This window comes from Paracoccus nototheniae (assembly GCF_004335005.1).
Classification (GTDB): domain Bacteria; phylum Pseudomonadota; class Alphaproteobacteria; order Rhodobacterales; family Rhodobacteraceae; genus Paracoccus; species Paracoccus nototheniae.
The window spans coordinates 1-47,309 of the sequence record NZ_RQRT01000030.1 but is presented as its reverse complement, the minus strand read 5'-3'; the positions used below and the strand labels follow the sequence as shown (position 1 = coordinate 47,309).

Annotated in this window: 49 protein-coding genes, 1 tRNA gene and 2 pseudogenes; 35 read left to right on the top strand and 17 right to left on the bottom strand. The window is 66.4% G+C overall.

Annotation, left to right across the window (positions count from 1 at the left end; translation table 11 throughout):
* Positions 1–119 precede the first annotated feature (119 nt).
* From EG885_RS23570 to EG885_RS12275, 3 genes and pseudogenes are all read left to right on the top strand, one after another.
* Positions 120–551, top strand: a pseudogene (locus EG885_RS23570) (tyrosine-type recombinase/integrase); the annotation flags it as partial.
* A gap of 70 nt (positions 552–621) precedes the next feature.
* Positions 622–1,014 (top strand): annotated as a pseudogene (locus EG885_RS12280) (DDE-type integrase/transposase/recombinase); the annotation flags it as partial.
* 269 nt (positions 1,015–1,283) lie between these two features.
* Positions 1,284–1,817, top strand: a complete 534-nt coding sequence (locus EG885_RS12275; protein ID WP_131574915.1) for a hypothetical protein — start codon at positions 1,284–1,286, stop codon at positions 1,815–1,817.
* A gap of 175 nt (positions 1,818–1,992) precedes the next feature.
* Here EG885_RS12275 and EG885_RS12270 read toward each other — a convergent pair.
* A tRNA-Lys gene (locus EG885_RS12270) sits at positions 1,993–2,068 on the bottom strand.
* A gap of 95 nt (positions 2,069–2,163) precedes the next feature.
* On the opposite strand from EG885_RS12270, the gene dapF reads away from it, so the two are divergent.
* From dapF to dxs, 6 genes are all read left to right on the top strand, one after another.
* Entirely contained in the window at positions 2,164–2,994 is an 831-nt protein-coding gene (gene dapF / locus EG885_RS12265) for a diaminopimelate epimerase (RefSeq protein WP_131574913.1), read from the top strand.
* The gene (gene mtaB, locus EG885_RS12260) at positions 2,991–4,244 is read left to right on the top strand and encodes a tRNA (N(6)-L-threonylcarbamoyladenosine(37)-C(2))-methylthiotransferase MtaB (protein ID WP_131574911.1); all 1,254 of its coding nucleotides are present in this window, start codon (positions 2,991–2,993) and stop codon (positions 4,242–4,244) included. The genes dapF and mtaB overlap by 4 nt, the downstream gene beginning before the upstream one ends.
* Positions 4,245–4,385: 141 nt before the next feature.
* Positions 4,386–5,303 (top strand): histone deacetylase family protein, encoded by a 918-nt coding sequence (locus EG885_RS12255; protein ID WP_131574909.1) that lies wholly within the window; start codon positions 4,386–4,388, stop codon positions 5,301–5,303.
* Positions 5,300–5,536, top strand: coding sequence for an exodeoxyribonuclease VII small subunit (locus tag EG885_RS12250; RefSeq protein WP_131574907.1), 237 nt, complete (start codon positions 5,300–5,302; stop codon positions 5,534–5,536). Before EG885_RS12255 ends, EG885_RS12250 begins: the two co-directional genes overlap by 4 nt.
* Positions 5,536–6,399 carry a polyprenyl synthetase family protein gene (locus EG885_RS12245; RefSeq protein WP_131574905.1) on the top strand — a complete coding sequence of 288 codons (864 nt, stop codon included), beginning with the start codon at positions 5,536–5,538 and terminating at the stop codon, positions 6,397–6,399. Before EG885_RS12250 ends, EG885_RS12245 begins: the two co-directional genes overlap by 1 nt.
* 27 nt (positions 6,400–6,426) lie before the next feature.
* Positions 6,427–8,352: a 1-deoxy-D-xylulose-5-phosphate synthase gene (dxs, locus tag EG885_RS12240; RefSeq protein WP_131574903.1), complete on the top strand. Its 1,926-nt coding sequence runs from the start codon at positions 6,427–6,429 to the stop codon at positions 8,350–8,352.
* Positions 8,353–8,371: 19 nt separating this feature from the next.
* Here the strand turns inward: dxs and fliP are convergent, their stop codons facing one another.
* From fliP to fliF, 4 genes are read right to left on the bottom strand one after another with little or no spacing between them, the layout of a single operon-like run.
* Complete coding sequence (fliP, locus tag EG885_RS12235) at positions 8,372–9,106, bottom strand: flagellar type III secretion system pore protein FliP (RefSeq protein WP_131574901.1); 735 nt, start codon at positions 9,104–9,106, stop codon at positions 8,372–8,374.
* Complete coding sequence (locus EG885_RS12230) at positions 9,070–9,327, bottom strand: FliM/FliN family flagellar motor switch protein (RefSeq protein WP_131574899.1); 258 nt, start codon at positions 9,325–9,327, stop codon at positions 9,070–9,072. Before EG885_RS12230 ends, fliP begins: the two co-directional genes overlap by 37 nt.
* Positions 9,327–9,890, bottom strand: a complete 564-nt coding sequence (locus EG885_RS12225) for a hypothetical protein (RefSeq protein WP_131574897.1) — start codon at positions 9,888–9,890, stop codon at positions 9,327–9,329. Before EG885_RS12225 ends, EG885_RS12230 begins: the two co-directional genes overlap by 1 nt.
* Entirely contained in the window at positions 9,887–11,500 is a 1,614-nt protein-coding gene (gene fliF / locus EG885_RS12220) for a flagellar basal-body MS-ring/collar protein FliF (RefSeq protein ID WP_131574895.1), read from the bottom strand. Before fliF ends, EG885_RS12225 begins: the two co-directional genes overlap by 4 nt.
* Before the next feature lie 117 nt (positions 11,501–11,617).
* Here fliF and EG885_RS12215 point away from each other — a divergent pair, with 117 nt between their 5' ends.
* The 13 genes from EG885_RS12215 to EG885_RS12155 all read left to right on the top strand — a co-directional run bounded on the left by EG885_RS12215 (position 11,618) and on the right by EG885_RS12155 (position 22,612).
* The gene (locus tag EG885_RS12215) at positions 11,618–12,094 is read left to right on the top strand and encodes a flagellar basal body-associated FliL family protein (RefSeq protein ID WP_131574893.1); all 477 of its coding nucleotides are present in this window, start codon (positions 11,618–11,620) and stop codon (positions 12,092–12,094) included.
* Between the two features lie 14 nt (positions 12,095–12,108).
* A complete protein-coding gene (locus EG885_RS12210) occupies positions 12,109–12,444 on the top strand; it encodes a hypothetical protein (RefSeq protein ID WP_131574891.1) in 336 nt (111 codons plus the stop codon).
* A complete protein-coding gene (locus EG885_RS12205; protein ID WP_131574889.1) occupies positions 12,437–12,979 on the top strand; it encodes a MotE family protein in 543 nt (180 codons plus the stop codon). Before EG885_RS12210 ends, EG885_RS12205 begins: the two co-directional genes overlap by 8 nt.
* 12 nt (positions 12,980–12,991) lie before the next feature.
* Positions 12,992–13,858 (top strand): flagellar motor stator protein MotA, encoded by an 867-nt coding sequence (motA, locus tag EG885_RS12200; protein ID WP_131574887.1) that lies wholly within the window; start codon positions 12,992–12,994, stop codon positions 13,856–13,858.
* Positions 13,855–14,139 (top strand): hypothetical protein, encoded by a 285-nt coding sequence (locus tag EG885_RS12195; RefSeq protein ID WP_131574885.1) that lies wholly within the window; start codon positions 13,855–13,857, stop codon positions 14,137–14,139. Before motA ends, EG885_RS12195 begins: the two co-directional genes overlap by 4 nt.
* Entirely contained in the window at positions 14,136–16,235 is a 2,100-nt protein-coding gene (locus EG885_RS12190; protein WP_131574883.1) for a flagellar biosynthesis protein FlhA, read from the top strand. The genes EG885_RS12195 and EG885_RS12190 overlap by 4 nt, the downstream gene beginning before the upstream one ends.
* Positions 16,232–16,990 (top strand): flagellar biosynthetic protein FliR, encoded by a 759-nt coding sequence (locus tag EG885_RS12185; RefSeq protein ID WP_131574881.1) that lies wholly within the window; start codon positions 16,232–16,234, stop codon positions 16,988–16,990. Before EG885_RS12190 ends, EG885_RS12185 begins: the two co-directional genes overlap by 4 nt.
* Positions 16,991–17,000: 10 nt before the next feature.
* On the top strand, positions 17,001–18,059 hold the full coding sequence (flhB, locus tag EG885_RS12180) for a flagellar type III secretion system protein FlhB (protein ID WP_131574879.1): 1,059 nt from the start codon (positions 17,001–17,003) through the stop codon (positions 18,057–18,059).
* The gene (locus EG885_RS12175; protein WP_131574877.1) at positions 18,053–18,424 is read left to right on the top strand and encodes a hypothetical protein; all 372 of its coding nucleotides are present in this window, start codon (positions 18,053–18,055) and stop codon (positions 18,422–18,424) included. The genes flhB and EG885_RS12175 overlap by 7 nt, the downstream gene beginning before the upstream one ends.
* A 69-nt stretch (positions 18,425–18,493) precedes the next feature.
* The gene (gene bioB, locus EG885_RS12170) at positions 18,494–19,522 is read left to right on the top strand and encodes a biotin synthase BioB (RefSeq protein WP_207392268.1); all 1,029 of its coding nucleotides are present in this window, start codon (positions 18,494–18,496) and stop codon (positions 19,520–19,522) included.
* 50 nt (positions 19,523–19,572) lie between these two features.
* Complete coding sequence (locus EG885_RS12165) at positions 19,573–20,721, top strand: 8-amino-7-oxononanoate synthase (RefSeq protein ID WP_242679632.1); 1,149 nt, start codon at positions 19,573–19,575, stop codon at positions 20,719–20,721.
* Entirely contained in the window at positions 20,706–21,368 is a 663-nt protein-coding gene (gene bioD / locus EG885_RS12160; protein ID WP_131574873.1) for a dethiobiotin synthase, read from the top strand. Before EG885_RS12165 ends, bioD begins: the two co-directional genes overlap by 16 nt.
* Positions 21,365–22,612 carry an adenosylmethionine--8-amino-7-oxononanoate transaminase gene (locus EG885_RS12155; RefSeq protein WP_131574871.1) on the top strand — a complete coding sequence of 416 codons (1,248 nt, stop codon included), beginning with the start codon at positions 21,365–21,367 and terminating at the stop codon, positions 22,610–22,612. The genes bioD and EG885_RS12155 overlap by 4 nt, the downstream gene beginning before the upstream one ends.
* Before the next feature lie 2 nt (positions 22,613–22,614).
* On the opposite strand, the gene EG885_RS12150 is transcribed toward EG885_RS12155, so the two are convergent.
* Together EG885_RS12150 and leuD are read right to left on the bottom strand one after the other, a co-directional pair.
* Complete coding sequence (locus EG885_RS12150) at positions 22,615–23,628, bottom strand: endonuclease/exonuclease/phosphatase family protein (protein ID WP_341352759.1); 1,014 nt, start codon at positions 23,626–23,628, stop codon at positions 22,615–22,617.
* A complete protein-coding gene (gene leuD / locus EG885_RS12145; RefSeq protein WP_131574869.1) occupies positions 23,619–24,224 on the bottom strand; it encodes a 3-isopropylmalate dehydratase small subunit in 606 nt (201 codons plus the stop codon). Before leuD ends, EG885_RS12150 begins: the two co-directional genes overlap by 10 nt.
* A gap of 46 nt (positions 24,225–24,270) precedes the next feature.
* Here leuD and EG885_RS12140 point away from each other — a divergent pair, with 46 nt between their 5' ends.
* Positions 24,271–24,879 carry a hypothetical protein gene (locus EG885_RS12140; RefSeq protein ID WP_131574867.1) on the top strand — a complete coding sequence of 203 codons (609 nt, stop codon included), beginning with the start codon at positions 24,271–24,273 and terminating at the stop codon, positions 24,877–24,879.
* Between the two features lie 59 nt (positions 24,880–24,938).
* On the opposite strand, the gene leuC is transcribed toward EG885_RS12140, so the two are convergent.
* A complete protein-coding gene (leuC, locus tag EG885_RS12135; protein ID WP_131574865.1) occupies positions 24,939–26,372 on the bottom strand; it encodes a 3-isopropylmalate dehydratase large subunit in 1,434 nt (477 codons plus the stop codon).
* 255 nt (positions 26,373–26,627) lie between these two features.
* Here leuC and rsfS point away from each other — a divergent pair, with 255 nt between their 5' ends.
* The 6 genes from rsfS to EG885_RS12105 all read left to right on the top strand — a co-directional run bounded on the left by rsfS (position 26,628) and on the right by EG885_RS12105 (position 32,457).
* Positions 26,628–27,137 carry a ribosome silencing factor gene (rsfS, locus tag EG885_RS12130; protein WP_131574863.1) on the top strand — a complete coding sequence of 170 codons (510 nt, stop codon included), beginning with the start codon at positions 26,628–26,630 and terminating at the stop codon, positions 27,135–27,137.
* Between the two features lie 15 nt (positions 27,138–27,152).
* Positions 27,153–27,620, top strand: a complete 468-nt coding sequence (gene rlmH, locus EG885_RS12125; protein ID WP_131574861.1) for a 23S rRNA (pseudouridine(1915)-N(3))-methyltransferase RlmH — start codon at positions 27,153–27,155, stop codon at positions 27,618–27,620.
* Between the two features lie 196 nt (positions 27,621–27,816).
* Positions 27,817–29,331 carry a 2,3-bisphosphoglycerate-independent phosphoglycerate mutase gene (gene gpmI / locus EG885_RS12120; RefSeq protein ID WP_131574859.1) on the top strand — a complete coding sequence of 505 codons (1,515 nt, stop codon included), beginning with the start codon at positions 27,817–27,819 and terminating at the stop codon, positions 29,329–29,331.
* Positions 29,328–30,512: a murein hydrolase activator EnvC family protein gene (locus tag EG885_RS12115; protein WP_131574857.1), complete on the top strand. Its 1,185-nt coding sequence runs from the start codon at positions 29,328–29,330 to the stop codon at positions 30,510–30,512. The genes gpmI and EG885_RS12115 overlap by 4 nt, the downstream gene beginning before the upstream one ends.
* Positions 30,513–30,527: 15 nt before the next feature.
* Positions 30,528–31,952, top strand: a complete 1,425-nt coding sequence (locus EG885_RS12110; protein WP_131574854.1) for a S41 family peptidase — start codon at positions 30,528–30,530, stop codon at positions 31,950–31,952.
* Positions 31,933–32,457 (top strand): RNA pyrophosphohydrolase, encoded by a 525-nt coding sequence (locus tag EG885_RS12105; protein WP_131574919.1) that lies wholly within the window; start codon positions 31,933–31,935, stop codon positions 32,455–32,457. Before EG885_RS12110 ends, EG885_RS12105 begins: the two co-directional genes overlap by 20 nt.
* Before the next feature lie 120 nt (positions 32,458–32,577).
* Here EG885_RS12105 and bluB read toward each other — a convergent pair whose 3' ends face one another.
* The 4 genes from bluB to EG885_RS12085 all read right to left on the bottom strand — a co-directional run bounded on the left by bluB (position 32,578) and on the right by EG885_RS12085 (position 35,853).
* A complete protein-coding gene (gene bluB / locus EG885_RS12100) occupies positions 32,578–33,264 on the bottom strand; it encodes a 5,6-dimethylbenzimidazole synthase (RefSeq protein ID WP_242679631.1) in 687 nt (228 codons plus the stop codon).
* On the bottom strand, positions 33,261–34,529 hold the full coding sequence (locus EG885_RS23300; protein ID WP_131574850.1) for a lytic murein transglycosylase: 1,269 nt from the start codon (positions 34,527–34,529) through the stop codon (positions 33,261–33,263). Before EG885_RS23300 ends, bluB begins: the two co-directional genes overlap by 4 nt.
* 238 nt (positions 34,530–34,767) lie before the next feature.
* On the bottom strand, positions 34,768–35,100 hold the full coding sequence (locus EG885_RS12090; protein ID WP_131574848.1) for a hypothetical protein: 333 nt from the start codon (positions 35,098–35,100) through the stop codon (positions 34,768–34,770).
* Between the two features lie 3 nt (positions 35,101–35,103).
* Entirely contained in the window at positions 35,104–35,853 is a 750-nt protein-coding gene (locus EG885_RS12085; protein WP_131574846.1) for a DUF421 domain-containing protein, read from the bottom strand.
* Between the two features lie 212 nt (positions 35,854–36,065).
* Between EG885_RS12085 and EG885_RS12080 the strand changes: the two genes are divergently transcribed.
* Together EG885_RS12080 and EG885_RS12075 are read left to right on the top strand one after the other, a co-directional pair.
* Positions 36,066–36,536 carry a YbaK/EbsC family protein gene (locus tag EG885_RS12080; protein WP_131574844.1) on the top strand — a complete coding sequence of 157 codons (471 nt, stop codon included), beginning with the start codon at positions 36,066–36,068 and terminating at the stop codon, positions 36,534–36,536.
* Between the two features lie 106 nt (positions 36,537–36,642).
* Positions 36,643–37,479: an aldo/keto reductase gene (locus tag EG885_RS12075; RefSeq protein ID WP_131574841.1), complete on the top strand. Its 837-nt coding sequence runs from the start codon at positions 36,643–36,645 to the stop codon at positions 37,477–37,479.
* Here EG885_RS12075 and EG885_RS12070 read toward each other — a convergent pair.
* Entirely contained in the window at positions 37,461–38,261 is an 801-nt protein-coding gene (locus EG885_RS12070) for an alpha/beta hydrolase (protein WP_131574839.1), read from the bottom strand. The two genes, EG885_RS12075 and EG885_RS12070, sit on opposite strands and share 19 nt — an antisense overlap.
* Before the next feature lie 66 nt (positions 38,262–38,327).
* Here EG885_RS12070 and kynU point away from each other — a divergent pair, with 66 nt between their 5' ends.
* The 4 genes from kynU to EG885_RS12050 all read left to right on the top strand — a co-directional run bounded on the left by kynU (position 38,328) and on the right by EG885_RS12050 (position 44,826).
* Positions 38,328–39,515, top strand: a complete 1,188-nt coding sequence (gene kynU / locus EG885_RS12065; RefSeq protein WP_131574836.1) for a kynureninase — start codon at positions 38,328–38,330, stop codon at positions 39,513–39,515.
* Positions 39,516–39,584: 69 nt separating this feature from the next.
* Positions 39,585–40,667 (top strand): efflux RND transporter periplasmic adaptor subunit, encoded by a 1,083-nt coding sequence (locus tag EG885_RS12060; RefSeq protein WP_131574834.1) that lies wholly within the window; start codon positions 39,585–39,587, stop codon positions 40,665–40,667.
* Entirely contained in the window at positions 40,664–41,770 is a 1,107-nt protein-coding gene (locus EG885_RS12055) for an efflux RND transporter periplasmic adaptor subunit (RefSeq protein ID WP_131574832.1), read from the top strand. Before EG885_RS12060 ends, EG885_RS12055 begins: the two co-directional genes overlap by 4 nt.
* Entirely contained in the window at positions 41,767–44,826 is a 3,060-nt protein-coding gene (locus tag EG885_RS12050) for an efflux RND transporter permease subunit (protein ID WP_131574829.1), read from the top strand. The genes EG885_RS12055 and EG885_RS12050 overlap by 4 nt, the downstream gene beginning before the upstream one ends.
* A 98-nt stretch (positions 44,827–44,924) precedes the next feature.
* On the opposite strand, the gene msrA is transcribed toward EG885_RS12050, so the two are convergent.
* The 4 genes from msrA to EG885_RS22730 all read right to left on the bottom strand — a co-directional run bounded on the left by msrA (position 44,925) and on the right by EG885_RS22730 (position 47,171).
* Complete coding sequence (gene msrA / locus EG885_RS12045) at positions 44,925–45,431, bottom strand: peptide-methionine (S)-S-oxide reductase MsrA (protein WP_131574827.1); 507 nt, start codon at positions 45,429–45,431, stop codon at positions 44,925–44,927.
* Entirely contained in the window at positions 45,428–45,874 is a 447-nt protein-coding gene (gene msrB, locus EG885_RS12040) for a peptide-methionine (R)-S-oxide reductase MsrB (protein WP_131574825.1), read from the bottom strand. The genes msrA and msrB overlap by 4 nt, the downstream gene beginning before the upstream one ends.
* A 64-nt stretch (positions 45,875–45,938) precedes the next feature.
* Complete coding sequence (locus EG885_RS12035; RefSeq protein ID WP_131574822.1) at positions 45,939–46,907, bottom strand: NAD(P)H-dependent flavin oxidoreductase; 969 nt, start codon at positions 46,905–46,907, stop codon at positions 45,939–45,941.
* A gap of 108 nt (positions 46,908–47,015) precedes the next feature.
* Positions 47,016–47,171 carry a hypothetical protein gene (locus EG885_RS22730; RefSeq protein ID WP_165571125.1) on the bottom strand — a complete coding sequence of 52 codons (156 nt, stop codon included), beginning with the start codon at positions 47,169–47,171 and terminating at the stop codon, positions 47,016–47,018.
* Between the last annotated feature and the right edge of the window lie 138 nt (positions 47,172–47,309).

Sequence of the window (47,309 nt, the reverse complement as noted above, 5' to 3'; positions counted from 1 at the left end):
GTCGTCGATGCCTGCTTGTGAAGAGAGATCAGCATCCTCGCCTCCCGTCCCGAAACTCGGCCAGGATCGATCTTGCCACGAAGAACGCGGTCCGGCGAGGGTCTATGTGATCATCCGGGATGGAACATCTAGGCCTGATGCAAATTGACCGACTTCTTGCCGCCGCAAAGGCCGGTCGGCATGGCACTCGCAATCATCTGCTGGTCCTGATGATGTTCCGGCACGGGCTTAGGGTCTCGGAAGCAATTACCTTGCGGCGGGATCATGTCGATCTGGCGCAATCCCGCCTTTGGGTGCAGCGGCTGAAGCGGGGGCTCAGCGTCGAGCATCCCGTTGAGGGCGACGAATTGCGGATAATCTGACGCTGGCTCGGGCAAGGTAATGACAGATTGCATGGGATGTTCGTTTCTGAGCGGCAGCAACCGCTTACCCGACAGGCCGCCAACAACATTCTCGCAGCTGCCGGAAACCGTGCCGGTCTTGGCCATGTCCATCCCCACATGCTTCGCCATTTCTGCGGGTTTGCCCTTGCCAATCGCGGCTACGACCTGCGGCTGATCCAAGATTATCTCGGGCACCGTGATCTCCGGCACTCCGCGCGGTATACAAGGACATGCCTCGCTCTATCTGGTGGCGATCATGGACTGGCGCACCCGGATGGTTCTGGCTTGGCGGATCTCGAACATCGAGCCGTGGTCTGCCACTGGTCCGAGGACCACGGCAAGGGGATGTTGCGTTTTGTGTCGAAGCGCTGAACGAAGCAATCCATCGGTTCGGACCGCCCGACATCATGAATGGCGATCAAGGATCTCAGTTCACATCCTTCGCTTGGACAGACCGCCCACGTCGGTCGGGCATCCGCATCTTTATGGACGGCAAGGGTCGTTACCTGGACAACATTTTCATCGAGCGCCTGTGGCGGACGCTGAAGCGCAGGACCGCGCAGCGAAATACGAGCGCGTTTACCTGCATGCTTTGAAGACCGGATCGCAGGCCCGCGCCGGTCTCTGGAAATAGATGGACTTCTACAACGACCGCCGGCCGCACAAGGCCCTTGGCGGCCGACCGCCGGTCCGATACCGACTTGCCTTGGGCATGCAGAACGTCAACTTGTCGCTGCTTCAGCACCATATCCTCGGGCTTCTCTTGCTTTCCAGCCATCTCTGGTCCGCCTGAAAACGGGATAATCATACCCCCGTGGGTGGACCACTTCAGAGGGGGCACGCAATCTCGCTAATGATCTCGACGGCCTTCTTGCGTCAACCTTTGCCAATGCTTGTCTGGTGGATAAAGTGCCGGTCAGAGCCTTTCCGCTTCGGACCATCACCCAAAAGGCGATTTTGCCGAATGCTAATCTTCTCCGTGCCTTGATCAATGGCCGACTGAAAAAAGTCTGGCGGCTAAGCAGCGTTGCTGGACTGCCAGCGCTGCATCTGGATTTGACCGAGGTTCTGGAACTAGAGGTTCTGGATACATTTGAGACCGCCCCTTTGATTGGCCTGCGACGTGACGATCTGCGAAAACAGTCGCACATCAACGTTTCGACCGTCGGTTTGCTGCTCGGGAAGGGTGCGATCGCCAGCACGGAGGTCCGCGATCCTCGCACGCGCCAATCCCTTTCACTGATTGCGCCGGAAGAGTTGGTGCGATTTCTAGAACGGGACTTGCCACTTGGATTGATGGCATATGAGATGGGAACGCAGGCAAAGCATGTTGCTGTCCGACTGAACAATGCCGACGTCTGGCCTATCGCACTGCCTGATCGCTGCAGCAAAATCTGTCTGCGCCGAGCGGCGGCCCCGATCATTTCGATCTGACCCCTCACTCGCGTACCAGACCTGCCCCGTCGGCCAGCGCGGCGGGGCTTTTCCATGTTCGATACAACCACCTCGAAAACGGCCAAATCGCCGTTCGAGATAATTTCGCGTATCTCTTGAGAGAGTTTCCGCGTCGTTTTCGACACTTACTAGTGTCGTCTGACAAAGGATACAGTGGTGAGCCCAACAGGATTCGAACCTGTGACCCACTGATTAAAAGTCAGTTGCTCTACCAACTGAGCTATGGGCCCATCACGAGAGGGTTCCTAGGGGGGGTGGCCGGTGGGGTCAAGCGGAAAAATCGAACCCGCTGGCGGAATCGATCAAGGGGGCCTATATCGCGGCCATGACGCATGCACCTTCGGCTGGCCTGCCCTTTCTCAAGATGCACGGGCTGGGCAATGATTTCGTGGTTCTGGATCTGCGCGGCGGGATGGCTCGTCCCGGCGCAGGCCTTGTCGCGCGCATCGCGGACCGGCATCGCGGGATTGGCTTTGACCAGCTGGCCGGGGTCGAAACCTGCGAGGATGCGGATGCGCGGCTGGTCTTCTGGAATGCGGATGGCTCGCTGAGCGCGGCCTGCGGGAATGCGACGCGCTGCATCGCGCGCTGGCTGATGGACCAGACGGGGCGGAGCTCGTTGCGGTTGCGCACGGATCACGGGCTGCTTCTGGCCGAGGATGCCGGGGGCGGTCTGACGCGGGTCAACATGGGTCCGCCGGTGCTGGACTGGCGGGCCGTTCCGCTGGCAGAGCCGGTCGACCTTGATCACCTGCCCATTGCGGGCGATCCGGTGGCGACCGGGATGGGCAATCCGCATATGACTTTTTTCGTGCCCGACGCGGGCGAGGTCGATCTGAACCGGTTCGGCCCCGTGCATGAACATCACCCGCTGTTTCCCGAACGCACCAATGTCGAGATCGTCCAGATCCTGTCGCCGGACGAGATCGTGCTGCGCATCTGGGAGCGCGGGACGGGGCCGACGCTGGCCTCGGGGTCATGTTCCTGCGCGGCGGTGGTGGCGGCGGCGCGGCGCGGGCTGACGGGTCGGCGCGTGACGGTCAATGTGCCGGGCGGGCGGCTGCTGATCGACTGGCGCGAGGATGGTGTCTGGATGGAGGGGCCGACGGCCATCGTCTTCGAGGGTGCGCTGACGCCCGCATGGCTGGCCTCATGAGCGCGCCGGTCTTTTCCACCCTTGGCTGCCGGCTGAACGCCTATGAGACCGAGGCCATGCGCGAGATGGCCGAGGCGGCCGGTCTGTCCGGGGCGGTCGTCGTCAACACCTGCGCCGTCACCGCCGAGGCGGTGCGCAAGGCGCGGCAGGAAATCCGCCGCCTGGCGCGCGAAAATCCTGGCGTGCCGGTGATCGTGACCGGCTGCGCGGCCCAGACCGAGCCTCAGACCTTCGCCGCCATGCCCGAGGTGACCCGCGTCATCGGCAATCATGAAAAGATGCAGCCCTCGACCTGGGCGGCGATGCAGGCCCCCGATCTGATCGGCGAGACCGAAAAGGTTCTGGTCGACGACATCATGTCGGTGCGCGAGACGGCGGGCCATCTGATCGACGGATTCGGGCGCCATCGCGCCTATGTTCAGGTCCAGAACGGCTGCGATCACCGCTGCACCTTTTGCATCATTCCCTTTGGCCGGGGCAATTCCCGCTCGGTTCCGGCAGGCGTGGTGGTCGAGCAGATCAAGCGGCTGGTCGGGCGCGGCTTTCACGAGGTCGTGCTGACCGGGGTCGATCTGACCAGCTGGGGCGGCGATCTGCCGGGCACGCCGCGTCTTGGCGATCTGGTCATGCGCATCCTGCGGCTGGTGCCGGATCTGGCGCGGCTGCGGATCAGCTCCATCGATTCGATCGAGGCGGATGACAATCTGATGCTGGCCATCGCGACCGAGCCGCGGCTGATGCCGCATCTGCATCTGTCGCTGCAGGCGGGCGATGACATGATCCTGAAACGCATGAAGCGCCGCCATCTGCGCGACGACGCCATCGCCTTTTGCGAGGAGGCGCGGCGGCTGCGTCCCGACATGGTCTTTGGCGCCGACATCATCGCAGGCTTTCCGACCGAGACCGAGGCGATGTTCGAAAATTCGGTCCGGCTGGTCCAGGATTGCGGGCTGACCTTCCTGCATGTGTTTCCCTATTCCGCGCGACAGGGAACGCCCGCCGCACGGATGCCCGCCGTCGCGGGCCCGGCGATCCGCGATCGTGCGGCGCGGCTGCGTGCTGCGGGCGAAGCGGCGCTGCATCGTCACCTTGACGCGCAGAGGGGGGTCACGCACCGCGTCCTGACCGAGGGGCCGCGATTGGGGCGGACCGAGCAGTTCACGGAAGTGGCCTTTGCGCAGGATCAGCCCGAGGGGGCGCTGATGGAGTTGCGAATCGCCGGGCATGACGGGCAGCGGCTGGTCATCTGAGTGGTCGTGGGAAAGGGGGGGCGCTGCCCCCCCGTCCTTCGGACTCCCCCCGGGATATTTCGGCCAAGATGAAATCATGGCCGGGCTTGTGGTGGCGTGCGGGGGCTTTTAGCCTTTGGACTTGGGCCGGGGAGGGCTGGAATGACGATCTTGTTCACGCATGAGAGTGGCGCGGGCCATGAGACGTCGCCGGGCCATCCCGAGCAGGCGGCCCGATACGGCGCTGTGATCGCCGCGCTGGAGGGGCTGGCGCTGGACCGGCGCGAGGCGCCTCTGGCGGGGGATGCCGAGGTGCTGCGCTGTCATCCGGACGGATATCTGGCGGGGTTGCGGGCGGCGGTGCCCGCTGTCGGGACGCGACAGGTGGATGCCGACACGCATCTGTCGCCGGGCAGTCTGGAGGCGGCGCTGCGCGCGGTCGGCGGGGCCTGCGCTGCCGTGGATGCTGTGCTGGCGGGCGAGGCAGGGACGGCCTTTGTCGCCATGCGCCCGCCGGGCCATCATGCCGAGACGGCGACGGCCATGGGGTTCTGTCTGTTCGGGACCGTGGCGATCGCGGCCCGGCGGGCGCTGGATGTTCACGGACTGGCGCGGGTCGCGGTTCTGGATTTCGATGTGCATCATGGCAATGGCACGCAGGATCTGCTGTGGGACGAGGCGCGCGTGTTCTTCGCCTCGAGCCATCAGATGCCGCTGTATCCGGGCAGCGGGGCGGCGTCGGAAACCGGGGCGCATGGGCAGGTGATGAACGTGCCGCTGCCGCCCGGCTCGGACGGGGTTCTGGCGCGACGGGGCTGGGGCGACATCCTGCGGCGCATGGTCGCGTTCGCGCCGCAGCTGGTGATCGTCTCGGCCGGGTTCGATGCGCATCGCGACGATCCGCTGGCGCAGCTGGACTGGGACGAGGACGATTTTGCGGCGATATCCCGGGCGATCTGTCAGGCGGCGGCGGGTTGCGGCGCCCCGGTGGTATCCTGTCTGGAAGGCGGCTATGATCTGGCGGCTTTGGGACGCTCGGTGCGGGCCCATGTCGAGGTGCTGATGGAGGCCGCAGAATGAGCGATATCCCGACCCTTTCCTTTGAGGAGGCCATGCGCGAGCTGGAAGCCACGGTCGGCAAGCTGGAAACCGGCGAGGCCACGCTGGAGGAGTCCATCGCGCTGTACGAACGCGGCGCCGCCTTGCGCAAGCATTGCGAGGCGCGGCTGCGCGAGGCCGAGGAGCGGGTCGAAAAGATCACCTTGGCGGCCAATGGCCAGCCCGCAGGCGCCGAGCCCGCCGAGGGTCTGTGATGCAGGACCGTCTGGAGCGGGTCCGGGCCGATGTTCAGGCCGAGCTGGATCGCGCGATCGAGGTTCTGCCCGGGGGCGAGCTGACGGACGCGATGCGCTATGCCCTGCAGGGCGGCAAGCGGTTGCGCGCCTTTCTTGTCATGGAATCGGCGCATCTGCACGGGGTGGGCGATGCGGCTGCCCTGCCGGTGGCGGCGGCGGTCGAGGCGCTGCATGCCTATAGTCTGGTCCATGACGATCTGCCGGCGATGGATGATGACGATCTGCGCCGGGGACAGCCCACGGTTCATGTCCGCTGGTCCGACGCGACCGCGATTCTGGCGGGCGATGCCTTGCAGACGCTGGCCTTCGGGTTGCTGACCGATGATCGGATCGGCGGGGCCGAGGCGCGGCTGCGGCTGATCGCCGCGCTGGCGCAGGCCTCGGGTGCACAGGGCATGGTCTGGGGGCAGGCGCTGGATATTGCCGCGGAAACCGCGGGCACGCCGCTGGATCTGGCGCAGATCACCCGGTTGCAAGGCGGCAAGACCGGCGCGCTGATCCGTTTTGCGGCGACCGCGGGGCCGTTGATTGCGGGCGACGACCCTGCTTTGCTTGACGATTATGCCGATGCGCTTGGGCTGGCCTTTCAGATTGCCGATGACATTCTGGACGTGACCGGCGACGAGGCCGTGACCGGAAAACGCGTGGGCAAGGATGCGGGCGCGGGCAAGGCGACCTTCGTGTCGCTGCTGGGTCTGCCCGGCGCCAAGGCCGAGGCTCGTCGTCTGGTCGAGGTCAGTGACGCGGCGCTGTGCGAATATGGCGCATCCGCCGGAAACTTGCGCGCCCTGTCGCGTTTCGTTATCGAGCGCGACACCTGATCGCCCGCCCCGGAGGAGGGCCAGCCCATGAATGACCGACCCAAGACGCCGCTTCTGGACCGCGTGACATTGCCGTCCGACCTGAAAGCGCTGAGCGATACCGAACTGCGCCATCTGGCCGACGAGCTGCGATCGGAAACGATCAGCGCCGTCAGCACGACCGGCGGACATCTGGGCGCGGGTCTGGGCGTGGTCGAGCTGACCGTGGCCCTTCACGCCGTTTTCGACACGCCGCGCGACAAGATCATCTGGGATGTCGGTCATCAGTGTTATCCGCACAAGATCCTGACCGGGCGGCGCGACCGCATCCGGACGCTGCGTATGGGCGGCGGTCTCGCGGGCTTTACCAAGCGCACCGAAAGTCCCTATGACCCGTTCGGAGCGGGCCATTCCTCGACCTCGATCTCGGCTGCGTTGGGATTTGCGATGGCCCGGGAACTGGGCGGCGATCCGGGCGATGCCATCGCGGTCATCGGTGACGGCGCGATGAGCGCGGGCATGGCCTATGAGGCGCTGAACAATGCGGGTCATGAAGGCAAACGCCTGTTCGTGATCCTGAACGATAACGAGATGTCGATCGCCCCGCCGGTGGGCGCCATGTCGTCCTATCTGACCCGGCTTTATGCGGGCGGCCCGTTTCAGGAACTGAAGGCCGCCGCCAAGGGCGCGGTCGGCCTGCTGCCCGAGGCGTTCCAGGAGGGTGCGCGCCGCGCCAAGGAAATGCTGAAGGGCATGGCCGTCGGCGGTACCCTGTTCGAGGAATTGGGCTTTTCCTATATCGGCCCCGTTGACGGGCATGACATGGAACAGCTGTTGCCGCTGTTGCGCACCGTGCGTGCCCGCGCGGACGGTCCGGTCCTGATCCATGTGGTCACCAAGAAGGGCAAAGGCTATGCCCCCGCCGAGGCCGCGCTGGACCGGGGGCATGCGACGGGCAAGTTCGACGTGATCACGGGCCTGCAGGCCAAGGCCAAATCGAACGCACCCAGCTATACGGCGGTTTTTGCAAAAGCGCTGATCGAAGAGGGCGCGCGTGACGACCGCATTCTGGGCGTGACGGCGGCGATGCCCGACGGAACCGGCCTCAAGCAGTTCGCGCAGCGTTTCCCGCGTCGGTGTTTCGACGTCGGCATCGCCGAACAGCATGCGGTGACCTTTGCCGCCGGTCTTGCTGCCGGTGGGATGAAGCCCTTTTGTGCGATCTATTCGACCTTCCTGCAGCGGGGCTATGACCAGATCGTTCATGATGTGGCCGTTCAGGGCCTGCCGGTGCGCTTTGCCATCGATCGTGCAGGGCTTGTCGGGCAGGATGGACCGACCCATTCGGGCGCCTATGACGTCGCGTTTCTGGCCAACCTGCCCGGTTTCGTGGTCATGGCCGCCGCCGATGAGGCCGAACTGGTCCATATGGTCGCCACCGCCGCCGCCCATGACAGCGGTCCCATCGCCTTTCGCTTTCCGCGCGGCGAGGGCACCGGGGTCGAGATGCCCGAGCGTGGCCAGGTGCTGCCCATCGGCAAGGGCCGGATGATCGCCGAGGGCAAGGCCGTCGCCATCCTGTCCTTTGGCACCCGCCTTTCCGAAGTGATGGTCGCCCGCGAGGCGCTGATGGCCCGGGGCATCACCCCCACCGTCGCCGATGCCCGCTTTGCCAAGCCGCTGGACCGCGACCTGATTTTGACGCTGGCCCGCGATCACGAGGCGCTGATCACCATCGAAGAGGGCGCCGTTGGCGGATTCGGCAGCCATGTCGCCCAGTTGCTGGCCGAGGAGGGGGTGTTCGACAGCGGGTTGCGCTTCCGCTCGATGGTGCTGCCGGATATGTTTGTCGATCACGATGCCCCACGGGCGATGTACGACACCTCGGCTCTGAACGCGCAGCATATCGAGGCCAAGGTTCTGTCGGTGTTGGGCATCGGTTCGCTGGACAGCCGCCGCGCTGATCCCGCCTGAGGGACGGTGGCGCCGCGCCTCAGGCATAGCTGCGCACCAGCGCGCCCGCGATCATGCCCCACCCGTCGACGACGACAAAGAATGCCAGCTTGAAGGGCAGAGAGACGACGACGGGGGGCAGCATCATCATGCCCATCGACATCAGGACCGCCGCCACGACCAGATCGATGATCAGGAAGGGCAGGGCGATCAGAAAGCCGATCTCGAAGGCGCGCTGAATTTCCGACAGCATGAAGGACGGGATCAGGACCGACAGGCGGTCGGTCGGACCGTTGCCCGGCGCGATCTCGGCCAGATTGGCAAGCGTGTCGGGATCGGTCCGCGTCGCCATGAAGCCCTGAAACGGGACGATGCCGCGCTGCAGGGCCTCGGAAATGCCGATCTGTCCCCGCTGCAGCGGCAGGCCCGCCACCTGCCAGGCCTCGCGCAGGACCGGGTCCATGATGAACCATGTCAAAAAGATCGACAGGCTGATGATCAGCATATTGGGCGGGGCCTGTTGCAGGCCGATGGCCTGACGCAGGATTGACAGGACCGTCACGATGAACGGAAAGGCCGTTACCATGATGGCAATGCCCGGTGCCAGCGACAGCGCGGTCAGCGCCACCACCATCAGGACCGCATTCTGCCCCAGCCCCGGACCAAGCGCATCGTCCAGACCCTGCGCCAGCGCGGCCGAGGGCAGGATCACCCCGGCCAAAAGAACCGCAAACCGGATCACTGCGCCCCCGTGGCCGCCAGAACGCGGACGCATAAGCGGTCCTCGGCCCCGCCATCGCCGGTCAGCTCGCCGCGTGCGATGACCTTGTCACCGATGCAGATTTCGACCCCGTCCTCGATCGCCTGATCCAGAACCAGCACATCGTCGGGACGCAGCGCCGACAGTTGCGAGACGGTTTGACGGGTCCGGCCAAGGCGGATCGTGACCTCGACCTGGATCATGTCGGTATCGATCAGATGCTTCAATTCGTCCATCAGCTGTCCTCTTGGTTGATCTCGGCCATCAGGGCGCGGATGTCCCGGGCGATATCGTCGGGAACAAAGTCGATCCGCCCGCCCTGCAGGGTCAGCGTGACGCAATCCTGCGAAATCTCATCGATCAGGATGCCCGCAAGGCCGGATTTGATCAGGCAATAATCGACCATGGGCCGCAGGCGGTCGCTACAGGCAATCCGTGCGCTCAGCGGGGCGCTGCGCTGCGCCAGAATTTCCAGTTCGGTCAGCAGCGCCTCCTCCAGACGGTGCGACGACCGGGAGGGGGCCATCAGGTCCAGGATCTGGTGCAGGATCGGCGCCAGCGCGGCGACCGCCTCTTGTCGCAGCTGATGTCGGCGCGCCTCGTCATCGGACAGGCTTTCGGCCAGACGGTCCAACCCCTCGCCCAACGCGCGCAGCCCGGCATCTTCGGCCTCGGCGCGGGCCAGCGACTGACCTTGGGCAAAGGCCTGGTCCAGATCATCGCGGCTATAGGTCACCTCGACCACGCGTCCCGGTGGGGGGGCGGAAAAGGATTCCAGCTTGAACATGGCCAAAGTCACGTCGCACTCTCCTTGTTTTCGATCCAGCCAGACAGGATTTTGACGCTTTCCTGATGCCGCTCTTTCATCATCGCTTTAAGGCGCGCGACGGGATCGGCAGGGGGCAGGGCCAGATTTTCGATGCCCGGAAAATCGATCGGGGCGATCCGGGGGCGGTCGGGCGATGCCTCGAAGCCGTCGTCGATCTCTCCGGTCAGCCCGCCCATGGCCATCGGGGCCATCATCGGCATGGGCGCCATCATCGGCATCGGCGGCAGGCTGTTGTCCAGCGCGGGGGGCGCTGGTTGCGCGCGATTGCGCATCATCGGGCGCAGCACGAGCAGGATCACCGCCATGGCGAACAGCCCGATCAGCGCGATGCGGACCAGTTCGTTCAGCGCCAGCCGGTCCATCAGGCCCGGTGCGACCGTTGTGCCATCCTGGCCCAGTGACGCGAAGGGCAGGGATTTCACGGTGATCAGATCACCGCGCGCTTCGTCAAAACCCACAGCCGAGGCGACCAACTCGCGCAGCACGTCCAACTCGGCCTCGGGACGGGGGGCAAGCGCGGTCTGGCCGTCCGCATCGGTCAGCGGCACGCCGTTGACCAGAACGGCCACGGTCATCCTGCGGGTCGATCCCGGCTGGCGCTGCACTTCGCGGGTGACGCGGCTGACCTCGTAATTCGACTGGCTGCGGTTTTCGGCCCGCGCGCTCTGGCTGCTGTCGCCGGGCTCTTCCTCGGCGTCGGGCAGGTTCGAGGCCGCGGTCACCGCCCCCGTGCCGGTTGAATTGCTTTCATCGGTGGTTTCCTCGATCACGGTCGATATCAGCGCGCGCTGTTCCGGGTCAAAGCGCTGTTCGGTGACCAGTTCGGTGTCAGTTACCAAATCCAGATTCAGTTCGACAAACGCATTGCCGACGCCGACATGCGGTTCCAGAATGCGTTCGACATTGCGCTTCATCTCGGCAGCGCGGTCGGCGCCGCTCTGATCCTCGGTCGAGGCGATGATGCCACGTTGCGAATCGATGACGGTGACGCGTTCCGGCTGCATTCCGGGCACACCCGACGAGATCAGATATTTCAGCGAGGCCGCCTGATCGCGGCTGATCGGCTGACCGTTCGTCGTCAGCGTGACGGATGCGCTGCCATTCTGATCGCGCCGATAGCCGCGCGCCGTTTCCAACGCCAGATGCACGCGGGCCGTCTGAACATTGGGCAGTGCCAGGATCGTGCGCGCCAGCTCGCCCTCCTTGGCGCGCCAATAGGCGGCGTCGAACATCTGCGAGGTCGTGCCAAAGCCCGACATGCCGTCCAGCAGCTCGTATCCCGTGCTGCCTGCTGCGGGCAGGCCCTGTGCGGCCAGATCCATGCGCAGCCGGTCGCGCTGGTCGGATGCCACCCAGATGGCATCGCCGCGCACCTCATAGGGGACGCCCGCGCGTTCGATGCTGGCCACGACCTCTCCGGCCTGCGCGGGCTCCAGCCCGCCATAGATCAGCGCCATGCCCGGTCTGCTGGCAATCCAGCCAAAGGCCGCGATCACCAGAAATGACCCCAGAAAAGCCGCACCCAGAATCATCCGCTGTTGAAAGCTTCGCTCGTTCCAATAGTCCTGCAGTTTTTGCAAAACCGTTCCTTTCGAATCAGCGCATCATCATCGTCTGACCCTGAAATGACACGGACGGTGTTAATATTCGGTTAGTCGCAAGCTGGTATCTCGGTCTGGTCAGGACGGAGAATCACGATGACCGATGCGATGGCCCTGCCGGGCAAAAAGGCACGCGGAAAGAAAGGGCTGCTGATGGTGGCCTTGGCGACCCTTGTGCTGGGCGGGGGCGGATTTGCCTCGACCTATGTGGGGGTCTGGTCGCCGGGCGCCATGCTGTCCGGGCCGGTCCAGCCCCCGGCGCCGTCGGAACATCTGGCGGTGGCCTTCATTCAGGTTCCCACAATCGAGATCATCATTCCGGGCGGACGGTCACGCACCATGGTCATGGCTGCCACGATCGAAACGGACGAACAGCACCGGGCGCAGGTCACGCATCTGCTGCCCCGGGTGTCGGACGCGTTCACGACCTTCCTCTCGGGTGTCGATCCGGCCGCCTATGACAAGCGCGGCGTGCTGGAGGTGATCCGCGCCGAACTGGTCACCCGCTCGCGCTTCGTCCTGGGCGAAGAGCCGGTCAAGGATCTTCTGATCACGGAGTTCCGGTTCAAATGACAGTGGATCATATCATGCAGGGCCTGCTGCTGCTGGCTTGTCTGGGGCTTGGCCTGTTTTGCCTGACGCTGGCGCGTCGGTTGCGCAGGCTGAACGACCTTGAAACCGGGCTGGGCGGCGCCATCGCCGTCATGGCCGCCGAGGTCGACCGGCTGGAGCGCGCGATCCGCGCCGCCCGCGACGAGGCGATGGAGGCCAGCACCCGTCTGGCGGATGAAATCGAGACGGCCCGGCGCGAACGGGCGATCTGGGATCTGCGCGCGCGGATCGGTGCCGCCGCCGCCGAGGCGCCGCAAACCCTGTCGGCGGCCCGGCGCCTGCGCAAACGTGCCGAGGCTGCACATGGTTAAGCCGGTTTTACCCGTTCTGGGCCTCTTTTTCGCGCTGCCTGCCGGGGCGTTGCTGTGGCAGGGGCAGGATCTGACCCGCAGCTTTGCAGCCATCGCCGCGCCCCCGGAACTGCTGGAGGGGTGTGGCGACGTCCCCGAGGCCGTGGCCCTTGCCGAAGAGCTGCGCGACAGGGCGCTGCGCATCGAACGCTATATGGCCGCGCTGGATACCCGCAAGGCCGAGATCGCTCTGGCCGAGACCACCCTGCGCGAGCGTCTGACCGAATTGCGCGCCCAGAAAGGCAGCATCACCGCCCGGCAGGACGGCGCGACCGAGGCGGTCCGCAACGATATCGACCGCCTTGTCGCCCTGTACGATCAGATGAAACCGGCCGAGGCCGCCGCCATTCTGATCAATCTTCCCACCGATTTCGCTGCCGAGATCCTGATGCGGGTTCAGCCCGAAGCGGGCGCCCGCATCATCGCCGCCGTCGAGCCCCGTCAGGCCGCGCTGCTGACCGCCCAGATGGGCGCGCGCAGCGTCCGCAACCCATAAAGGAGAATCGCGATGTTTGGATTTGTCGGTATCATCCTGACGCTGGTCATGGTGTTCGGCGGCTATCTTCTGGCTGGCGGCAAGATGGGCGTCATCCTGCACTCTCTGCCCTTCGAGATGATGATGATCATGGGGGCCGCGGTGGGCGCCTATATTCTGGGAAACAACAGCCACGTGCTGAAAGCGACCTTGGGCGGTCTGGTCCGCGCCTTCAAGGGGCCGAAATGGACCGCGCAGGACCATCAGGATGTGCTGTGCCTGATGTACCAGCTGCTGAAGATCGCCAGCGAAAATCCGGTCGCGCTGGAACAGCATATCGAAAACCCCGGAGAATCGCCGATCTTTGTGGCCTATCCCCGGCTGGCGGCGGATCATCATGTGGTCTCGCTGATCGCCGATACGCTGCGGTCGGCCAGTCTGAACTATGACGATCCCTATCAGGTCGAGGATATGCTGTCGCGCCGCATCGCCACCCTGCGGGAAGAGGAAATGCACGTCCCCCACGCCCTGCAGACCATGGCCGACGCCTTGCCCGCTTTGGGGATCGTCGCTGCGGTTCTGGGGGTGATCAAGACCATGAGCTCGATCGACCAGCCTCCGGCGGTGCTGGGCAAGATGATCGGCGGTGCGCTGGTCGGCACGTTTTTGGGGGTTTTCCTGTCCTATGGCTTTGTGGCCCCGCTGGCCAACCGGCTTGGCGAGGTGGTCAAGCAGGATCTGGGCTTTTACGAGGTCGTCAAATCGGTGCTGGTCGCCGGTCTGCATCAGCATGCCACGACACTATGCGTCGAGGTCGGCCGTCAAAGCGTGCCGGAACATGTGCGGCCCAGCTTCGACACCCTTGAAGGCGCCCTGCGCGAGCTGAAGAAGGCCGCGTGACCGTGACTCGATGGACCGTCATGCCTTTTGCCGTCGTCGCCCTGTTCGCCACGCCGCCTTTGGCCGATCAGCCCGGGCCGTTCGAGGCGATGGCATCGGAATGGCTGCTGTCGGGGCAGGGCCTGCCCCGCGATTATCGCCTGCGCCTGATGCAGATGGACAGCGCCGACCGGCTGCAGGCGATCATCTATCTGCGCCGCATCGGCCTGCTGACCGAACATCCCTGGCCGCTCAATGATCTGTTGCGACCTGCTGCGCCATTATCGGAGCCCGCCGAATGACCCCTGTCACCGGCCTGTCGGGCAAGCCCGGAAGATTCTTCGACGCCCCGCTGGTGGTTACGTCCGGGCTGGTGCTGGTCGTCATCTCGCTGGTGATCCCCCTGCCTGCGGCGGTGCTCGATTTTGGCATCGCCATCTCGATCGCAGCGGCGGTGCTGGTGCTGGTCATGGCCTCTCTGGTCGAGAAGCCGACGGATTTTCAGGCCTTTCCCGTGCTTCTTCTGGTCAGTCTGGTGATCCGGCTGTCGCTGAACGTGTCCTCGACCCGGCTGATCCTGACCGAGGGCCAGAACGGCACCGAGGCGGCAGGAAAGGTCATCAACGGGTTTGCGGCTTTTGTGGCGGGCGGCTCGATTCTGGTGGGGATCACGGTCTTTGCGGTGATTTCGGTGGTCAATTTCATGGTCATCACCAAGGGCTCGGGCCGGATGGCCGAGGTGGCGGCGCGGTTCGCGCTGGATTCGTTGCCCGGCAAGCAGCTGGCCATCGACGGCGATCTGAACTCGGGCGCCATCGATCATCACGAGGCCAAGCGCCGCCGCATCCAGGAACAGCGCGAGATCAGCTTTTTCGGATCGCTCGACGGCGCGTCCAAGTTCGTCAAGGGCGACGCGGTGGCGGGCATCGTCATCACCCTGATCAACCTGTGCATCGGATTGATCGTCGGGATCTCGGTCCACGGAATGCCGCTGGCCGAAGCCGCTGCGACCTATTCCCACCTGACGATCGGTGACGGGCTGGTCAGCCAGATCCCGGCGCTGATCACGTCGATGGCGGCGGCACTGCTGTTGTCCAGGGGCGGGGCGACCGAAACGACTGCCGGGCTGATGTCGTTGGAACTGACCCGCAGCTGGCAACCTGCCGGCATGGTTGCGGCGGCGATGGTGGTGATCTCGTTCGTGCCGGGGATGCCGCAACTGCTGTTTCTATCCATCGCGGCGGCGATGGGGGCGCTGGCGTGGCAGATCGCGCGCAGACGGCGCGCCGAACAAGAGACCCTGCCGGATCTTTCGCAAGAGGACATCGGTGCGAAACCCGCCGCGCGGATCGGCGATGTTCTGGATACCGATGAAATCAGCGTCGAGATCGGGTCGGACCTGATTGTCATTGCCCTTGATCAGGCGCGGGGCCTTGGCAGCCGGATCAGCAACCTGCGCATCCATATCGCGCGCAGCTTTGGTCTGATCCTGCCTGATGTGCGGATCACCGATACCGACGATCTGTCGCCCGGCGACTATCAGATCCGCATTCATGGCGTGATCCGCGGTCGCGGCACTCTGCGACCTGCAGATATTCTGGCGCTTGGCCACGATTCGGTTCTGGCCGGTTTGCGCGGCATTTCCGTCCGCGAGCCGGTCTATTCCAGCCCCGCCCGCTGGATCCCGCCCGCCGATCAGGAGGATGCCGCAACCATGGGCGCCACGGTGGTGACCCCCATGGAGGTTCTGTCGACCCACCTGATGGAGGTGGTCAAGGCCAACCTGCCGGGCCTCTTGACCCTTGGCGCGATGCAGCGCCAGCTGGAAGAGCTGAAGACGCTGTCGGATACCGGCCGCGCCGACCGCTACCGCAAGTATTTCGACAGCATGATCCCTGACAAGGTGACGCCCGAAACCCTGCTGGCCATCCTGCGCGCTCTGCTGGAGGAGCGGATCTCTATCCGCAACCTGCCGCTGATCGTCGATGCGATCTGCGAATTCCGCAGCGTGGAATCGCCCGAGGCGATCTATGAACTGGTCCGCAAGCGCCTGCGCGGCCAGATCACCCAGCAATATGCCGACGACGCCGGACGTCTGGCCGCCCTGCAGCTGCATCCGGCATGGGAGGCCGAGTTCGTGCGCGCCGATGCCGAAACCGGTCGCCCCGGTGGCGGGGCGATGACCCCTGCTCTGTCCCGCAAGCTAATCGAATCGGTGCGCAAGGCGGTCTCACTGTCCGAGCCGGTGGCGCGGACAGTGCTTCTGGCCCCCGATCACCGCCGTCGGATGATCCGCGCGGTGCTGGGCGCGAATGGAATGGCGATGCCGGTTCTGGGCCTTGAAGAGGTCGACCCCTCGGCCGAGTTGCGGCTGCTGGGCACGGTCGAGGCGGCATGATGTGGGACCAGCTGCAGATGATCCTTCCCGGACTGGAATGGTCGGTGGTGCTGGTCTATGCGCGCATTCAGGCCTGCGTGATGATCCTGCCGGGCTTGGGGGAACGGGTGATCCCCGGACGGGTCAAGGTCGGTCTTGCGCTGGCGATCACGCCGCTTCTGGCAAGTCTGGCGCCCGCGACGGCGTTGCCTGCCGGCCCCCTCGGCCTGATGGCCCAGATCGTGGTCGAGATGCTGCTGGGCTTTGCCGCAGGGATCATGCTGCGACTGCTGACCATTTCGATCGATATCGCCACGACGGCGATTGCCGCCACAGCCTCTCTGTCACAGATCATGGGGGTCCAGAACGAGATGTCGCCCCATCCGATCGGCAATATGCTGAACCTTGCGGGGATCGCCATCCTGATGGCCCTTGGCTTGCCGGTCATGCTGGTCGAGCTGATGGCCGACAGCCTGCAGCTTTGGCCGCCTGCCGCGCTGCCCACGATCGAGGGGCTGGCGATGGCCGTGGTCCGGATCGTCACCGACAGTTTTTTTCTGGCGATGATGCTGGCGGCGCCCTTCACCCTGGGCGGGTTTCTGTATCAGGCGCTGTCCGGCGTCATCAACCGGGTGATGCCTTCGCTGCCGGTCGTGTTCATCGGCGCGCCGGCCTCGATCCTGCTTGCCTTGGCAGGGCTGGCCATTCTGGCGCCGCTGCTGGTCGGCCTCTGGGCGGATGCGGTGCTCGGCTTCATGCTGCCGCCCGTGCGATAGGACCGCAGACATGAGCGAGGACAGTGACAAGCCCTTCGAGGCGACCGACCAGAAGCTGCAGCGCGCCCGCGACAAGGGCGATATCCCCCGCTCGACCGAGCTGAACGCGGCGATGATGTATCTGGGCGCCGTTCTGGCCTTTACCATCGCGGCCGGTTTTGCGGTTCGGCATTGGCTGGCGATCGCGGCCCGCGCTTTGGGATCCGAGGGCTGGTCGTCCGCCGGCAATGTCGCGGTGGCGCGGGCGATCAGCGGCTATGCGGCGGGGGCCACGGTCGCGCTGGCCTCGCTGCTGGTGGCGGCCATTCTGCTGGGGCTGCTGGCGACGCGCAGTCTGATTTTTTCGCCCGAGAAGCTGGCACCGGACATCAAGCGGATCGACCCCGTCAAGAATGCGGCGCAGAAATTCGGGGCGAACGGGTTGATGACCTTTGCCTTGTCTCTGGGCAAGGCGGGGCTGGTCTGTGCGGGCGGCTGGTTTCTGTTCGCGGCGCTGACCGACCGGATCGCCGCCTCGGCCATGGCGCAGGGTCAATGGGTGGGGGGGCTGGGCACCATTCTGGGGCAGGTGCTGATGCTGGGGCTGGCGGTCTCGGTCATTTTCACGCTGCCCGACATGCTGTGGAAATGGTTCGATCACCGCCGTCGCAACCGCATGAGCCACAAGGACATGCAGGACGAATACAAGAATTCCGAAGGCGATCCGCAGATGAAGGCCGTGCGCCGCCAGCGCGCCGTGGACATCGCGATGAAACAGATGCTGACCGATGTGGCGGGCGCGGATGTGGTGATCGTGAACCCGACCCATTATGCGGTCGCGCTGCAATGGAAACGGGGCAGCGGGCGCGCGCCGGTCTGCGTCGCCAAGGGCACGGACGAGGTTGCCGCCCGGATCCGCGCCAAGGCGGCTGAGGCCGGGGTGCCGATCTGGTCTGATCCACCCTCGGCCCGGGCGATCCATGCAGAGGTCAGGATCGGACAGGAAATCCGCCGCGACCATTTCGCCGCTGCCGCCGCCGCGATCCGGTTCGCCGAAACTATGCGTCAGAAGGCGAGGGCAGGATGGTAGACCGGATCAGGCAACTGGAATTGCTGGAGCGGATCGCCCGGCTGAAAGCGGAACGGCAGCTGAAAAGCTTTGCCGTGTTCAACAGCTATATGGTTCAGGCGCGGCTGCGGGTGGAAGGGCTGCAGGCGGCGTTGGCACAAAGCTATGACAGCACCGCGCCGCTGAGCGTGCCCGAGGCGCGGATCGCCAATGCGCAGGCTGGCCGTGCGGCCCGTGAATTGCGCCATGCCGATCACGAGCTGCAACGCCTGATGCCCCGATTCCAGATCGCCCGGCGTCAGGCGGCGCAAGAGTTCGGGCGGGCCGAGGCGCTGCTGAGCCTTGGGCGATCCGAGGCGCAGCGGCTGCGAAAGGACAGGCTTTGAACCGGTCCCGCGCCGGTTGGACAGCTGCCCGCACCGCTGCTAGAGATGGGGAAAGCCACGGGGGATGCCATGTTGCACAGCGATCCGACCACCGAAGACCGGCGCGAGATCTGGACGGCAGAGACGGCCCGGCAGGTGTTCGACCTGCCGCTGATGGACCTGCTGTTTCGCGCGCAGACCGTGCACCGGCGTCATTTCGATCCTAACCGGGTCCAGCTGAGCCGCCTTTTGTCGATCAAGACCGGCGGTTGCCCCGAGGATTGTTCCTATTGCAGCCAGTCGTCGCGCCACGCTTCTGGGTTGTCGGCCTCGAAACTGCTGGAGGTGGAGCGGGTGCTGGCCGAGGCGCGGCGGGCGCGGGATGCCGGGGCGACGCGCTATTGCATGGGGGCGGCGTGGCGCAGCCCGAAAGACCGCGACATGCCGCAGATTCTGGCCATGGTGGAAGGCGTCAAGGCGCTTGGGATGGAGACCTGCATGACGCTTGGCATGCTGGACAGACATCAGTCGCGGCAGCTGGCGGAGGCGGGGCTGGATTACTACAACCATAATATCGACACCTCCGAGGCGTATTATGGCAATGTGATCACGACCCGCAGCTTTGCCGATCGGCTGGACACGCTGGAACAGGTGCGTCAGGCGGGCATCAAGGTCTGTTCGGGCGGCATTCTGGGTCTGGGCGAGGGGACGCAGGACCGCGTCGACATGTTGGTCACGCTGGCCAATCTGTCCGAGCCGCCCGAAAGCGTGCCGGTGAACATGCTGATCCCGGTCGAAGGCACGCCGCTGCAGGATGCGGCACCGGTCGATCCGATCGATTTCGTGCGCATGATCGCCACCGCCCGGATCATGATGCCGCACAGTCATGTGCGCCTGTCGGCGGGGCGGACCGCCATGTCGGACGAGATGCAGGCGATGTGCTTTTTCGCCGGGGCCAATTCGATCTTTGTCGGCGACACGCTGCTGACCAAGGACAATCCCGGCGAAGAGGCCGATCTGCGGCTGTTCGCCAAGCTGGGGATCCAGCCGATGCAGGTGCATGAGCATCACCCCGAGGCGGTGACGCCGCGCGATCCGGCGATCCCGGTCCTGCGCTGAGGCAGACCGGGGGTTCACCCCCGGACCCCCAGGATATTTCAGGACCGAAGATGGAACAGGGTGGCATGGACCGGCTGGCATTCTATCGCCGCGATCTTGAGGCGCTGTCGCACGCCTCGCGGCTGCGCCGTCTGAATGCGCGGCGGGGGGTGGATTTTTCATCGAACGATTATCTGGGCTTGGCGCAATCGGTGCGGATCCGGGATGCGGTGGCGGCGGCGCTGGATCGGGGTGTGCCGGTGGGGGCCGCAGGCTCTCGGCTGTTGCGCGGCGAGACCGAAGCTCAGGCCGAATTCGAGGATGCGGCTGCGGCGTTTTTCGGGGCCGAGGCGGCGTTGGGGTTCGGCGGCGGCTATGTCGCGAATTTCGCTGTGATCACAACCTTGCCGCAGCGAGGCGATCTGTTGCTGATGGACGCCCTGTCCCATGCCAGCACGCAGGAAGGTGCTCGGGCCGGACGGGCCGAAATGGCGACATTCCGACATGGCGATGTGGGGTATGCCGAGGATGTGATCACAAAATGGCGGGGGGCTGGCCATCGCGGCGCTGTCTGGATCGCGGTCGAAAGCCTTTACAGCATGGATGGCGATCGCGCGCCGCTGGATGATCTGATGCGGCTGGCCGATACGCATGGGTTTCTGCTGGTGGACGAGGCCCATGCGACCGGTGTCTTTGGTCCCGCAGGCCGGGGGTTGGCGCATCATCTGGAGGGGCGCGGGAATGTCGTGACCCTGCACACCCTGGGTAAGGCGATGGGCGGGTCGGGCGCGCTGATCTGCGGGGCGCGGGTGCTGGTCGATTTCCTGATCAACCGCTGCAGGCCGTTCATCTTTGCGACCGCCCCCTCGCCCTTGATGGCGGTGGCGGGGCAGGAGGCTTTGGCGATCCTGCGGGACGAGCCCTGGCGGCAGGCGGCCTTGCAGGACCGCGTGGCGCTGTTTGCGTCACAGATGGCGCGGCATCTGCCGCAGGTGCCGCTGAGCGGCAGCCAGATCGTGCCGCTGATCGTCGGACCTGATGCGGCGACCATGGATCTGGCCGCCAAGGTGCAGGCGCGGGGGTTTGACATCCGCGGCATCCGCCCACCCACCGTGCCCGAGGGAACCGCGCGGTTGCGGGTGTCGCTGACATTGAATGCCCCGGAGGCCGAGGTGATCCGTCTGGCCGGGGTGCTGGAGGAATTATGGCCCGATTTGTGATCACAGGCACCGGAACGGATATCGGCAAGACGGTCTTTGCCGCCGGATTGTGCGGGCTGACCGGGTCGGATTACTGGAAACCGGTGCAATCCGGGCTGGCCGGGAACGTGCCGAACAGGGCGATCCATTCGGCGGGTCCGGACGCGGCGCAAGCGGGCAGTGACCGGGCCGAGGTCGAACGTCTGTCGGGTGCGGCGACCCATCCCGAGGCGGTTCTGTTGCGCGAACCTCTGTCGCCGCATCGGGCGGCCGAGCTGGACGGGGTGGCGATCGATCCTGTCGCGCTGACCCCGCCGCCCGCCGCGCGGCTGGTGATCGAGGGGGCGGGGGGCGTCATGGTGCCCCTGACCCGGCAGGTGTTGTTCGCTGACCTGTTCGCGCGCTGGCAGATCCCGGTCGTGCTGGTCTGTGCGACGGGGCTGGGCACGATCAGCCACAGCCTGACGGCGATCGAATCGCTGCGCGCGCGCGGGGTGCCGCTGCACGGGCTGGCCTTTGTCGGCGATGCGAATGACGATAATATCGCGACCATCGCCCAGATCGGGCAGGTCCGCGTTCTGGGGCGGTTGCCGCGACTGGACCGGCTGGACCGGCCCTTGCTGGTCGCCGCCATGGCTGCCGCTTTCCGCCCCGAGGATTTTACATGAGACCCGCCCAAAGCCGCGTCTGGCATCCGTTCTTCCAACATGCGACCGAACCTGCCCCGCCCTGCGCGGTCAGCAGCGAGGGGGCCTATATCCACACCGACCGGGGCCCGCTTCTGGATGCGATCAGCAGCTGGTGGGTGGTCACCCATGGTCACAACCAGCCCGAGATCGTCGAAGCGATCCGCCGGACGGCGGGCCATCTGGATCAGGTGATCTTTGCCGGGCTGACCCATGCCCCCGCCGAGGAGCTGGCCGAGGCTTTGATCGCGCTGGCGCCTGCCGGTCTGGAGCACGTATTTTTCAGTGACAGCGGCTCCACCGCTGTCGAGGTGGCGCTGAAGATGGCGCTTGGATATTGGCGCCACGAGGGCGACGGGCGCCACCGCATCGCGGTGATCGAGGACAGCTATCACGGCGACACCATCGGCACGATGAGCATGGGCGAACGGGGGGTCTTCAACGCCGCCTATGATCCGCTGATGTTCGCGGTGGACCGGCTGCCCTTTCCCACCGGCGACGGCGCGGCGACGCTGGCGGCGTTCGAGGCACTGGCCGCGACCGGGCGGATGGCGGCGCTGATCCTTGAACCGCTTGTTCTGGGCGCGGGGGGAATGCGGATGTATCCGGCGTCCGTGCTGGCCGGGCTGCGGGCGATCTGCGACCGCCATGACGTGCTGATGATCGCCGATGAGGTGATGACCGGATGGGGGCGCACGGGTCGGTTATGGGCCTGCGATCATGCCGGGATCGCACCGGATATCCTGTGCACCTCGAAGGGGTTGACCGGGGGGGTGATGCCCTTGGCCGCGACACTGGCGACGGCGCGGATCTTTGACGCGCATCGGTCCACGGACCGGCGGCGGACATTTTACCATTCCTCCAGCTACACGGCCAATCCGATCGCCTGCGCGGCGGCGCTGGCGCAGGTGCGGTTGTGGCAGGCAAGCCCGATGCAGGCGCGGCTGGACGCCCTGGGGGCGATGCAGGCCGATCGGCTGGCGGCGCTGGCCGGGGATGGGCGCTTTACCAATCCGCGCCGCTGCGGGACCATCGCGGCGATCGACCTGATCGTCCCCGAGGGCGGCTATCTGTCCGAGGTCGGGCCGCGCCTGCGGGCGCATATGCTGGACCAAGGGGTTCTGCTGCGGCCCTTGGGCAACACGGTCTATGTGCTGCCGCCCTATGGCGTGACCGGCGCGGATCTGGATCTGGCCTGGGGGGCCGTCGCCTCGTTCGAGGTCTAGCCTCACCTCAGACTGAGGTCGATCCAGACCAGCTTGCGATGCGAGGCAAGTGCCACGGCATCCGCCAGCGGATCGCCGGGGGCGGGCCAGATGACGCCGGCGTCGGCGACCGTCAGTCCGCGCGCGGGCAGGATGTAATCCAGCCGCAGATTGCCGGGGGGGCGGTCGTATTCGGCGGTATCCAGCGCCGGGTCGCCGGTATGCCCGGCATTGGGGCCGGTCTGGGGCGGCTGCCATGCGCCGCGCGGCGCCGGATCCTGCGTGACCGTCAGCAAGGCGCTCAGCGCGGCGGGATCGCCATCGCCGTCCTGCGGATCGAGGTTCAGGTTGCCGATCACCGCAAAGGGCGCATCGGGCAGGTGGGCCAGCCAGAACGCAGCCTCGTCATGGTTGCGTGCGGGGTTGCGGGCCTCGAAGGCCGGGGGGGTGGCGGCGAAGGCCAGCAGGTGCAGCGGACCGGCGGGCGTGGTCAGCCGGATGTCCCAATGCGCGGTCGAGGACAGGCGTTGCGCGTCGCCATGCGGGCTGTCGGGCATCCGGTTGCCGGGCAGATCGCGCCACAGGATCGCGCTGTGATCGGTGACCCCGGCGATGGGCAGGCGCGACAGCAGGGCCATTCCGCTTTGCCCCGTAAAGGCGCCATAACCCTGCGCGTCTCGGGGCTGGCCGGGACGCCCGTCGCCGTCCAGATCAAGGCCAGTCTGCACCCCCCGGTTCGGCTGGCTGGCATGGCGATGGGGCAGCGGGTGGCCCATCTCGGCCAGCAGACCGGCAAAGGCCGACAGAGCGCGGCCGTCCAGATCCCAGTCAAAGCTGGTCAGCAGGATCGCGTCGGGGCGGGCGGCGGCGATCACCCGGGCTGCGGCCAGAACCTGCGGATCGGCGCGGTCGATGTCGCGCAGCAAAAGCCCCGGACCGTCGCGCGACAATCCGGGGTCCCAGGTGGCAAGGCGCAACGGGTCGGCCTGAACCGGCCCGGACAGTATGATCAGCAGGGCAAGCGCCCTCAGATCCAAGGGCGGGCCTGCGCCATCCCGGCCTCATAGCTGTCGATGGCGGGGGCTTTTTCCATCGTCAGGCCGATATCGTCCAACCCGTTCATCAGGCAATGCTTGCGGAACGGATCGACGTCGAAATGGTATTGGGTGCCGTCCGACGCGGTCACGGACTGAGTTTCCAGATCGATGGTGACGCGGGCATTGGCGCCGCGTTCGGCATCCTCCATCAGCGCATCGATGGCGTCCTGCGGCAGGACCACGGGCAGGATGCCGTTCTTGAAGCAGTTGTTGAAGAAGATATCGGCAAAGCTGGTCGAGATGACGCAGCGGATGCCGAAATCCAGCAGCGCCCAGGGCGCATGTTCGCGCGACGATCCGCAGCCGAAATTATCGCCCGCGATCAGGATCTGCGCATCGCGATAGGCGGGCTTGTTCAGAACGAAACCAGGAATCTCGGCCCCCTCGCGGTCATAGCGCATCTCGTCGAACAGGTTGACGCCCAGTCCCGAACGCTTGATCGTCTTCAGGAATTGTTTGGGGATGATCATGTCGGTGTCGATATTGACCAGCGGCATGGGTGCCGCAATGCCGGTCAGGGTGGTGAACTTGTCCATGGTGCCTCGTGTCTGGCTGGCTGGCGGGCTAAACTGACCCGTGTGAATGTTGGGGGGTGATGGCGTGACGGTGTTCGAACTTCGGTCCTGCGTGGCCGAGCAGTGGGTGCCGCAGATCGGCGATCCCGAGGTGACCGGTTGGGTGACGGTGGTGTCCTATCTGCTGGCCGCGCTGTTGTCGGCGCTGGTCTGGCGCCGTCTTGCGGATGATCCTGTGCGGATCTTCTGGGGCGTTCTGGTCGTGCTGCTGGCCCTGCTGGCGGTCAACAAACAGCTGGATCTGCAGACCGCCCTGACCGAGGCCGGGCGCTGCCTGTCGCAGGCGCAGGGCTGGTACGACAACCGCCGCGCCGTGCAGATCGGGTTCATCGGCAGCCTGCTGATCGTTCTGGTGATGGCAATGGGCATCATCATGGCGGTGCTGCGCGACCGGCTGGCGCAGAACGCGCTGGCCGTTATCGGGCTGACAGTGCTGCTTGCCTTTGTCATGGTGCGCGCGGCCAGCATTCACCGCTTTGATGCGCTGTTCGGAACCGACAGCTTTGGCGTGTCGAACAATTTCCTGTTCGAAAATGCCGGGCTGGTCCTGATCGCGATCAATGCGCTGATGCTGCTGCGCCGCCCGCAGGGGCAGGATCAGATCCGGCCCGGCTGAGACGCCGGGTCGGACCACTGCGATCCGCGCAGGCCGGGCCATCATCAGGCTGGCCATGATCAGGCAGGCTCACGCACGAATTCGCGGATGTCGGTCAGACGACCCGTGACGCCTGCGGCGGCAGCCATGGCCGGGCTCATCAGATGGGTGCGCCCCTGATAGCCCTGACGCCCCTCGAAATTGCGGTTCGAGGTCGCGGCGCAGCGCTCGCCGGGCTTTAGCTGGTCGGGATTCATGCCCAGACACATCGAACAGCCCGCCAGCCGCCATTCGAAGCCGGCCTCCAGAAAGATCCGGTCCAGCCCCTCTTCCTCGGCCTGCGCGCGCACGAGGCCAGAGCCGGGAACGACCATGCCCCGCACGCCCGGTGCCAGCTTGCGGCCCCGTAGCACATCGGCGGCGGCGCGCAGATCCTCGATCCGGCCATTGGTGCAGCTGCCGATGAACACCGCGTCGATGGTGATGTCGGTCAGGGCCATGCCCGCCGTCAGACCCATGTAATCCAGACTGCGCTGCGCCGCATCGACCTTGCCGCCCGTGAAACTGCCCGGCGCGGGGACCATCGCCGTGATCGGCAGCGCGTCCTCGGGGCTGGTGCCCCAGGTGACGGTGGGGGCGATATCCTCGGCCCGGATGGTCAGAACCTTGTCGAAATGCGCCCCATCATCCGAGAACAGGGTTTTCCACCACGCCACGGCGGCCTCCCATTGGGCGGCTTTGGGCGCATGGGGGCGGCCTTTGACATAGGCAAAGGTCACCTCGTCCGGGGCGATCAGACCGGCGCGGGCGCCGCCCTCGATGGCCATGTTGCAGATGGTCATGCGGCCTTCCATCGACAGATTGCGGATCGCCTCGCCGCAATATTCGATGACATGGCCGGTGCCGCCCGCCGTGCCGGTTTCGGCAATGATACGCAGCACGATGTCCTTGGCGGTCACGCCCGGGGCCAGACGGCCGGTGATCTCGACTTTCATGTTTTTGGATTTGCCCTGAATCAGGGTCTGGGTGGCCAGCACATGTTCGACTTCGCTGGTGCCGATCCCGTGGGCCAGCGCGCCAAAAGCGCCATGGGTCGCGGTGTGGCTGTCGCCGCAGACGACGGTCATGCCGGGCAGGGTCCAGCCCTGTTCGGGGCCGACGATATGCACGATGCCCTGCCGGATGTCGCTGACCGGATAATAATGCACCCCGAATTCGCGGGCATTGCGGTCCAGCGCATCGACCTGAATGCGGGATTCCTCGTTGTCGATGCCCTGCTGGCGATCCAGCGTGGTGGGCACGTTGTGATCGGGCACGGCGATGGTGCGTTCGGGCGCGCGGACCGTGCGGCCGGTCATGCGCAGCCCCTCGAAGGCCTGCGGGCTGGTCACCTCGTGGACCAGATGGCGGTCGATATACAGCAGGCAGGTGCCGTCCGGCTGGCGGTCCACCACATGGGCGTCCCAGATCTTGTCGTAAAGCGTGCGCGGCGCGGCGGCTGCGGGATGGGTCATGGCTGAGGTCTTTCGGCTGTGATGCAGGGTGCAGGGAATGGCCGGGCATGGGAATGCCCGCGTGCCATCACCCCCGCGCGGTCACGCAGAGCGTTTCGCCATAGAAGCGCTGCGGCAGGCGCGCGCGGTCATGGATATCGAAATAACGCATCATTCGCGCAGATTAGGCCAGCGTCGCGCCTGTGGCAAGGCCGCGCTTGTCACCCATTTGCCACGAAAGTGCCGGCTGCGATTGAGATGGGGCGAAAAGATGCTATGTTGGGGGAACCCCGGCGCCGGGGGCTATCGGCGCGCGGACCGGAGGATAAAACCCTGTCACAAGACGTCCCGTCGGCCGGTCGGCCGATTTCGACCGCTCAAGGCCACCCTGCAGCGACTGCCGGTCTGGGCAGCGACGACATTCTGGCGCTCGTTCTCTCCTCACTCGAGGATGACAAGGCCGAAGAGATCATCACCATCGACCTGCGCGGTCGCACGGCGATTGCCGATCACATGGTGATCGCGTCGGGCCGCAGCTCGCGTCAGGTGGGTGCCATCGCCGAAAAGCTGGCCGAGCGGGTCAAGCACGCCACCGGCCGCACCCCCCGGATCGAGGGCAAGGATGCCGGAGACTGGGTGCTGATCGACACCGATGACGTGATCGTGCACGTCTTCCGCCCCGAGGTCCGCGATTTCTATCAGCTGGAAAAGATGTGGATGCCCGCCGATGCGCTGGCCCGCGTGCGCGAGCCCGCCCAGCCCTCGGCCTATCAGCCGCAGGACTAGGTCGGGGCCTTCGTCATGCGGATCGACATCGCCGCCGTGGGGCGGCTGAAATCCGGCCCCGAGGCGGCGCTGGTCGCCGATTACCTCGACCGCTTCGCAAAGTCCGGCCGCAGCCTCGGGTTGCCGCCTGTCTCTCTGCACGAGGTCGAGGATCGCCGCGCAGGCACCGTGGCCGCCGAGGCCGAGTTGCTCTCGCGCGTCATCCCGACCGGCGCAGCCATCGTGATGATGGACGAACGCGGCGACCAACCCACCTCGCCCGAATTCGCGGCCCGGCTGGCCGGATGGCGCGATCAGGCGCGCGACGTCTGCTTCGTGATCGGCGGCGCGGACGGGCTGGACCCGGCGCTGCGCGCGCGCGCCGACTGGCAGATCAGCCTTGGCCGCATGGTCTGGCCGCATTTGCTGGTCCGCGTGATGCTGGCCGAGCAGCTTTACCGTGCGGCAACCATCCTGGCGGGCTCGCCCTATCACCGCGCCTGACAGCAGCGCCGAAGGGGGGCCGTCTGCCCCCCCCCGCCGTTCCGGCGACTCCCCCCGAGGATATTGTCATGAAGAAGAAGCGCCACCCGCCTTTCTTCTTCACGCAAATATCCCGGGGGTCCGGGGGCTGGCCCCCGGTCCTTCGGTTGCCGCTGGCCCCCGGGCCGCGTATGACGAACAAAACTGCGAGGCGCCGATGACCAAACCCGTGATCCTGTGCATTCTCGATGGCTGGGGCCTGTCCGACCGTCCGGGGCAAAGCGCGCCCGATCAGGCGGCGACGCCGAATTTCGACCGGCTGATGCGTGATTGTCCCCATGCGACGCTGGTGACCTATGGTCCGGATGTCGGGCTGCCGCGCGGCCAGATGGGCAATTCCGAGGTTGGCCACACCAATATCGGGGCGGGCCGTGTCGTCGCCATGGATCTGGGTCAGATCGACCTGGCCATCGAAGAGGGCAGCTTTGCCCACAACCCGGCTTTGCTGGATTTTGTGGCGCGGCTGCAGGCCTCGGGCGGGACGGCGCATCTGATGGGAGTCATCTCGGATGGGGGGGTGCATGGGCATCTGACCCATATGCTGGCCGCCGCGCGCGCCGTGGCGGGGGCGGGCGTGCCGGTCGTCATCCATGCGATCACCGACGGGCGCGACGTGGCGCCTGATTCGGCGCCGGGCTTTCTGGCCAGCCTGCAGCAGGGCCTGCCCATGGGTGCGCGGATCGGCACCGTCATCGGGCGTTATTACGCCATGGACCGCGACACGCGGTGGGAGCGGGTCGAGCGCGCCTTTCGCGCCATCGTCAGCGCCGAGGGAGAGGCTGCCCCCGACGCCGCCAGAGCCATCGCCACGGCTCATGCACGGGGCGAGATGGACGAGTTCGTCACGCCCTTTGTCATCGACGGCTATGGCGGGGCCAAAGACGGGGACGGGGTGTTCTGCCTCAATTTCCGGGCCGACCGGGCGCGCGAGATCCTGTCGGCTTTGGGCGATCCGGTCTTTGACGGCTTTGATGCGGCCGCGCGCCCGCAATGGGCGGCGATGCTGGGGATGGTCGATTACTCGACCCGCCACGATACCTTCATGACCAGCGCCTATCCCAAGCGGCAGGTGGTCAACACCTTGGGCGCATGGGTGGCCGCCAAGGGCCTGCGCCAGTTCCGGCTGGCCGAGACCGAGAAATATCCGCATGTGACCTTCTTCCTCAATGGCGGCAAGGAAACCCCCGAACCGGGCGAGGATCGCCACATGCCGCAAAGCCCCAAGGTCGCGACCTATGATCTGGCGCCCGAGATGGCCTCGGTCGAGGTCGCCGACAAGCTGGTCGAGGTGATCGGGGCGGGCTATGATCTGATCGTGGTGAATTTCGCCAATCCCGACATGGTGGGTCACACCGGCAGCCTGCAGGCCGCCGCGCGGGCCTGCGAGGCGGTGGACCGGGGGCTCGGCCGGATGCTGGAGGCGCTGGACCGGAGCGGCGGCGCCGCCGTCATCTGCGCCGATCACGGCAATTGCGAACAGATGATCGACCCGGTGACCGGCGGGCCGCATACCGCCCATACGCTGAACCCGGTGCCGGTCATCGTTTATGGCGGGCCGGATGGCACCACTTTGCACGACGGGCGGCTGGCGGATCTGGCGCCGACGGTTCTGGCGCTGATGGGGCTGGACCAGCCCGCCGAGATGACCGGGGAAAGCCTGATCACCCGATGACAATGCGCCTTGTTCTGGCGCTTTGCGCCGCCTTTGCCCCGTCGGCCATGGCGCTGCCCGCTGTCGCGCAGACCAGCCCGGCCAATCAGGCCGTGGCCGATGCCGAGGCCGCCGCCGCCCTGCTGCGCGCCGCCATCGGCCAGCTGGCCGAGGCGGTCAGCGCCGACGATCAGGTCGTGGCCCTGACCGAGGTGATCCGCGGCTACGAGCTTGGCCTGTCCGCTCTGCGCGGCGGCCTGCGTCAGGCCAGCACCCGCGAGGCCGAACTGCGCGCCCGGTTCGAGGCGCAGCGCGGCCAGCTGAGCCGCGTTCTGGGGGCAATGACCGCCCTGCAGCAAAGCCCCGAATCGACCATGCTGCTGCATCCGGCAGGGGCGCTGGCCAATGCCCGCACCGGCATGATCCTGTCCGGTGTCACGCCCGGCCTGCGCGCCGAAGCCGAGGCGCTGCAATCCGATCTGGACGAAATCGCGACCGTGCGCGAATTGCAGGCCAATGCGGCAGGAATGCTGGGATCGGGGCTGGATTCTGTGCAGGAGGCGAGGCGCCTGCTGGCCAGTGCCGTGACCGACCGCAGTTCGATGCCCACGCGCTATGCAGAAGATCCGCAGGAATTGCAGGATCTGCGCGGCGCCGCCCAAAGCCTTGACGATTTCGCCACCGGCATTGCCCGGATGGAAAAGGACGTCGGCCCGCCGATGGATGATTTCGAAGGCGCGCAGGGCAGCCTGCCTTTGCCGGTCGTGGGCACGATCCTGCGGCCCTATGACGAACCCGATGCCGCCGGGGTGGCGCGGCCCGGTTGGGTGATCGCCACCGCCCCTGCGGCACTGGTCCAGACGCCATGGCCTGCGACAATCCGCTATCGCGGGCCCTTCCTGGATTACGGCAATGTGATGATTGTCGAACCCGCGCGCGGCTATCTTATGATCTTTGCAGGCCTGAGTCAGGTCTTTGGAGAAGTGGGCGATGTGCTGAAGGCGGGCGATCCCATAGGGTTGATGGGGGGCGCAGAGGCCCCCGCCCAGGAATTCGGATCGCAATTCGTCACCGATGCCGCAACAGGAGGCGAGGCCGGACGCAGCGAGACGCTGTATCTGGAACTGCGCCGCGGCAATGAAACGCTGGACCCCGCCGACTGGTTCGTGCTGAATCCCGTCGTCGAGCCGCAACAGGACTGAGGCAGAAAGGTCGCCATGAAACATTATCTGATCGCAGGACTGGGGGGCGTTCTGGCCGGGGCACTGGTCACCACGCAGCTGGCCGGCCCCTTGCTGGCACAGGAAACTGGCCGCAGCGCGCCGATCTATGAACAGCTGGAGCTGTTCGGCAATGTGTTCGAACGCATCCGCACCGATTATGTCGAGGCGCCCGACGACAAGGAACTGATCGAGGCGGCGATCAACGGCATGCTGACCTCGCTGGATCCGCATTCGGGCTTTCTGTCGGCCGATGATTATTCCGACATGCAGACGCAGACCCGGGGCAGCTTTGGCGGGCTCGGGATCGAGGTCAGCCAGGAAGAGGGCATGGTCAAGGTCGTGGCCCCCATCGACGACACCCCCGCCGCCAATGCAGGCGTCGAGCCGGGCGATTTCATCACCCATGTAAACGGCGAATCGCTGCTGGGCCTGACGCTGGATCAGGCGGTGGACATGATGCGCGGCCCGGTCGGGTCCGACATCACCATCACCATCCTGCGCGAGGGCGAGAGCGAGCCTTTCGATCTGACCATGGCGCGCGACACGATCAAGCTGACCGTCGTGCGCAGCCGCGTCGAGGGCCATGCCGTCGTGCTGCGCGTCTCGACCTTCAACGACGAGACCTATGACACGCTGGTGACAGAGCTGGAAAAGGCCGTGACCGAGGCCGGTGGCATCGACAAGGTGACCGGATTCGTGCTGGATCTGCGCAACAATCCGGGCGGTCTGCTCAATCAGGCGATCAGCGTGTCGGATGCCTTCCTGGATGCCGGCGAAATCGTCAGCACGCGCGGCCGCAGCGCCGATGAAAGCGAGCGCTGGAATGCCGAGGGCGGCGATCTGGCCGAAGGCAAGCCGATGGTGGTTCTGGTCAATGGCGGCTCGGCCAGTGCGTCGGAAATCGTCGCGGGCGCGCTGCAGGATCATCGCCGCGCGATCGTCGTGGGCGAGAAATCCTTTGGCAAGGGCTCGGTCCAGACAGTCATGCCGGTGACGGCGGACAGCGCGATCCGGCTGACCACGGCGCGGTATTTCACGCCCTCGGGGCGGTCGATTCAGGCGCTTGGCATCCAGCCCGACATTCTGGTCGCCCAGCCCCGCCCCGCACCGACCGAAGACGAGGAGGAATCGCGCACCGAAAGCAGTTTTGATCGGTCCGAGGCCGATCTGCGCGGCGCGCTTGGCAATGATGTCAGCGACGAGGATCGCGAGCAGATGGAGCGCGAGGCCGCCGAGGTCGAGGCGACCGCCGCCCTGCGCGACGAGGATTACCAGCTGGCCTATGCGGTCGATGTCCTCAAGGGGTTGGCCGCGGTCAGCTTCCGCGCCGATCAGGTGCCCGCCGCCGTCACCCCTGCCGTCACCGGCGAAGGGGCGGGCGACGGATCCGAGGATGACGATGCCGCAGATCGGGGCTGAGGTCTTGGAAGACCTGAGCCGGGATGACCGTGTGGGGCCGGGCGGCCTGCCCTATCGCCCCTGCGCGGGGGTGGTGCTGATGAACCAGGACGGGCTGGTCTTTGCGGGCAGGCGCATCGACATGCCCGGCGCCTGGCAGATGCCACAGGGCGGGATCGACGCGGGCGAGACCTCGCGCGAGGCCGCGTTGCGCGAACTGACCGAGGAAACCGGCGTGACACCGGATCTGGTCGAGATCGTGGCCGAGACCGCAGATTGGGTCTATTACGATCTACCGCCCGAGCTGTTGGGCCGGTTCTGGAAAGGCCGGTTCGGCGGGCAGCGGCAGAGATGGCTGCTGCTGCGGTTTCTGGGGCAGGATGCGGATATCCGCATCCAGACCGCGCATCCGGAATTCGACCGCTGGCAATGGATGCCGGCCCCCGCGCTGCTGGAGGGGATCGTGCCGTTCAAGCGGGCGGTCTATGCCGAGGTTCTGGCGGAATTCGAACCGCATCTGGGCTGACGCGCGGCAAAAAGGGGGGCGCTGCCCCCCCCCGTCCTGTCGGCCTTCGCCACTGAAAAAGGTCCACCTGATCATTTTCAGCCGCGACTCAGCCCCGGGATATTTTTGCCAGGATGAATGTCAGGCGGTTGGTGGGCTGTTCCAGCTGTCCTCAAAGATCAGATCGTCCAGCGGCAGGCGCTGGCCCCAGCCTTTGGCCTGCAATTCGGGTTCGGGGTAAAGCTCGGTGACATGGCCGAGGCAGAGATAGGCGACCGGAACGACATGGTCGGGCAGGCGCAGGATGGCGCGCAGATCATCGGGGCGGAAGATGCTGACCCAGCCCACGCCGATCCCCTCGGCCCGGGCGGCCAGCCACAGGTTCTGGACCGCGCAGGCCGTCGAATAGAGATCGGTCGCCGCGTCATGGGTGCGGCCCAGAACCTGCGCCCCGCCGCGGCTGCGGTCGCAGGTGATGCACAGGTTCAGGGGCGATTCCAGAATGCCCTCAAGCTTGAGCGAGGAATAGAGCGCCTTGCGATCGGGAAAGCGACCTGCCGCCTCGGCATTGGCGGACTGAAAGGCCTCGTGCAGGCGCTGGCGGGTAGCGGGCGCGCGGATCAGGATGAAGTTCCACGGCTGCGACAGCCCGACGGACGGCGCGGCATGGGCGGCCTGCAGCAGGCGGCGCAGGGTGGCGGGATCGATGGGGTCGGGCCGGAACTGGCCACGCACATCGCGGCGCAACCGGATGGCGCGATAGACGGCCGCCCGGTCGGCATCGGAAAACGGCCCCGCCGGGGCGAGGCCGTTGATGTCCTTTGTCACCGGCGCAGCTGATCCAGCAGGATCGAGGTCGGATACCCATCGGGCGCCACGCCGATTGATCGCTGGAAGGCCTGCACCGATTCCATCGTGGCTGATCCGAAGAGGCCGTCGATCTCTCCCTGATAGAGGCCGCGTTGGGCCAGACGGCGCTGGATTTCCTCGCGTTCGCCGGTGGACAAAGCGCGGTCGCTGCGTGGCCATGCGCCCTGGATGCCCGGACGGCCCGCGATGCGTTCGGCCAGATAGGCCACGCCAAGCGCGTAATTGTCCGAGTTGTTATAGCGCAGGATCGCCCGGAAATTGTCGCTAATGAAGAAGGCCGGTCCCCGCGCCCCTGCAGGCATGATGATCGAGCCGCTGCCGCCCGGCAGGCCGCCACCGGACATGGTGCGAACGCCCTGCGCCGACCAGTCACTGGCCGAGCGGCGCGTGCTTTTGCCGATCAGCCCCATGTTGAAGTTCGCGGGCAGCCGCACCTCGGCGCCCCAGGGTGCGCCGCGCTGCCAGCCGCTGCGGGCCAGATAGGCGGCGGTCGATGCCAGCGAATCGGTCGGATCGTCCGACCAGATGTCGCGCCGTCCGTCGCCGGTGAAATCGACCGCATATTCCAGATAAGAGGTCGGCATGAACTGGGTGTGACCCATCGCGCCAGCCCAACTGCCCAGCATGTGCTGGGGATCGGTGTCGCCCGCCTGCAGGATCTGCAGCGCCGCGATCAGCTGGTTCTGAAACATCTCGCCGCGCCGCCCGTCATAGGCCAGCGTCGCCAGCGACGGGATGATCTGCATCCGACCGCGATTGGCGCCGAAATTGGATTCCATCCCCCAGACCGCCAGCACGACCTCGCGCGGGACGCCGTATTGCGCCTCGATCCGGGCCAGCACGGGGCCCAGCTCGGCCAGCTTCTGGCGACCGGTGGTGATGCGGACATCGGACACGGCGCTGTCGAGATACAGCCAGACGGGGCGCGAGAACTCGGCCTGACGGCGATCCAGACGGATCACCTCGGGGTTGTAACGGGCCAGCGCCATGGCGCGGTCATAGGTTCCTGTCGAAATGCCCGAGGACAGGGCGCGCGACCGGAACTGCTGGACGAACCGCTGCAGCCCGGCTTCGTCGCCGGGCGATGCCGCGGGGATCGTCGTCGGGGTGATCGAGGATTGCGGTGCGCTTGGCACGCCCGAGGGCATCCGCGACATGGGCGAGGCGCAGGCTGCCAGCGCGCCGATCAGGGTGGTGGACAAGAAAATGCGGGAAAAGCTCATGGGTTCTGCCTGTTCGTGACTGCCGTGGTTTCTTGACCCGGATCGCAAGCGCCCAGGCTGGTTGATTGGCACAACCCTAACCGAACGAATCGGACTTGAATAGGCCGGGGCACGGGCAGGCCCATCGTTTCATCTTGGCACAAATATCCCGGGGGGAGGCCCGGAACGGGGCGGGGGGCAGCGCCCCCTCCCTTTCCTGTTGCGGGACGGGCGCCTGGCGGCAGTGAACGTGCATCCCTTAGTTCAGCAACGCGTCCCGGTCGGCCTCGCCGCCGAACCACGGAACCATCTGGGCGATGATCACCGAATTTTCGGCCAGCGCGCGGTCCATCAGGGCGCGTTCCGCCTCGTCGATCTCGTGGCCCTCGGCCAGCCGTTCGTCCAAAGTGCCGTATCCCGACACGTCCAGGGGGGCCATGTCGGCCTGTTTCAGGATGGCGACGGTTTCGCGCACGGCCTCGCCCTCGTCATGACCGGCGGCATAGCAGACCAGCCCGGCACCGGTCGCACCCTTGGGCAATCCGTCGCCTGCGCGGCGACCCAGTTCGACGACCAGCGTATAGACCTTCATGCGTCACTCCATCGGTTTTGCACTGCCTTTGGCGGGATCGCTCTCCCCCTCGGGCCATTCGGGGGCCTGCCACGCGCGGCCCTTGCAATGGGGGCAGGGCGCGGCAGTGGCGATGATCCCGGCGTCCTCGACGGCGCCGCAAAGGCCACAACATGTCTGGCCGTCCATCGCAAGGGCCTTGTCAGGGATGGGCCCGCCGTTGATCAGGTGATCGGGCGGCAGGAGCGACAGGCCCTGGACGGGATTGCGGCTGCGAAAGACCGACAATCCGCCCCCGGCTTCCAGATAGGCGGCACGGAGTTCGCCAAGATTGGCGATGCCCGCCAGACGCAGCATGGCCTTGATCTCGGCCAGGCCCAGATCGCGCTGCGCGGCGTCGTCGCTGAGGATGCGGCCGTCGCGGACCAGCATGATGGGGCGCCCGTCGATCAGATCCTTGGCCCGGTCGAACCGCACGATCAGCCGGTCGAGCGTCTTGTTGAACACCACCACGGTGGTGATGACCGCCATCGCTGCCAGAATCGGCACGTCGGGATAGAACATCGCATCGCCCACTGCCGAGCCGAGCGCGATGACCAGCAGGAATTCCACCATCGACAACTGCGCCACGCCGCGCCCGCCGATCCAGCGGATCATCAGCAGGGCATAGACATAGATCAGCAGCGTGCGGACGAGGATCTCGGCATAGAAGAGCGGCGGATGATCTCCGATGAACATGCGCGCCAGATCGAAGGGGATGACCGGTTGGTCCATGGGGGGCCTTTCGCGGCCAGAGGGGCTGCCGGGGGCATAACGGCGCGGCCTGTTCGCGGTTCCGGGGGCTGACGGCGGGCTGGGAAGGGGGCGCTGCCCCCCGTCCCGTTCCGGGACGCCCCCCGGGATATTTCGGCCAAGATGAAACGGAAGGCTGGCCGTGAGGTGGCGGGCGAGGCAGGTTGAGGGCAAAACGGAGAGCGGAGTGTCGGATGGGCAGCAGTTTGAAACGGGTCGAGGGGGCACTGGCCGCAGCGGGGGTGGCGGTGCATGTGCTGGAGCTGCCGGGCAGCGCCCGGACCGCCGCCGAGGCGGCTGCGGCTGCGGGTTGTGCGCTGGATCAGATTGCGAAATCGATCATCTTTCACGGGCAGCACAGCGACAGGGTGTTGCTGTTCCTGACGGCGGGGGGCAACCGGGTCGATCCGGACCAGGCGGCGGCGCTGGCAGGTGAGCCCTTGGGCGGGGCGGATGCGGGGCTGATCCGGGGGCGGACGGGTTTTGCCATCGGCGGGGTCGCGCCGGTCGGGCATCTGAGCCCGGTGCGGGCGTTTTTCGATCCGCGTCTGGCGGATTTCGGGCAGGTCTGGGCGGCGGCTGGCACGCCGCGTCATGTTTTTGCCATCGCGCCGGGAACGTTGCTGGCGATCACCGGGGCGGTGACCGGCGATTTCACCGCGTGACCGAGGCCGTCTGAACCGGCCCGTCAGAACAATCTCGTCTGAACCATGCCGTCTGAACCGGGGCGGGTCTGCCGCGTTGATGGGGCGCAACACGAGGAGCAGACCCATGACCCAACCGATGATGACGCTGAATGACGGTCGCCGGATGCCCCAGCTGGGCACCGGCATCTGGCAGATCGCCGATGAGGACACGCCTCTGGTGGTCCGCCGCGCCCTGCAGACCGGATTTCGCCTGATCGACGGGGCCGCCGCCTATGGCAATGAGCGGGGTCTGGGCGAGGGGCTGCGTCAGGCGGATGTGGCGCGCGACGAGGTCTTTGTCACCTCGAAGCTGTGGAACGATGCGCAGGGCCATGATGCCGCGCTGCGCGCCTTTGATGCAACGATGCAGCGGACCGGGCTGGACCATCTGGATCTGTACCTGATCCATTGGCCGCTGCCCGCGCTGGACGCCTTTATCGAGACGTGGAAGGCGCTGATCCGGCTGCGGGACGAGGGGCGCGTGCGGTCCATCGGGGTGGCGAATTTCCATGAGGCGCATCTGACGCGGCTGATCGACGAGACCGGCGTCGTGCCTGCGGTCAACCAGATCGAGCTGCACCCCTCGTTGACCCAAACCGCGATGCGGGCGGTCAATGACGACCTGGGGATCGCGACGCAAAGCTGGACGCCTTTGGGGCGCGGCGACAGTTTCGCGGCAGCAGCGGTGACGGATGCGGCGGCGCGGACCGGGCGCAGCGTGGCGCAGGTGATCCTGCGCTGGCATATCCAGCATGGGCTGTCGGTCATTCCGAAATCCGAAAATCCCGACCGGCTGGCCGAGAATTTCGACGTGCTGAATTTCCAGCTGAGCGATGACGAGATGATCGCCATCGATGCGCTGGACCGGGGTCACCGCACCGGACCCGACCCCGACACGTTCGATTATCGCGGCGCGATCTGACCCAGCAGGCAGCGCATCAGCGGGCTGTCGGGATCGGCCAGCCCGTCGATCACGTCGAAATGGTGGCGGCCCGGTTCGATGACGCATTCGGTCGGCGCCCCCAGTCCCGCCCAGACATCGGCCAAAAGCCGGGCCTGACGGATGAATTCCGGGCGTTCGCTGGCGCCGACCCAGGTGGTGACGGGGATGCCCTGTCGCGGGGTCAGCAAGGCCGGGCTTTCTGACAAGGCCTCGGCCGGGTCGAGGCATAAGGTGTCGTTCAGGGCGGTCCGCAACAGCGGGCGCAGATCGGCAAGCGGCGAGATGGGAACGCAGGCGGCGATGCGCGCGGCCAGCCGGTCGGGCAGCACGCCGTCGCAGATCATGCGGGCGGCCAGATGACCGCCGGCGGAATGGCCGGTCAGCACCACCGGGCCGGGCACGTTAAAGGCGGCCTTGGCGACGGCGCGCGCGATCTCGGTCGTCATCTGGGCGACGCGGGCGCGGGGCGCCAGACGATAGGCCGGGATGGCGCAGGCCCAGCCCATGGCCAGCGCGCCCGCCGCCAGATGCGACCAGACCGAGGGTTCGAACCGCATCCAGTAGCCGCCATGGACAAAGACCATCAGCCCGCGCGGCGTCCCCTCGGGCAGAAACAGATGCCCGCGGCCCAGGGGCAGGGGCCGGTGTCCGGGGCGAAAGGCGGCGGCCTGTCGCGACCAGCGGGGCGGGTAATCCTCCGCCCCCGGAATATGCGCGCCATTGGCATAGGCATCATCCCAATCGGTGATCTGATAGTGCATCGGCGCGCCTCTCTCTTTCCGGCAGCGAAGCGCGCTGATAGCCTTTGCGTCAAGAGGGAGCCTAAAATGTTCGATTTTTCCAAGACCCGCGCCGCCTTTCATCTGCCCGACGGCGTGACCTATCTGGATGGCAATTCCCTGGGCCCGATGCCGCGTGCGGCGCAGGGCCGGGTGGCGGCGATGATGGCCGACGAATGGTCCGAGATGCTGATCGGCGGCTGGAACAAGGCGGGGTGGTATGCCCAGCCCCGCCGCGTGGGCGACCGGATCGCGCGGCTGATCGGCGCCGGCCCGGGCGAGGTGGTGATGGGCGACACGCTGTCCATCAAGGTGTTTCAGGCGCTGAGCGCGGCGCTGGCGTTACGGCCCGACCGGCGGGTGATCCTGTCCGACAGCGGCAATTTCCCCTCGGATCTGTATGTGGCCGAGGGGCTTGCCCGGGCCATGGGGGCAACGCTGCGGGTGGTGGACCCCGGCGATGTCGCACAGGCCATCGGCGACGATCTGGCCGTTCTGATGCTGACCGAGGTGGATTACCGCACCGGCAGGCGCCACGATATGGCGGACCTGACGGCGCGGGCACATCGGGCGGGCGCGCTGGCCCTGTGGGATCTGGCCCATTCGGCGGGGGCGGTCGATGTCGATCTGACCGGTGCGGATGCCGATTTCGCAGTCGGCTGCACTTATAAATACCTCAATGGCGGGCCGGGGGCGCCGGCCTTCATCTGGACCCATCCGCGCCATGCGGCAGCGGCGCAGCCGATTCTGCAGGGATGGATGGGCCATGCCGCGCCCTTTGCCTTCGATGCCGAATACCGCCCCGCCCCGGGGATCGAGAGGATGCGGGTCGGCACGCCTCCGGTGATCGCGCTGGCCGCGTTGGAGGCCGCGCTGGACGTGTGGGACGATCTGTCGCTGTCCGATCTTCGGGCGCAGTCGATCCGGCTGACGCAAGCCTTCATCGCCGGGGTCGAGGCCGCCTGCCCGGAGCTTGTCCTGAACTCTCCGCGCGATCCGCAGGGCCGGGGATCGCAGGTCAGTTTCCGCCATCCACAGGCCTATGCGGTCATGCAGGCGCTGATCGCGGCAGGGGTGGTGGGTGATTTCCGCGCGCCCGATGTGCTGCGTTTCGGCTTTGCGCCGCTGTATAACGACCTGGCGGATGTGGAGCGTGCCGTGGGCGTGCTGGCCCGGATCGTGCACGACGGCAGCTGGGATCGGGCGGAATTTCATCAAAAAGCTGATGTGACCTAAAGGAAGGGGTCTTTTCAACCCTCGCGAAAGCGCCGACATATCGGGGTGAAGAAGTCGCAGGTTCCGCACATGTTCAAGCTGGCTGTCGTCGCGTTGCTGTCGGGTGCGCTGCCTGCGCTGGCGCAGATGCCGCCCGATCCCCCTCGGGATCTGGGCGTGCGGATCGTCACGGTCCGATCGGAACCTCTGGTTCTGGACATGCAGCTGTCGGGTCAGATCGAGGCCGTGGACACGCTGCAGTTGGGTTTCCGGCAGGGCGGGCGCGTGACCGAGGTTCTGGTGGACGAAGGCGACCGGGTCGTGCCGGGCCAGCCCCTGGCGCGGCTGAATGCGGTCCAGCAGGATCAATCGCTGAACGTGGCCATGGCCGGGCTGGCCGCCGCACGGGCCGGGGCCGAACAGGCCCGTCAGGCGCGGGCGCGGGCCGATGGGTTGCTGGCGCGCGGGGTCGGCACACGCGCCGCCGCCGATCAGGCCGAACAGGCGCTGTCTCAGGCGCAGGGCGCGTTGCAGGCGGCGGAATCCGCTGTCGAACAGGCCCGCCGCGCACTGGACGACGCCGTTCTGCGCGCCCCTGCCGATGCGGTGGTGACCCAAAAGACGCTGGCACCGGGGCAGGTCGTCTCGGCGGCGCAGCCGGTGATCACGCTGGCCGCGCTGTCGGGGCTGGAGGCGGTGTTCCGCGTCGCCGACGATCCGGCGCTGCGCGACATTCTGGGCCGCCGGATCCGGCTGGACACGCTGGATATCGCGTTGCCCGACATGACCGGCACGGTTTTCGAGGTCGCGCCGCTGGTCGATCCGCAGACCGGCACCGTGACCGTGCATGCCCGCATCGATGCCGGGCTGGACGAGGCGCAGCGGGGCACCGGGCTGCTGGGCGCCTCGGTCCGGGGGCATCTGCAGCTGGAACGCGATGCGGGGATCGTCGTGCCCTGGACCGCGCTGATGCGGCAGGGCGATGATCCGGCGGTCTGGGTCGTGGATCAGGACGACCGCGTGTCCCTGACCCCGGTCCGCATCGCGCATTTCGGCGATGGCACGATCTATGTGTCCGAAGGGCTGACGGACGGGCAGCGCGTCGTGGGCGACGGATCGCAGCTGCTGTATCCGGGACGCCGCGTCCGCGCGGCCGGGGGGGATCAGCCATGAGGCGGGCATGGATCGCGGCGCTGGTGCTGGCGCTGTCGGCGGGGCCGGGGCTGGCCCTCGGGCTGCCCGAATGGCTGCGCTTTGGCGTCGAGGCGCAGCAGACCGCAGGCCCGCCCCGGCCGGTGGTCAGCGTGATCGTCGCTGACGGGCGCGCGGATGCCCGCTGGATCCCCGGCATGGTCGAGGCGCGCACGCAGGTCCAGTTGGGGTTCCAGACCCTGGGCCGGATGATCGCGCGGCCCGTCGATCTGGGCGATCAGGTCACGCGCGGTCAGCTGTTGGCGCAGCTGTCCACCGACGATCTGGCCGCCACCACCCGCGCCGCGCGCGCCGCATTGGACAGCGCGCTGGTGCAAGACCGCACCGCCCGGGCCACGCTGGATCGCACGCAGGCGCTGTCGGCGCGCAACGTCGCCTCGGATGCGCAGCTGGAACAGGCCCAGCAGGTCGCCAGCGCGGCCTCGGCGGCGGTCGAACAGGCGCGTTCGGAACTGGCGCAGGCCGAGGATGCCGAAGGCTTTGCCCGCATGACCGCGCCGTTCGACGGGGTGATCAGCGCGGTTTACGAAACGCAGGGCGCGGTGGTCGGCGCAGGGGCACCGGTGGTGCAGCTGTCCGCCAGGGACACGCCCGAGGTGGTGATCGCCCTGCCCGAACAGGCGCTGATCGGGGTCAGCCCCGGCGCCGCCTTCACCGTCTGGCACCGCAACGATCCGGACACCCGGATCGCCGCCACGCTGGACCGCATCGATCCCATCGCCGACAGCGCCACGCGCACCCGGCGCCTGTATCTGACCCTGCCGGCCGACGCGCCCTTTCGCCTTGGCGCGCTGGTCCGTGCCAGCTTTGGCACCGATGATGCGCCGGTCCTGTCCTTGCCCGCCGAGGCGCTGATGCCGGGCGATCAGGGCAGCACCGTCTGGCGCGTCACCCGTGGCCCGGACGGCAGTGCGCAAGTCGACCGGGTCGCGGTTCAGGCGGCGGCGCCCTTCCGGGGCCGGGTGTCCATCACCGCCGGGCTGACGGCGGGCGACGAGATCGTGATCCGGGGCGTCCTGTCGCTGGAACCGGGCCAACCCGTCGGCCGGAGGCTGGAGCCATGACCAGATTCAACCTGTCGGACTGGGCGCTGAAGCATCGCAGCTTCGTGTGGTTCCTGCTGATCGTGTCGATGATCGCGGGCACGATCAGCTATCTCAATCTGGGGCGCGAGGAAGACCCCGATTTCACCATCAAGACGATGATCATCGCCGCGGCCCTGCCCGGCGCCACCACGGACGAGACGCTGAAGCAGGTCACCACCCGGATCGAGACCAAACTGGAGGAGCTGGACGAGCTGGACTTTACCCGCTCGGTCACCGGGCCGGGACAGGCGGTTGTCTATGTCGAGCTGGACCCCACCATCCGCGGCCCTGCCGTCCCCGATGTCTGGAAACGCGTGCGCGAGATGATGGCCGACATCCGCCCCGAATTTCCACAGGAATTCGCGGGTTTTCAGTTCAACGACAATTTCGGCGACGTCTTCGGCAACATCTATGCCTTCACCTCGGACGGGTTCACGCCGCGCGAATTGCGCGACCGGGTCGAGGCGATCCGACGGCAGGTCGCGGCACTGGATGCGGCGGGCAAGACCGAATTGCTGGGCGTGCAGGATGAACAGATTTTTCTGGAATTCTCGGCCGCCCGGCTGGCGGCGCTTGGCCTGAACGAACAGCAGGTCATCGCCACGCTGGCCCAGCAGAACGCCATCGCCCCCTCGGGGGTGATCGAGGCGGGGCCGGAACGCATTCTGGTCCGCGTCGGCGGCCAGTTCGACGATGCCGATGCGATCGAGGCCGTGAACCTGCGCGTGGGCCAGCGGTTCTTCAATCTGGGCGATGTGGCGACGGTCACGCGCGGCTATCGCGACCCGCCGACATCGCTGTTCCGCTATGACGGTCAGCCCGCCATCGGGTTGCAGGTGGGCATGCGCAAGGGCGACAACATCCTCGATTTCGGGACCGAGCTGGACGGTCTGATGACCCGCATCGCCGCCGATCTGCCGATCGGCATCCAGATGCACAAGATCGCCGATCAGCCCCATGTCGTGGACGAGGCCGTCGGCCATTTCGTCACCGCACTGGCCGAGGCCGTGGCCATCGTGCTGATCGTCAGCTTCATCAGCCTTGGCCTGCGGGCCGGGCTGGTGGTGACGCTGACGATCCCGCTGTGCCTGGCAATCACCTTCGTGATCCTCGATCTGTACGGCATCACCTTGCAGCGCATCTCGCTTGGGGCGCTGATCATCGCGCTTGGGCTGCTGGTCGATGATGCGATGATCGCGATCGAGACGATGATCTCGCGGCTGGAAATCGGCGAAAGCCTGACCAAGGCGGCCAGCTATGCCTGGACCTCGATCGCCTTTCCGATGCTGACGGGCACGCTGGTGACAGTCGCGGGCTTCATTCCCATCGGGCTGAACAGCTCGGCCGCGGGGGAATTCACCTTTTCGCTGTTCGTGGTCATCGCGGTGTCGCTGGTCGTGTCCTGGATCGTGGCGGTGCTGTTCGCGCCGCTTCTGGGCGTGACCTTCCTGCGCTCTGACATGGGCCAGCATGCCAAGGGGCCGGGACCGCTGCGGCGCGGCTTTCACCGCCTGCTTCTGGGGGCGATGCGGCTGAAATGGCTGACCATCGCGGTGACGCTGGCGATCTTTGCGACCTCGGTCTGGGGGATGCGGTTCGTCGAACAGCAGTTCTTCCCGACCTCGGACCGGACCGAGGTGCTGGTCGATATCACCGAACGCCAGAATGCCACGATCGCGCGCACCCGCGCCACGATGGACCGGCTGGAAGGCGCGCTGGCAGGCCATGACGACGTGCTGTTCTGGACGTCTTATGTGGGGCAGGGGGCGCCGCGTTTCGTTCTGTCGATGGATGTGCCGACCGCGGGTCCGCATATGGGCCAGATCGTGATCCAGACCCCCGATCTGGAGGCCCGCGACCGGGTCAAGGCGCAGCTGAATGCGCTTGCCGCCACCGAATTTCCCGGCACCGACATCTATGTCAAGAACCTCGAGATCGGCCCACCGGTGGGCAAGCCGGTGCAATACCGCGTCTCGGCCCCAGATGCCGATGCGGCCCGTGACGCCGCGCAGGGTCTGGCATCGCTGATGGCGTCCGAGCCGCGCCTGCGCGACATCGCGCTGGACTGGAACGAACCGGCCCGTATGGTCCGCCTGCAGGTCGATCAGGATCAGGCCCGCCAGTTGGGCGTGACCAGCGCCGATATCTCGCAGGCACTGTCGGCGCTGTTCAGCGGGGCCGAGGTGACGCAGCTGCGCGACGATATCTTCCTGATCGACGTGGTGGCGCGGGGTGCTGCGACCGACCGGCAGTCCATCGGCTCGATCCGCAACCTGCAGCTGGATCTGCCCGACGGGCAGAACGTCCCGCTCTCGGCGCTGGTGACGCTGGAATATGGATCCGAACAGCCGCTGATCCTGCAACGGAACGGCCTGCCCACGGTGACGGTCAAGGCCGCCATCGCCACTGCCGACCAGCCCGCCACGCTGGTGACCGCGCTGGCCGCGACGGTGGCCGACTATCAGGCGGGCCTGCCCGCCGATGTCCGGGTCGAGGTCGGCGGCTCGGTCGAAAGCTCTGCCGACAGTCAGGCGCCGATCGCAGCGGTGGTCCCGGTGATGCTGCTGATCATGGCGGTGCTGGTCATGGCGCAGATGCAAAGCTTCCGCCTGACGCTGGTCGTCTTTGCCGCAGCGCCTCTGGGATTGATCGGCGTCGTTGCGGTGCTGGTGCCCTTCGGCGTGCCGATGGGCTTCGTGGCGATCCTGGGCATCCTTGCGCTGATCGGCATCCTGATCCGCAACTCGGTCATCCTCGTCCACGAGATTCAGGAGCTTCTCCACAAAGGCCGCGACCAATGGCAAGCGGTGTTCGAGGCCTCGGACAGCCGCGCCCGGCCGATCCTGCTGACCGCCGCCGCCGCCTCTCTGGCGCTGATCCCGATCTCGCGGCAGGTCTTCTGGGGGCCGATGGCCTATGCCATGATGGGCGGCATCATCGCCGGCACCCTGATCACCCTTCTCTTCGTCCCGGCCCTCTATTGCGCCGTCTTCCGCGTCCGCCCCCCCAAAGCCGAACGCCCTTCTTCTTCATGAAAATATCCCGCGGGGGGTCGCCGGCTGGTGCGCCACTGGTTCGAGGACCAGCCGGCGACGGGGGCGCGAAGCCCCCCGGCACTCGCGGGACGCAACCCTTACTCGGCAGCCGCGCGCCGCGGCAGCACCCAATCGGGCCGCGGGAAATGGCAGGTATAGCCATTGGGGATCCGCTCCAGATAATCCTGATGCTCGGGCTCGGCTTCCCAGAAATCGCCCACCGGCTCGACCTCGGTGACGACGCGACCCGGCCAGATGCCCGAGGCGTTCACATCCGCAATCGTGTCCAGCGCCACCTGCCGTTGCGCCTCGTCTTCATAATAGATGGCGGACCGATAGCCGGGGCCGCGATCATTGCCCTGCCGGTTCAGCGTGGTGGGGTCGTGGATCTGGAAAAAGAACTCCAGCAACCGGCGATAGGTGATCAGGTCGGGGTCAAAGATGATCTCGATCGCCTCGGCATGGGTGCCGTGGTTGCGATAGGTGGCATGGGCCACATCGCCGCCGCTATAGCCCACACGGGTGGACACCACGCCGGGCATGCGCCGGATCAGATCCTGCATCCCCCAGAAACAGCCGCCTGCCAGAACTGCGCGCTCGGTCATGATCCGCCCTCCGTCACTTGTGCCAGATAATCGCCATAGCCCTCGGCCTCCATCCGGTCCTTGGGCACGAAGCGCAGCGAGGCCGAATTGATGCAATAGCGCAGGCCACCCGCCTCGCGCGGACCGTCCGGGAACACATGGCCCAGATGGCTGTCGCTGTTGGTGGACCGGACCTCGACCCGCATCATGCCATGGCTGACATCGCGATGCTCGGTCACATGGCCCTCGACGGGCTTGGTGAATGCGGGCCAGCCGCAGCCGCTGTCATATTTCGCCCCGCTGACGAACAGCGGTTCGCCCGAGACGATGTCGACATACAGGCCCGGTTCGAAATGATGGTCGTATTCGCCGGTAAAGGCCCGTTCGGTGCCGTTTTCCTGGGTGACGCGATATTGCTCCGGCGTCAGCCGGTCGATCGCGTCGGGGGTTTTCTGATAGGCCAAATGATCCTCCACGGTTCGGTGGTCTGGTCCCCTATATGGGAAGCGGACCACCGGTTCGCAAAGGTCACAGGCGCGAAACGGCCTCTTTCGCCGCGACATATTCGGCGGCCAGCCGATCGATGCGCGCGCCTGCCGGCTCCACCTCCCGCACTGCGCCGATCCCCTGACCCGCGCCCCAGATCGTGGACCACGCCTTGGGCTTCGACGAACCGTCGCCGAAATTCATCGCACGCGCATCCGCCGCCGCCAGAGCCTCCGGATCCAGCCCCGCCCGGCGGATCGAGGGCGCCAGATAATTGCCCGACACGCCAGTGAACAGCGACGAGGCGACGATGTCCATCGCCCCCGAATCGACGATCATCTGCTTATAGGCCGGGTCGGCCTGCGCCTCGGTCGTGGCGATGAAGGGGCTGCCGATATAGGCCAGATCCGCCCCCATCACCTGCGCCGCCAGCACCGCCCGGCCCGTCGCGATCGACCCCGACAGCAGCAGCGGGCCATCCCACCAGTCGCGGATTTCCTGGATTAGCGCAAAGGGCGATTGCGGCCCGGCGTGACCGCCCGCCCCTGCCGCCACCGCGATCAGCCCGTCAGCGCCCTTCTCGATGGCCTTTTTCGCAAAGCCATTGTTGATCACGTCATGCAGCGCGATGCCGCCGCAATCATGGGCGGCCTGATTGACCTCGACCCGCGCGCCAAGCGAGGTGATCCAGATCGCCACCTTGTGGCGGTGGCAGATCTCGATATCGCGTTCCAGCCGGGCATTGCTGCGATGCACGATCTGGTTGACGGCAAAGGGCGCTGCCGGGTGGTCGGGATGGGACTGGTTGTGGCGGTCCAGTTCTTCCTCGATGCGGGTCAGCCATGCGTCCAGCAACGGCGGCTCGCCGTCCTTTTCGCGGGCGTTCAGGGCAGGAAAGCTGCCGACGATGCCCGCCTTGCACTGCGCAATGACCAGATCAGGCCCCGAGACGATGAACATGGGCGAGGCGATGACCGGGATTCGCAGGCCCTGCAGGATCGGTGGCAGCATGGGGTTCCTCCCTTGGATTCAACGCCCACGATGCCGCGCGCAGGGGGCATGGGCAAGCCGTGACGCGGCGACAGGCCGGGCGCTTCACTGGCCGGGACGGTCAAGGTGTTAGCTGCGCGTCCCATCCGCATATCGAGGGCCGGTAAGCGACAGCGACAGCGCCTCGACATCGACCGACCCGTTCGCAAGCAAGGGCAGCTGGACCTGATCGGCCAGGGCCGATGTGGAGATGGTCAGCCAGAATGCCGCGATCAATCGGTGCATGGATGTGTCGCCCGTCTATGGCAGATGCGCCGCCAGATTAGCGGATGCCCTGAAACAGGCCAAGGCCGCTGCGGACGGGGCGGGGGGCAAAGACAAAGGCCCCGGATCGCTCCGGGGCCTTTGGGATCAGTGGAGGGG

Excerpts from the sequence above, each read along its gene's own strand:
- fliP (WP_131574901.1), bottom strand. The coding sequence starts at position 9,106 with ATGCGTCCGCGTTCTGGCGGCCACGGGGGCGCAGTGATCCGGTTTGCG.
- EG885_RS12055 (WP_131574832.1), top strand. The coding sequence starts at position 40,664 with ATGAGGCGGGCATGGATCGCGGCGCTGGTGCTGGCGCTGTCGGCGGGG.
- leuD (WP_131574869.1), bottom strand. The coding sequence starts at position 24,224 with ATGGACAAGTTCACCACCCTGACCGGCATTGCGGCACCCATGCCGCTG.
- bioD (WP_131574873.1), top strand. The coding sequence starts at position 20,706 with ATGGCCCGATTTGTGATCACAGGCACCGGAACGGATATCGGCAAGACG.
- EG885_RS22730 (WP_165571125.1), bottom strand. The coding sequence starts at position 47,171 with ATGCACCGATTGATCGCGGCATTCTGGCTGACCATCTCCACATCGGCC.
- EG885_RS12190 (WP_131574883.1), top strand. The coding sequence starts at position 14,136 with ATGACCCCTGTCACCGGCCTGTCGGGCAAGCCCGGAAGATTCTTCGAC.
- motA (WP_131574887.1), top strand. The coding sequence starts at position 12,992 with ATGTTTGGATTTGTCGGTATCATCCTGACGCTGGTCATGGTGTTCGGC.
- mtaB (WP_131574911.1), top strand. The coding sequence starts at position 2,991 with ATGAGCGCGCCGGTCTTTTCCACCCTTGGCTGCCGGCTGAACGCCTAT.
- bioB (WP_207392268.1), top strand. The coding sequence starts at position 18,494 with ATGTTGCACAGCGATCCGACCACCGAAGACCGGCGCGAGATCTGGACG.
- flhB (WP_131574879.1), top strand. The coding sequence starts at position 17,001 with ATGAGCGAGGACAGTGACAAGCCCTTCGAGGCGACCGACCAGAAGCTG.
- EG885_RS12050 (WP_131574829.1), top strand. The coding sequence starts at position 41,767 with ATGACCAGATTCAACCTGTCGGACTGGGCGCTGAAGCATCGCAGCTTC.
- EG885_RS12175 (WP_131574877.1), top strand. The coding sequence starts at position 18,053 with ATGGTAGACCGGATCAGGCAACTGGAATTGCTGGAGCGGATCGCCCGG.
- rlmH (WP_131574861.1), top strand. The coding sequence starts at position 27,153 with ATGCGGATCGACATCGCCGCCGTGGGGCGGCTGAAATCCGGCCCCGAG.
- EG885_RS12210 (WP_131574891.1), top strand. The coding sequence starts at position 12,109 with ATGCAGGGCCTGCTGCTGCTGGCTTGTCTGGGGCTTGGCCTGTTTTGC.
- EG885_RS12245 (WP_131574905.1), top strand. The coding sequence starts at position 5,536 with ATGCAGGACCGTCTGGAGCGGGTCCGGGCCGATGTTCAGGCCGAGCTG.
- rsfS (WP_131574863.1), top strand. The coding sequence starts at position 26,628 with ATGTTGGGGGAACCCCGGCGCCGGGGGCTATCGGCGCGCGGACCGGAG.
- gpmI (WP_131574859.1), top strand. The coding sequence starts at position 27,817 with ATGACCAAACCCGTGATCCTGTGCATTCTCGATGGCTGGGGCCTGTCC.
- msrA (WP_131574827.1), bottom strand. The coding sequence starts at position 45,431 with ATGACCGAGCGCGCAGTTCTGGCAGGCGGCTGTTTCTGGGGGATGCAG.
- EG885_RS12090 (WP_131574848.1), bottom strand. The coding sequence starts at position 35,100 with ATGAAGGTCTATACGCTGGTCGTCGAACTGGGTCGCCGCGCAGGCGAC.
- EG885_RS23300 (WP_131574850.1), bottom strand. The coding sequence starts at position 34,529 with ATGAGCTTTTCCCGCATTTTCTTGTCCACCACCCTGATCGGCGCGCTG.
- EG885_RS12110 (WP_131574854.1), top strand. The coding sequence starts at position 30,528 with ATGAAACATTATCTGATCGCAGGACTGGGGGGCGTTCTGGCCGGGGCA.
- EG885_RS12215 (WP_131574893.1), top strand. The coding sequence starts at position 11,618 with ATGACCGATGCGATGGCCCTGCCGGGCAAAAAGGCACGCGGAAAGAAA.
- EG885_RS12105 (WP_131574919.1), top strand. The coding sequence starts at position 31,933 with ATGCCGCAGATCGGGGCTGAGGTCTTGGAAGACCTGAGCCGGGATGAC.
- EG885_RS12080 (WP_131574844.1), top strand. The coding sequence starts at position 36,066 with ATGGGCAGCAGTTTGAAACGGGTCGAGGGGGCACTGGCCGCAGCGGGG.
- EG885_RS12185 (WP_131574881.1), top strand. The coding sequence starts at position 16,232 with ATGATGTGGGACCAGCTGCAGATGATCCTTCCCGGACTGGAATGGTCG.
- EG885_RS12250 (WP_131574907.1), top strand. The coding sequence starts at position 5,300 with ATGAGCGATATCCCGACCCTTTCCTTTGAGGAGGCCATGCGCGAGCTG.
- dapF (WP_131574913.1), top strand. The coding sequence starts at position 2,164 with ATGACGCATGCACCTTCGGCTGGCCTGCCCTTTCTCAAGATGCACGGG.
- EG885_RS12035 (WP_131574822.1), bottom strand. The coding sequence starts at position 46,907 with ATGCTGCCACCGATCCTGCAGGGCCTGCGAATCCCGGTCATCGCCTCG.
- EG885_RS12085 (WP_131574846.1), bottom strand. The coding sequence starts at position 35,853 with ATGGACCAACCGGTCATCCCCTTCGATCTGGCGCGCATGTTCATCGGA.
- EG885_RS12140 (WP_131574867.1), top strand. The coding sequence starts at position 24,271 with ATGTTGGGGGGTGATGGCGTGACGGTGTTCGAACTTCGGTCCTGCGTG.
- EG885_RS12205 (WP_131574889.1), top strand. The coding sequence starts at position 12,437 with ATGGTTAAGCCGGTTTTACCCGTTCTGGGCCTCTTTTTCGCGCTGCCT.
- EG885_RS12165 (WP_242679632.1), top strand. The coding sequence starts at position 19,573 with ATGGAACAGGGTGGCATGGACCGGCTGGCATTCTATCGCCGCGATCTT.
- EG885_RS12060 (WP_131574834.1), top strand. The coding sequence starts at position 39,585 with ATGTTCAAGCTGGCTGTCGTCGCGTTGCTGTCGGGTGCGCTGCCTGCG.
- EG885_RS12070 (WP_131574839.1), bottom strand. The coding sequence starts at position 38,261 with ATGCACTATCAGATCACCGATTGGGATGATGCCTATGCCAATGGCGCG.
- EG885_RS12255 (WP_131574909.1), top strand. The coding sequence starts at position 4,386 with ATGACGATCTTGTTCACGCATGAGAGTGGCGCGGGCCATGAGACGTCG.
- dxs (WP_131574903.1), top strand. The coding sequence starts at position 6,427 with ATGAATGACCGACCCAAGACGCCGCTTCTGGACCGCGTGACATTGCCG.
- EG885_RS12230 (WP_131574899.1), bottom strand. The coding sequence starts at position 9,327 with ATGGACGAATTGAAGCATCTGATCGATACCGACATGATCCAGGTCGAG.
- EG885_RS12075 (WP_131574841.1), top strand. The coding sequence starts at position 36,643 with ATGACCCAACCGATGATGACGCTGAATGACGGTCGCCGGATGCCCCAG.
- EG885_RS12115 (WP_131574857.1), top strand. The coding sequence starts at position 29,328 with ATGACAATGCGCCTTGTTCTGGCGCTTTGCGCCGCCTTTGCCCCGTCG.
- leuC (WP_131574865.1), bottom strand. The coding sequence starts at position 26,372 with ATGACCCATCCCGCAGCCGCCGCGCCGCGCACGCTTTACGACAAGATC.
- kynU (WP_131574836.1), top strand. The coding sequence starts at position 38,328 with ATGTTCGATTTTTCCAAGACCCGCGCCGCCTTTCATCTGCCCGACGGC.
- EG885_RS12155 (WP_131574871.1), top strand. The coding sequence starts at position 21,365 with ATGAGACCCGCCCAAAGCCGCGTCTGGCATCCGTTCTTCCAACATGCG.